A 56,461-nucleotide genomic window follows, 5' to 3' on the forward strand; every position below is an offset into this window, starting at 1 on the left:
CCTGGGCGGGCGGTGGGTGGGCGGGCCAGCGGCGCAGTTGCCGCCGCCGCTCGCATTCCGCGGGTGCCGCCCGATGCCGGCTTTGGCCGGATTCCGACGGGTTCGCGCGAAGCCCTTTCGGGGCACGCGCTCACCACAGGGCCGCCGTCAACGGCGGACCCGACGCCTACTTCAAGCCCATGCAGTTGGCGTAGAAGGTCACCGTGGCCGGCCAGTCGGAAAAGATGCCGATGATGCCGACGTCCTGGGCCAGTGCGTCCAGCACCCGCATGATGTCGCCCTCGCGCTGGATCGCGCGGTCGAAGCTCTGGTAGTAGAAGCCGTTGTTGCCATCGGCCAGCACGCCCGAGCGCTCGAGGCTCCAGGTGATGATGTCCAGGCCGGCGCGCCTGGCGTCGATCGCATACTGCGACGGCAGCAGGTTGCCGTTGGCGTCAGCCGTCAACAGCGCGAAGATCGGCGGCGCGACGATGCGGATGCCCTGGGCGCGGTAGGCGGCCAGTTCGGCCGCCCCGGGCAGGTCTGCCACGGTGTTGGCATCGTCCAGGTAGACGGCCTGGCGACCGAAGGCCGGTTCGTTCTGGATCCAGTACAGCACGTCGTTCTTGTCGAAGGACTGGGGCCAGACGTGGCGCGCGGGGACGCCGGCCTGCTTGTACTCGTCGATCATCTTCTGCGCATAGGCCTGCTGCGTGAAGCCATCGAACGGCATCGGCACGCTGGCGCTCTTCAGTTCTGGCGTCATCTTCACGCCGAGCTTCTTGAACAGGTCGATCGACTCCCGGTGGGTCATCAGCGTGCCGCTGCTCGGGCCGGCATACAGGTCGGTGCGGAAATTGGCGGTGCCGCCCATGTATTCGGCGACGGTGCGGGCGCGCGGGTCGGACGCGTCCATCTTGCCGCGCAGGGTCTTGAACTCGGCCAGCGTGAGCTCGCTGGTGCGGCACTCCGCGGTCGCCGGTGTCAACAGCGCGCCGTTGGCGCTGAAGGTGGCGGGCGTGAACGGCTTGATGCATTTCTGGGCCAGCGGGGTGGCCAGGATGTTGGTGGTGGTGTGCAGGTCGTTCTGGGCGTGACGGCAGACCAGTTCCTTGTCCTTGGTGAAGGTGACGTCGCATTCGACGATGCCAGCGCCGGTGCGCGCGGCCGCCTCGTACGACTGCCGCGTGTGCTCGGGGAACTGCAGCGAAGCGCCGCGGTGGCCGATGGAGAAGGCGGTGCGCTGGAAACTCTCGTTGCCGGTGCACGCCAGCAGGCGCTGCTTGAGCGGGCTGTCGGCCATGTCGTTGACCAGGAAGAACGGGCGCGGCCCGAGTTGGACGCTGGCCTGGCGACTGCGGTCGTCGTCGCGGTCGGCCTGGGCCAGGCTGGGGCAGAAGGCTGCGGCGCTGGCCAACACGAGTGTCAGTAGGTTCCGGTGCATGGGTTCTCCGAGTGGTGCGGGGTGGGTTGGGATGCAAACACGTCGCCGCTGCGGCGGCCGGTCGCCCCCCTTGGACGCTAGGGCCGGGGCGTGACCGCCCTGTGACTGCATCGGTGCCAAGGGGGCTGCAGCGGGTCGAGCAGAAAGAGAGCCGCCCCCGACCGGCAATCCGGTGGGGGGCGGCAACGGGTCGCTCGGGGCCGATGCGTCCGTCGGCCCGTCCATCAGCCCGCGGTCATCCGTTCAACGGTCGCGGTCGTCGTCGCTCATGCCACGGCACTTGCGCGGCGCCAGGAACATGATGGTGCGGTCGACGCCGCTGTCCGGGTGCTGCACGTTCACATAGGCCACGTCGGGGCGGGTGCGGTCGAAGTACAGGCCGGTGCTCTCGGCGCCCACGGTGGACAGGCTGGCCCACTTGGCCACGCCTTCGGCGATGCCGTCGTTGTCCTTGTCCACGGTGAACCAGATGTCTTCCACGCCACCGGGCTGGTCTTCGACGATGTAGAGGTTGCCGTCCGCATCGATGGCCAGGTTGTCGGGGTTCGCGAAGGTCGCGCCGACCGGCTTGCCGGTGGCCAGGTCGATCGTGTCGCGGCTGGCGAAGAGGGTGACCTTGTTGCGCGCCAGATCGATCGCGAACACCTTGTGGTTGGTGGTCGTGGCCACGTAGAGCAACTGCCGACCGCTCTTACCCAGGGTCTTGATCTCCATGTCCTCCGGACGATCGAAGGCCGTGCCGCGGAAGGCCGCCAGCTTCGGCGTGGCGCGACCGTCCAGGCCGCGCACACCGTTGGCATCGGTGACCACCACGGTGCCGGGCAGCGGCGCCCCGTTGAAGTTGGTCAGGGGCACCCAGACCGCGTCGCCGGTGGCTTCCTTGACCGTGCCGTCGCCCACGCGCAGCACGAAGGTCTGGCCCGCGGCGAAGTACTGGTCGCCATTGCTGGCATGGGGGTTCGCCGGCACGTACTTGAAGATGTGGCTGCCGTTGCGCTCGTCGATGAAGTACAGGTTGCGGTCCTTGTCGAAGGCCAGGCCCTCGTGCGACACGCGCGGGATGATGTCGCGGTGGACCATCCGGATTTCGGCCGGCGCGGCCAGCGGGTTGGTCACCTCGAACAGGCGGCCGTAGATGCTGGGCGTCTGGCCCGGGTCGCTCCAGCTTTCCTCGGCGGTGAGGAAGCTGCCCCACGGTGTCCAGCGCGAGGCATCGAAGGCGACGTGGCTGTTGAGCGCCGGTGTCGGGGCCGGGCTGGCCCAGATCGTGGTGGTCTGCATGGTGCGCAGGTCGGTGCGCTGGATGCCGGCCTGGCCGGTCTCGAACACCGTGAACAGGTAGCGGCCGGCGTCGGGGCCGGTCTCGTTGGCGGTGTGCATGTCGTAGTTGCCGCTGTCGAAGCGCTTGGCCTGCGACGGGTCGCGGGCCACGATGGTCATCTGGCTCAGGCGCGGCGACGCCAGGCGGTAGGGCGCCGATTCGGGCAAGGTGCCGGCGCCAACGTCGCCGACCATCGGCGTGAAATCGGCGAAACAGGAGCGGGCAGACTTGTCGTTGTCGGCCTGCGCCGACGCGGCGACGGCAAGGCCGCCGGCCAGCAGGATCGAGCGAAACATCATGGGGATTTCCTCGGCAAGGTTGCAGTGTGATCGGCTCCTGGCACGACGCCGGCACAGCGGCGATACGAGCCAGGATCGCGCCGGAGGCTGCGAGCAGCGTCCGGGCACGGCCGACTGTCCCGCGGGCCTGTGACCTGGCGATGACGAGCCTCCGCGGCGCTGGACGGACGACCGACTGACACCCTCGGCGAACCCACCCAGTTGCAGACCAACGAACACCGCGAGGGTTCCGGCGAGCTTGCCGCAGTCGCTGGGCCAGACACCCCGGCACCCGCCCACGGCATGGCCCGGCGGGGCGAGCTTGGACAGTCGCCGAGGATGCACGTCAGGCCCGACGGCGCGTGGGCCACGATCGATCCGGGCCGAGGCGATGGCACGGCGGTCGCCGATGCCGACCATGAAGAGTTTGCCGATGCGGGCCACTGTGTGGGCCACCGAACAGAGCAAGCGGCACGGTCATGCGACCGTTGCCCGGCCGAGGCCCACCGCTCGAGCGCGCCCCTCGTTCGCGAAAGTCTGCTGCTTGCTGCGCTGCGAATGTGGGGGTCCGGAGTGCGTCACGCAGGAACCTCCCCGGGGTGCTGGCCAGTTCGTGGCCCGTGCGCCGGCCATCGATCATCTCTCACTGCAGGGTTCTGCCATGCCCAAACCAGACAGCGTGCCGGTGAACCGACTCATTGACACCGAGGGACAAAAGGCCGGTCCCTTGGGATGGGCCCTGGCCGACGCCCTGCAGCGGGTGCTGGTCTCGGAGCTGGACGAAACCGGTCCCGTCAGCCCTGCCGTCCTGAGGCCGTTCGGACTTCTGCCCCGGCACATGCTGCTCGTCGGCGAGGACGAGCCACGACAGAAGTCGGCGCTGGACCTTCTCTCCCGATGGGAGATTCCCGCCGAGGTTGCCACGAGCGGCGCCGACGCGGTGCAGTGCGCCTCGGACGGCCAGTTCGACCTGATCCTCATCGACGCGAACAGGTCCTTGCTGGATGGGGTGTTCGTCACGTCCCGCTTGCGTCACCTCGAGCGCAGGCGACACGAGCGAGCGCCCGTCACACTCGTTGCCCGCGTGTCCGGGGGCTGGTCCGCCGGCGAGAGCGTCCTTCGGATGGTCGGCGTCAACGACGTCCTGAAGGTACCGGGCGAAGGGGCCGCCGTCGGCGAGTGCCTGCGGCGATGGTGCTGTGGGCACTACCGTTCGAGATCAGCGGAGGGCGTCTGAGCTGGTCGACCCGGCGGTGCGCACCGGGCGCCACCGACTCGAGCCAGCGACTGCGGGCCTCGGCAGGTGCCTGCGCGCGTGGCGCCCTGCGCTGGGCTTGCAGCGGCGGCGGATGTGCACGACATTTCGCAGGCTTGGCCGCACCACGGCGTCCAGCCGCTCGAAAGCCGGGCCTGCCGCACGCCCAGGCAGTGCGGCGCTCCCCTTCAACACCGCGTTTGCCCAACCCCCCATGAACCGCCGCCACATCATGAGCTTTCTTTCGCTGTTTGGCCTTGGCGCCAAGGCCACCGCCGCAAGCGCCGTCCCGACCACCAGCGCGGGCGCCGCCACACCGGCCGAACCCGCCCCTGCCACGGTGCGCCTGAGCGACGCCGAATGGAAACAGCGGCTGTCCCCCGCCGCGTTCCGCGTGCTGCGCCAGGAAGGCACCGAAGCGGCGGGCAGCAGCGCCTTGAACGACGAGAAGCGCGAAGGGGTCTTCCACTGCGCGGGCTGCGACCTGCCGCTGTTCTCGTCGAACGCCAAGTACGAGAGCGGCACGGGCTGGCCCAGCTTCCACACGCCCTTGCCGGGCGCGCTGGGCACGAAGACCGACTACAAGCTCATCCTGCCGCGCACCGAGTACCACTGCATCCGCTGTGAGGGCCACCAGGGCCATGTCTTCAACGACGGCCCCAGGCCCAGCGGCAAGCGCTACTGCAACAACGGCGTGGCGCTGAAGTTCGTGCCGGCAGCCGCATGACGCGCCGCTTCGCCAGCCTGGGGGCTGTGGTCGGCCTGCTGGGGCTGGCGCTGGCCACTGCCGCGCCGGCCCTGGCACAGACCACCGCCAAAGCCACGTTCGCGGGGGGGTGCTTCTGGTGCGTCGAAGCCGACTTCGACAAGGTCCCTGGCGTGCTGTCGACGACTTCGGGCTACATCGGCGGCACCGTGGCCAACCCCAGCTACGAGCAGGTGTCATCGAAGACCACCGGGCACACCGAAGCGGTCGAGATCGTCTTCGACCCGACGAAGGTGAGCTACGCCGCGCTCGTCGACCACTTCTGGCGAACCATCGATCCGACGACCAAGGACCGCCAGTTCTGCGACTCCGGGTTTCCTTACCGCACGGCGATCTTCACCCACGATGCGCAGCAGGCGGCTGTCGTGAAGCAGTCGCTCGAGGCGCTGGAGAAGACCAAGCCGTTCAAGGAACCGATCGTCACGGTCGTCTTGCCCGCGACCACCTTCTACCCGGCCGAGGCCTACCACCAGGACTACTACAAGAAGAACCCGGTGCGCTACGCCTACTACCGATCCAGCTGCGGCCGCGACCTGCGGCTCGAGCAACTCTGGGGCAAGCGTTGAGGGTCGGACTCGCGTCCGTTCTGCGGACGCGAGTCGCTCCACACGGGTCGAGCGCTGATCCGGCAGGTTCGGCCGCGATGCGCGCGATGAACGACCATTGCCAGTCCAGGCGGTCGACCGGAGCAGATGGCCCGACCACCCGAGTGACCCGGCACAGCGGCGGGTCGGAGACCGTGACATGAAGCCCAGCATGGCTCCCGGCACCCCACTCGGCAGGCCTGCGTCACGCAGAAAGGACCGTCCGGCCGCAATGCGCACGGGCCGCGGCGGCGCGCGCGGTGGCGATCTGTCCCCAGGCAGCCGAAGTCTCGACGGCGTGTACACCGACGACATCGGGTCGCTCAGCTACAAGCTTTTCCTGTCGTCAGCCCTGCGCGAGCACCCGCCGCTGTTCGTGATGCTCCACGGCGCCTCGCAGACCGCGTCGGACTTTGCAGCCGGCACCCGGATGGCGGAAGTGGTCGAGGACTGCGGTGGCATCGCCTTGTTCCCCGAGCAATCACGGAGTGCGCATCCGCTCGGCAGCTGGAACTGGTACGACGCTCGCCACCAGCTCGCGGAAGGCGGCGAACCATCGCTCATCGTCGGTCTGACGCGAAAGATCGCTGCCGACCATGGTGTGGATCGGCGTCGCATCTACGTCGCGGGAATGTCCGCTGGCGGGGCCATGGCAGTCATCCTCGGTCAGGCTTTCCCCGCCGTGTATGCCGCGGTGGGCGTGCATTCCGGCATTCCCACGGGCTCCGCCCACGACCTCATGTCCGCCCTGCGAACGATGAACAGCGGGCCGTCGGCCGCGCGTCCTGGACAGCCGGAGCTGTCGCATCTGATCCCCACCATCGTGTTCCATGGCGACAACGACAGAACCGTCCATCCGCTCAACGCGGTGGCCGTGCTGGCCCAGGCGCAGCGACGCAACGGCGTCACTGCGCCGACGGTGGACATCCTCTCCACCGGCCCGACGCCGATGTCCGGCGGGCGGGAGGTGACCTTGACGACGCATCGGCGCCACCAAAGACCGTCCCATGCCGAACTGTGGATCGTCCATCACAGCGGGCACGCCTGGACAGGCGGCAGTGCCAAGGGCAGCTACACGGACGAGTCGGGGCCCGACGCTTCGCGTGAGATGCTGCGGTTCTTCCTCACCCAAAGCCTGACCCGTGGGCGGCGCGATGACCGCGCCTGATCCTCCATCCGGGTTGACCATCGTCGATCGAGCGTCCCCTTCCATCCGGAACGTGTCCGACACAGCCCTGTGGGTGGCGGTGTACCGCGCCATCGAATCCGACCGGGACGACGCGTTGTTCCGCGATCCGTTCGCCCGTCGCCTGGCCGGCGAGCGCGGTCAGGCGATCGTCGATGCGCTGCCTTTCGGTCAAGCGATGGGGTGGTCGATCGTCGTGCGAACGGCGGTCATGGACGCCATCATCCTGCGCTGCATCGACCGTGGCGCACGCACGGTCCTGAACCTCGGTGCGGGGCTCGACGCGAGGGCGTTTCGACTGAAGCTGCCGCCCACGCTGCGTTGGCTGGACGTCGATCTTCCCGCCGTCACCGCCTATCGCCGCGAAGGGCTTGGCGCGGCCGTCGCGGTGTGTCGGCACGCGCATGTCGAATCCGATCTTCGACATGCGGATGAACGCCACCGGGTCATCCGCGACGCTGCCCGCCATGGCCCGCTGCTCGTGATCACCGAGGGGCTTCTGGTCTATCTGGCACCGGAGCAGGTGAGCGAGCTGGCCGCGCAACTGCGCAACCAGGCGAACTCGCGCTGGTGGCTGGCCGACCTGATCACCCCGCCGCTGCAGCAGACCATGGGCATGGTCTGGAGTGCTCAGCTCGATGCGGCGGATGCCGCCTTCCGTTTTGCGCCCGGTGACTCAAGGAAGTACTTTGACGACCTGAACTGGCGGGAAACCGAGTTCCATTCCACGTGGACAGAGTCCATTCGCCTGGACCGGGTCGCGCCGAACGGATGGATGTGGGACCGACTGCTCCAATGGTCTTCGCCCGCAGCCAAGATCGCAATGACGCGGATGTCCGGTGTGGTGCTTCTCGAGCCGACGTCCCGAGTCCATGTCGCCTGATCGGAACAGGTCGCAGCGCCGATGCACCGCGTGACGACAGGACCGCCACAGCCCAAGGTTCGGATGGGATCACGGTGGGGATGCTGGCGTCTCCTGCCGGTGCCGGTCTGAGCCATTCATCGCGCTTCGGCGCCCGCCTCGGGCGCTGGCCATCGCCAACACGCTAGGTACGCATCACCGCCTCGGGCCGAGACGTGCGCAGCAGTGCCGCCAGCGCGTCGGCGGTCAGCGGCCGGCTGAACAGGAAGCCTTGCCCTTCGCCGCAATGCTGCGCATTGAGAAGTGCAAGTTGCTCCGCTGTCTCGACGCCCTCCGCGATCACGCGGTAGCTCAGGCTGGCGCCCAGCCCGATGATGGCGTGCACGATGGCCGAGTCGCCGGTGCCGGTGCCGAGGTCCTGAACGAAGGTCTTGTCGATCTTCAGCACGTCGATCGGAAAGCGCCGCAGGTAGCTCAGGCTCGAGTAGCCGGTGCCGAAGTCGTCGACGGCGATGCTCACGCCCATGGCGCTGAGCGAGTGCAGCGTGGCGACGCTGGCGGCGGTGTCGGACATGAGGACACCCTCGGTCAGCTCGAGTTCGAGGTGCCTGGCCGGCAAGCCAGCCTCGCTCAGCGTCGTGGCAATGCCTTGCAGAAAGTCATTCCTTCGGAACTCCAGCGCACACACGTTGACGGCGACGTGGCCGAAAGGCACGCCGTCGTCGAGCCAGACCCGCGCCTGGCGGCATGCCTGCTCGAGCACCCAACGGCCCATCGGCACGATCAGGCCGCAATCTTCGGCCACGCTCAGGAACTGCTCCGGGCCGAGCAGGCCCCGCGTCGGGTGCAACCACCGGATCAGCGCCTCGACCCCGTTGACCTGACCACTGGCCAGGTCGAACTTCGGCTGGTAGTGCAGGACCAGTTCGTGCATCTCCAGCGCCCGGCGAAGCTCACTTTCGACGGATTGCCGCTCGACCGCCCGGTTGTTGAGTTCGTGCTCGAAGAAGCAGTGTGTGTTGCGGCCCATCTGCTTGGCCTGGTACATCGCCAGATCCGCGTACTGCAGCAGCTTCTCGGAGGTCGTGCCATCTTCGGGGTAGAGGCTGATGCCGACGCTGACGCTCACCGTCAGGGGTTGTCCCCGGACGATGTGCGGGACGGCCAGCGCCTTGACGATCTTGTCGGCACTGCGGCCGGCGCTTTGGGCGGAGGTGATCTCGGACAGCAGCACGACAAACTCGTCGCCGCCCTGGCGACTCACGGTGTCCGACAGTCGCACACTGGCCTTCAGCCGCAGGGCGACGGACTGCAGCAGTTCGTCGCCGACGGTGTGGCCCATGGAGTCGTTGATGTGCTTGAAGGCGTCCAGGTCGAGGAACAGCACCGCCAGTTGCCCGTGGCGTCGGGCCGCCATGTCGATCGCATGATCCAGGCGATCGTTCAACAGGGTGCGGTTGGGCAGGCCCGTCAACGTGTCGTGGCCCGCCGAGTGGACGAGGGCGGCCGCTTGGGCGCGGGCCGCGGTGACGTCGCGGAACACCACCACCGCGCCATCCACATGACCCCTGCGGTTGTGGATGGGTGCGGTCGAGTCCTCGATGGCGATTTCGGAGCCGTCCTGCCGGACCAGGACGGTGCCGGGCGGCAGGCAAAGCTTGCGGTCCTGCCGCATCGACGCGGCCACCGGGTCGGCCCTCGTGGCCCGCGTTGTCGCGTCGATGAGGCTGAAGACTTCGGTGACCGGACGGCCGCGCGCCTGGGCGCACGAATAGCCGGTCAGGCGTTCCGACACCGGGTTCAGGAAGACCACATGGCCGTTGATGTCGGTCGACAGCACGGCGTCACCGATGGAGTTGAGCGTCACGCGCGTGCGCTCCAACTCGCTGAACAATGCGTCCAATGCCGTGTCGCACGCGGTGCGGTCGCGGACCATCGCGCAGGCCAGCGTCGTGCCGCCCAGTTGCAGGTGCACCACGTGGACATCGATGGGAAACTCGGTGCCGTCGCGGCGCCGGCCGAACAGGCCTTCGGAGGCGCCCCAGCGCCGATCGTCACCTGGCTCGAACGGCCCGGCGACGGCTTCGAGATGGCGGCGTCGAAAGCGCCTGGGCAACAGGCAGGCCGTGCGTCGGCCGCCGAGTGCGCCGCACCCGTAGCCGAACAGGGCCTCCAGCGGTGGGCTCGCCTGCAGGATCCGGCCCGCCGCATCGACCACCAGCATCCCGGGGGACCGTGCGTCGCACGCCCCGCGGCAGCTAATGTCGGAACGGCGGCTATCCGGGTCGAAGCCGGTGGAGTTTGGGAAGGGGTCCATCGGGCTCCTTGCGAGATGGACGCGGCGTGCAGACCGCATGGATGCGGCCTTGCGACACCCAGGTCAGGACTGGACCGCCAGGCGCCCGGGCCGGTGGATCCGCTCCGAGTCTGGGCCCACGATCTGGCCGATGTCTGTTCGATTCTGCACCTGACCGACCCTGCCGCGCGGCCATACGGCCGGCCGTGGCCGAAAGGATCACCAGGGCGGCCAGAACGCCGATGCACCTGTCTCGGCGAAGCCCGATGAGAGCCATCGCATCGAGACCCACGGCCGGTGCCTCAGCGCTCCACGGGCGCCCCGGCCGGCCGAGTCCGTGCCGACCACGGTCCAGCCGGCCCACAGTGGCCAACCAGCGACTGGAACGAGCGTTGCGCTCAATCGTCCGGCTGGATGGCGCGTGGCTTGTACTTGGCGATCCATTCCGCCGTGAAGTCGAATCGATCCGCCGCGAACACGGCCGTGAAGCAGAGCCCGGAGGCTGCGCGCCGCAAGAGCGTCACGTACTGCCAATGGCGACCACGGCGCAGCATCAGCACCTGCGGGGCCTCCGTGCCGCTGCGCTGGTAGAGCGCATAGCGCGCCTGCGCCGCCTCGTGGAAGTGCCTGCGGTCGGCCGCCTGCAACCAGGCCTGCTCAGCGCTCGACGACACCCGCAGTGGTGGGCTGCCGGCGACGCAACTCGGCAGTTCCAACTCGACCGCCGGCTGGGCAATGGCGATCGAAGCCCATGCGAGGCCGGCCGTGGCGGCGGTACACCCAAGGCGTAAGTCCATCGCGTTCTCCTGGAGACGGTGCCGATGACCCGGGGTCCGAGTGTGAACCGTCTGCAGCGCGCCGGGTAGCCCCTCGTTTCAGCTCTTGCTCGAAGCCCGGCGGCTTCAATGGCGCGGTGCCGGGGACGGGTGCGGACATCCTCACCGAGGACGGCCGCAGTGCAGCCCCTGGCACCGTTGGCGAGTGGGTAGGGCGCCGGCCGACGATCCGGCTGACGCGCGGCCTGTGGCACGATGAGGCGCGCGACCTGGGCACCCGCTGGAGCACCTGGCCCGGCATCCGGCATCCGGCATCACGGCCAGCTTGCCAGCAGCGATGCCGACGGCCAGTGGTTCGTCCATGGTCGTTCCGACGATTGGCATGACGGAGAGCGCCGGGGTGATCAGCATCGAGCCGCCGGCCGCACCGCGCACCCCGGTTCGTGCGGCCGTGCGCGCCAAGGACATGATCCTCCGCGGTGCCCACCACGTCGACCCCGGGATGATCGAATCGGTGCTGCTGCGGCATCCCGGCGTGTCGATGGCGGCCCCGATCGGCGAGCCGGATGCCTGCGCCGGCGAACGGCCGGTGGCCTTGGTGACGCTGAAGCCCGGCTCAGAGGGGCCATCCGCTGTTCTGGGACGGCCAGAGAGGGTCTGGGGCGTCGAAATGGCCTGCCCGGAGGGACTCGAACCCCCGACCTGCTGCTTAGAAGGCAGCTGCTCTATCCAGTTGAGCTACGGGCAGTAGGCGTCGATTCTAGGAGCGGTGCCCCCGGGAGCCCAGCGCGCGTGAGCGGGGTGCGCCTCAGCGCGCCTGGTACTGGGTCTTGCCGAAGAGCATCTCGCGGGCCTTGTCGTCGGTGACGGGCTTGCGCAGATCGGCCAGCACCTGCACGCCACGCTGCACCGCCGGGCGGGCGGCGACCTCGTCGAACCAGCCCTTGAGGTGCGGGTGGTCGTTCCAGTCGATGCCCTGGTTCTTCCACGAGCGCAGCCAGGGAAAGACCGCGATGTCGGCAATCGAGTACTCGGCCCCACCCAGGTAGCGCGACTTCGCCAGCCGGCGGTCCATCGCGCTGTACAGCCGCCGGGCCTCGTTGGTGTAGCGCTCGACGGCATAGGGCACCTTCTCGGGGGCATAGATCCTGAAGTGGTGGGCCTGGCCGAGCATCGGCCCCACGCTGCCCATCTGGAACATCAGCCACTGCAGCACCTCGTACCTGGCGCTCACCGACTCGGGCAGGAAGCGGCCGGTCTTGCCCGCCAGGTACAGCAGGATGGCGCCCGACTCGAACAGGCTGATCGGCCGGCCCTCGGGCCCGTCGGGATCGACGATGGCGGGGATCTTGTTGTTCGGGCTGATGGCCAGGAAGTCGGGGGAGAACTGGTCGCCGGCACCGATGTCGATGGGGTGCGCCCGGTAGGAAAGGCCACACTCCTCGAGCATGACGTGCACCTTGTGGCCGTTGGGCGTGGCCCAGGAATACACTTCGATCATTGCATCATCCCCTTGGTCGCCGTCGCTCGGCCCCACTCTAAACCATGCTCGAATCGCTTCGGCGCCTGTTGAGGAAGGGACCCAAGGCGGTCGACCTGGCGCCAATGAAGGCTTGGGCCTACGAGCGCGGGTACGAGTTCCGCACCATCCGCGACAGCGACGGCTGCATGGTCGAGCCGCACACGGCCCATCCGGCCTGGCGCATGGAATGGGGCGAATCGCAGCGCACCTACATCCCGGGGCGCGAGTTGCGCATCATCGGCGAGTTGGGCACCCCGAAGGAACTGGTGGTGCTGGTGCTCAGCCGCGACCTGATGGAAACCATGGAGAAGCAGGTCTTCGAGCAGTATGTCGAGGACGTGCAGACCCGGCTCGACACCGAGACGCCGCCCGAGATGCGCTGGCTGGTGCTGTATTCCAAGCTCACCCCCACCGAACTGGGCCGCCTGCGCGACGACTACGCGGCCGTTGGCAGCATCAAGCCGTGGTTGCAGCAGTGGCTGTCCGGCCCACTCAACGACGCGCTGGCCGCCACCCTGGCGGCGGCCAAGCGCGCGCCACCGATGGCGCTGACCCTGTCACGCGGACGCCTGACCCTGCGCACGTCCATGCCCGAGGTGTCCACCGACGCGATGGCGATGTGGCTGTCGGTGTTCGAGCACGCCCAGCGCGAGGCCAAGCACCTGGGGCAGGTGTGGCAGTCGTCGGCCGAGGCCAGCCACAGCACGCAACCCGCGGCCTGGCCCAAGTCGACGCTGCCCGACGACGAGCACGGTTGAGCCCTTGGCCTGGGGCCCTCGGGGCCCAGGCGGCCCCGCCGGGCGCCGGTGCGGCGCTCAGGCGGCCGGGTACTTGCCGACCTCGAGCTTGGCGATGGCGTTGCGGTGCACCTCGTCCGGGCCATCGGCGAAGCGCAGGGTGCGCACCTGCGCATAGTAGAAGGCCAGCGGAAAGTCCTCGCTGACGCCGGCGCCGCCATGCACCTGCATGGCCCAGTCGATCACCTTGAGCGCCATGTTGGGCGCCACCACCTTGATCATCGCGATCTCGGCCTTGGCCGCCTTGTTGCCGGCGGTGTCCATCATCCACGCTGCCTTCAGCGTGAGCAGGCGGGCCTGGTCTATCAGGCAGCGCGCCTCGGCGATGCGCTCCTGGGTGACGGTCTGCTGGGCGATGGTCTTGCCGAAGGCCACCCGCTGCACGGCGCGGCGGCACATCAGTTCGAGCGCGCGCTCGGCCACGCCGATCACCCGCATGCAGTGGTGGATGCGGCCCGGCCCGAGCCGGCCCTGGGCGATCTCGAAGCCTCGGCCTTCGCCGAGCAGGATGTTCGACGCCGGCACGCGCACGTGGTCGAAATCGACCTCCATGTGGCCGTGCGGCGCGTCGTCGTAGCCGAACACCGGCAGGTGGCGTACCAGGCGCACGCCCGGCGTGTCCATCGGCACCAGGATCATCGACTGCTGCGCATGGCGCGGCGCCTGCGGGTCGGTCTTGCCCATGAAGATGAGCACCTTGCAGCGGGGGTCGCCGGCGCCGGAGGTCCACCACTTGCGACCGTTGACGACGTACTCGTCGCCCTGGCGCTCGATGCGCGCCTCGATGTTGGTGGCGTCCGACGAGGCCACCGCAGGCTCGGTCATCGCGAAGCCGCTGCGGATCTCGCCGCGCAGCAGCGGCTCGAGCCAGCGCGCCTTCTGCTCGGGGCTGCCGTAGCGCACCAGCACCTCCATGTTGCCGGTGTCGGGGGCCGAGCAGTTGAAGACCTCGCTCGACCACAGCACGCGGCCCATCAGTTCGGCCAGCGGGGCGTACTCGAGGTTGCTCAGGCCCGCACCCTGGTCGCTGTCGGGCAGGAACAGGTTCCACAGCCCGGCGGCGCGGGCCTTGGCCTTCAGCGATTCGATCAGGTCGAGCGGTGTCCAGCGCGCACCGGCCGCGGTGTGGGCGGCCAGTTCCTGGGCGAAGCGCTGCTCGTTGGGGAAGATGTGCTCGTCCATGAAGGCGCTGACGCGCGCCTGCATCTCGCGGGTGCGGGGGGAGTAGCCGAAGTCCATGGCGGTGCCTTTCAGGAAGGGGGAGGGCGCCGGTGCCTGGCCCATGGGCCGAGCGCCCGGGATCGGGCCGGTGCTAGCGGTGTTTGCGAGCGAACTGCCAGGCCATCTCGGCCAGGGCCCGGGTGGCGGCGCCGGTGGCGCGCGCCTGCTCGCTGGCAGCGGTGCCGTCGACCACGCGCTTGGCGATGCCCTGGGTGATGGCGCCCAGGCGGAACAGGTTGTAGGCGAGGTAGAAGTCCCAGTCGGCGAGCAGAGCCTCGGGGTCGTCGCGCCCGGTGCGCCGGCAGTACAGCGCGATGTAGTCGCGTTCGCTCGGGATGCCCAGCAGCGGCAGGTCGAGCCCGCCGATGCCGCGGAAGGTGCCCGGCGGGATGTGCCATGACATCGCGTGGTAGCTGAAATCGGCCAGCGGGTGGCCGATGGTGGACAGTTCCCAGTCGAGCACCGCGATGATGCGCGGCTCGGTGGGGTGAAAGATCAGGTTGTCGAGCCGGTAGTCGCCGTGAACGATGGTCACCTGGCTTTCGTCCAGCGCGCTGGGCGGCAGGTGGGCGGGCAGCCACTCGATCATGCGGTCCATCTCGGCGATGGGCTCGGTGACCGAGGCCAGGTACTGCTTCGACCAGCGTGAGATCTGCCGCGAGAAGTAGTTGCCCGGCCGGCCGAAATCCTCGAGGCCGACGGCGCGCACGTCCACGCTGTGCAGGGCCGCGATGACGCGGTTCATCTCGTCGTAGATGGCGCCACGGCCGTCGGGCTCGAGGCCCGGCAGCGACTGCTCCCACAGCACCCGGCCGGCCACGAACTCCATGATGTAGAACGCGCGGCCAATGATCGACTCGTCGTCGCACAGCAGGTGCATGGTGGCCACCGGCACGGGCGTCAGCGCCAGGGCGCTCATGACGCGGAACTCGCGCTCGATGGCATGCGCCGACGGCAGCAGCCTGGCCACCGGACCGGGCTTGGTGCGCATGACGTAGCACTTGCCCGGCGTGGTGAGCTTGTAGGTGGGGTTGGACTGGCCGCCCTTGAACTGCTCGATGCCGAGCGGGCCGCGGAAATCGGGCAGGCGCGGCGCCAGCCAGGCCTCGAGGGCGGCCACGTCGAACGCGTGCTGCGTCGACATCGCCTGCGTGCCGGTGAACTGGTCCATGGCGGGTTCAGGTCCTGGGGAAACGGCCCGGGTGGGCGGGAACACGCCGACGGCTCGGCCGTGTGTCGTCTGGCGCCGGGTTCGGCGCTCGGTTCAACGTTCCGCGATGGCCAGCAGGCGCTCGCGTGACAGCACCACCAGGCGCGTGGGCTCGACGCGCACCGCCCCTTCGCGCTCGAAGCCCTTCAGTTCCTGGTTGACGCGCTGGCGCGAGGCGCCCAGCAGCTGCGCCAGGTCTTCCTGGGCCAGCTGCAGCCCGATGCGGATCTCTTCGCCCTGCATCACGCCGTAGCTCTTGGCCAGCAGCAGGATCTGCTTGGCCAGCCGGGCGGCCAGCGGCCGGGTGTTGAGATCCTCGAACTGGTTGAACATCAGCCGCAGGCGGCGGCAGTTCAGGCGCAGCAGGGCCTCGTAGAGCTCGGTGTGCTGGGCCAGCAGTTCCTTGAAGTCGGACTTGCGCACGCAGATCAGGGTGGTCTCGCCGTGCGCATCGGCGTCGTGCGTGCGCGGCAGGCCGTCGAACAGGGCGATGTCGCCGAACCAGGTGCCGGGCTCGCAGTAGGTCAGCGTGACCTGCTTGCCCGACAGCGATACCAGCGACACCCGCACCGCGCCACGGGCCACGCCGCACCACTCTTCGGCCGGCATGCCCCGCGAGGCGAGGGGTGCGCCATCGGCCAGCCGGCGCACATGCGAGCGGGCCAGGATGGCTTGGCGAAGCGACAGGGACAGCTTGGAGAACCACGCCCCGGACTCGATGTTCTGACGTTCTTCGATTGTAAGAAGGGGGGTGTTCATGCCTTGTCCCGGCAGCGACAAAGGGTGCGCCTGCGCCGGCTCATTTTCCACCACCGTGCACCGCCGGTGTGCGGCCTCTTGCGAAGCCATCGCAGCGCTGCGGGTCCGCGTTGCCCAGGGCTGCCGGGGTGCCGCGCAAAGTTGCCGGAAAAGCGTGGCGATCCTGACCCTGATCCCCCCTGCGCGCGAGGGGCTGCGTGCTAGAGTGAATCGGCCCCTTGTCAACCCCTTTCACCTGTCGATACGCCTGCCCAGAATGCGCACCTTTTTCGTGGCCACGGCGCTTTCGCTGGCATCGGTCGTGGTGGCCCCAGCCGCCCTGGCCGCAGGCTTCGGGCAGGGGCCCGGCAGCGTGCCGATGGGTTCGCCCCTGGTGGTGGCCTTGCCGGTGCTGCTGGACGAGGGCGATGTGCTCGAACCCGAATGCGTGTCCGCCGAGGTGAGCATCGGTGACCGGCGGGTGCCGCCCTTCAACGTGCGCTGGGTGCTCGAACCCGGCGCCGGGCCGCGCGATCGCGTGGTGCGTGTGGGCACGCTCGTCAATGTCGATGAGCCCCTGGTGACGGTGCAGCTCAATGTCGGCTGTGCCAACCGCATCTCGCGCCGCTTCACGGTGTTCGCCGATCCTCCGGCGGTGGCGGCCGCGCCGCCTGCGCTGGCCGATGTCCAGCAGGTCGCCGGGCTGGCCACCGAGTCCACCCGCCCGACCGCGCAGGCAGCGGCCGGACCCGGCCAGCGGTTGCCAATGCCTTCGCCGCGCGTCAAGGCGCTGGCGGCGACCGGTGTCGACGGCACCTCGTCGGCCGAGGCCACCAGCCCGGCCGAGGCCAAGCCTGCCAGGCCGGCCAAGGCCGCCAAGGCGCCGCGCACGGCCACCGCCCCGCGGGCTGCGGTGGCCAAGGCCGACGCCGGGCCCTCGGCCCGCACGGCGGCCCGTGCCGTCGCGCCGCGCTCGCGCCTGACCCTGGAAGCGGCCGAGCCGCCACTGCCCGACGAGACCTCGGCGGCCATTGCCGAGGCGGCCAGCGCGGTGACGGCTGCGATGCAGACCGTGACATCGGTGCAGGCCGCGGCCTCCGCTGCCAATGCACGTGCCCGGTCGCTGGAGGCCCAGGTCGAGAAGCTGCTGGCCGATGGAAAGCAGATGCAGGCCGAGAACCAGCAACTGCGTCGCCGTCTCGCGTCGACGGATTCCGGGTCCGGTTGGGTGCCCTGGTTGCTTGGCGTGATCGCGCTGCTGGCTGCTGCGTCGGTGTGGTTGGGCCTTCGCCTGCGCCGGTTGCGGCGGCTCGCGCATGCGCAGTGGTGGAAGGCGGCTCAGGCCGCCGAAGCCCAGCCTGAAGTCGAGGCCAACCCCGCGGCTGTGGCGCGGCCTGCCGCTGCGCTGCCGCAGAAAGCGGCGACGCCGGCCCCGGCCCCGCCGGCCTGGTCCGCAGCACCACCGGCCAGAGCGCCCGAACCGGTGAGTGCGTCGATCCCGACGACCATGATCGTGGAGCCGGGCTGGACCACCCAGACACCGCCGCGGGCGGTCACCGTCGAGGAACTGATCGACCTCGAGCAGCAGGCCGAATTCTTCGTCGTGCTGGGGCAGGACGATGCCGCCATCGATCTGTTGGTCGGCCACATCCGCAGCACCGGCGGGATCAGCCCCTTGCCCTACCTGAAGCTGCTCGAGATCTACCGCCGTCGCGGCGAGACCGACAGCTACGAGCGCACCCGCGCGCGCTTCAACCAGCGCTTCAATGCCTACGCGCCCGATTGGGACGCCGACCTTCAGCACGGCCGGCTGCTCGAGGACTATCCCGAGGTGATCGCCTCGATGCAGCGCGCGTGGTCGAACCCGACCGTGGCCATGGCCACGCTGGAGGACCTGCTGTTCCGCAAGGACGGCGGGCAGATGTTCGACCTGCCGGCTTACCGCGAGGTGCTGCTGCTGTATTCGCTGGCCCGTGATCTGCTGGACCATGGCGGCGCGGCACCGGCGTCGATCGACCTGCTGCTGCCCATCGAGGCGGCCGTGCAGCGTGCGGCGCGCCTGCCGCGGCGCCCCGACGAGACGCTGCCGGTGCAGCCCCAGGTGTCGTTCGACCGCACCGCGACGCCGCCGGCACTCGACCTCGACCTCAGCCTGTTCGCAGAGTTCGACACCGAGGTCACCCAGCCGGGCGCATTCACCGAACTGGAGCGCGGCATGGACAGCCGCCTGGCCGACCTGCCCACCGTCGACCAGGCGCCGGCACGCCGCGCGCGGTCCTGAGGCGCAGGCCTGCGGGCGGTCAGAGGCGCGCCAGCCGTTCCAGCGCCAGGGCCAGCGTCTCGTCCTTCTTGGCGAAGCAGAACCGGGCCAGGCCCTGGTTGCGGCGGTCGTCGTAGAAGGCCGACAGCGGGATCGCGGCCACGCCCACCTCGGCGGTGAGCCAGCGGCAGAAGTCTTCCTCGGGCAGCGCGCTGATAGCGCTGTAGTCGACGCACTGGAAGTAGCTGCCCTCGCTGGGCAACAGCCGGAAGCGGGTGCCGGCCAGGCCGGCCCTGAACAGGTCGCGCTTGCGCTGGTAGAACGCCGGCAGTTCGAGGTAGGGCGCGGGGTCGGCCATGTAGCGTGCCAGGCCATGCTGCATCGGCGTGTTGACCGTGAAGACGTTGAACTGGTGCACCTTGCGGAACTCGGCCATCAGCGGCTCGGGCGCCACCACGGTGCCGACCTTCCATCCGGTGACGTGGTAGGTCTTGCCGAAGCTCGACACCACGAAGGCACGCGCCGACAACTCGGCGTGCGCGGCGGCACTGGCGTGTCGCTCGCCGTCGAACACCATGTGCTCGTACACCTCGTCCGAGATCAGCAGGATGTCGGTGGGGCGCAGCAACTCGGCCAGCCTGTCCAGGTCGGCCGCACGCCAGATCGTGGCGCTGGGGTTGTGCGGCGAGTTGACGATGATCGCGCGCGTGCGCGGCCCGATGGCGGCTTCGATGGCGGCGAAGTCCGGGCGGAAGGTGCCGGCCTGCAGGGCCACGCGCACCACCGTGCCGCCGGCCAGTTCGATGTTGGGCACGTAGCTGTCGTAGCAGGGTTCGAGCACGATCACCTCGTCGCCCGGCGAGACGATGGCAAGCACGGCCGTGAGGATGCCCTGGGTGGCGCCGGCGGTGATGGTGATCTCGGTGGCAGGGTCGTAGCGCCGCCCGTACAGCGTGGCGATCTTGTCGCTCACGGCCTGCCGCAGCACCGGCACCCCGGCCATCGGCGGGTACTGGTTCAGGCCTTCGCGCATGGCCTGCGTGACATGGTCGATGAGGCGTGGATCGCCCTCGAAATCGGGGAAGCCCTGGCCCAGGTTGACGGCAGCGTGCTCGGTGGCGAGCGCGGACATCACCGTGAAGATGGTCGTGCCGACGTTGGGCAGCCGGCTGGGCGGGACGGGCGTGCGGGCGGGGGAAGTGGTCATCGCTCAAAGGTCGAAGGCATCGGGCTCGCCGGACATGGCGCGCTCGATGAGGGGTCGGGACAGGCGGTCGGACAGCATCTCGGCAAACGCATAGACGAACTGCCGCAGGTAGGCGCCGCGCTTGAAGGCCACGCGGGCGGTGTTGAAGCCGAACAGGTGGCCGACCGGGCGCGACACCAGGTCGCCGTCGAGCGGGTCGTCGCGCACGGCCATCTCGGCCACGATGCCCACGCCCATGCCCACCCGCACATAGGTCTTGATGACATCGGCGTCGATGGCTTCCAGTGCGAAGGTGGGGCTGAGCCGCGCACGCGCGAAGGCCTCGTCGACCCGCGAGCGTCCGCTGAAGGTGGGGTGGTAGGTGACCAGCGGCTCGGCGGCCAGTTGCTCGAGCGTCGGCCGCTCGACCGCCGCGAGAGGGTGCCCGGCCGGAACGACGATGGCGTGCTGCCACTGGTAGCAGGGCATGGACACCAGACCCTCGGCATCGGTGAGCACCTCGGTGGCCACGCCGATCTCGGCCACGTCGTCCAGCAGCATGCGCGCCACATCGCGCGGTGTGCCCTGGTGCAGCACCACCTGCACCCGCGGGAAGCGCCGGCGCAGCGCCGCCACGGCCTGCGGCATGAAATAGCGCGCCTGCGAATGCGTGGTGGCGATGGACAGCGTGCCGGCGTCCTGCTTCGAATACTCTTCCCCGATGCGCTTGAGGTTGGCCACCTCGCGCATGATGATCTCCACCGACTTCAGCACCTGCAGACCGGGCTCGGTGATGCGGCGGATGCGCTTGCCGTGGCGCACGAAGATGTCGACGCCGAGCTCTTCCTCGAACTCGAGGATGGCCTTGCTGATGCCCGGCTGCGAGGTGTGCAGCGCCTTGGCCGTCTCGGTGAGGTTGAGATCGCGCCGCGCGGCCTCCTGCAGGAAGCGGAACTGGTGCAGGTTCATGGCGGCGCGCCGGCCGATAGGGCCACCTGCGCCATGGCCTCGACCACCGCCGCGGCCTCGCCGATGGTGGGTTGCAGCCGCCAGGCCACGTCCGGGTGGCGTTCGGTCAGTTCGGCCAGCAGGCGCGGGATGTCCTTGCGCACGTGGCCGCCGGCCCCGAGAAACAACGGCACCACGTTCACCTGGCGACAGCCGCGCGCGGCCAGCGCCTCGCCCGCCTCGACCAACCCGGGGGTCATGAACTCGAGAAAGGCCAGCACCACCGGGCAGTCCGGTTGCTGCTCGGCGCAGCGGCGCGCCACGGCCTCGAAGGGCAGGGCCCACGCGGGGTCGCGCGCGCCATGGGCAAAGAGCAGCAGTCCACGGGGGGAATCGTTCACCGGTACCTCACGAGCCACGCAAAGGCGGCCATCGACAGCAGCAGGTACAGCGCGCTGGGAGCCGCTGCCACCACCCACGGCGTCCATTGCTGCAACAGGCCCAGGTGGCCCGAGACGTTGTTGAGCAGCACGAAGCTGATGCCCAGCATGATGCCGCCGAACACCTTGAAGCTGACGCCGCCAGCGCGGGCGTGCAGATAGGCGAAGGGCAGGGCGAGCGCCACCATCACCACGCAGGCCAATGGGTACAGCGCCTTCTTCCAGAACTGGATCTCGTGGCGCTGCGCGGCCTGGTCCTGGTGGGTCAGGTGGGTGCTGTAGCGCCACAGCTCGAGCGTCGACATGGTCTGCACCGGCAGCAGTGCGGCGGCCACCACGCCGGCGTCGAGCGAACTGGGCCAGTCGAGCGTGGCCAGGGTCTGGGCCTGCAGGCTGGCAGACTGCCCGGCCGTGTCGGGCGTGGGCCAGTCGGTGCGCTGCACCTGGCGCAGGTGCCACTGGCCATCGGCTCCGACCAGGCCTGCGCCGGCTTCCATGCGGGTGCGCAGCCGACCATCGCGGTCGAACTCGTAGATGCGGATGCCCCGCAGCTCACCGCCCGGCGCCGTGGCGGCCACGTTGACCGAGATGCTGCGTTCGTCCGGCGTGCCCTGCAGGCGCCGCTCCTTCAGCCACGCGCCGCTGTGGCCAAGCGACAGCCCGCGCGCGCCGGCCTTCAGCAGCACGGCCTCGCGCTCGGTCCAGGGCACCACATGGTCGCCCACGATGAACGTCAGCACCGCGAAGGCCAGCCCCGGCAGCGCCAGCAGCCACAGCGCGCGGGCCGGCCCCAGCCCACCGGTGCGCAGGATGGTGAACTCGGACGACTGCGCCAGGCGGGCCATCGAGTAGATGGTGCCGATGAGCACCGCGATCGGGAACAGCTCGTAGAAGTGCCCGGGCAGCTCGAGCAGCGACTTGGCCACGGCGTGCCACAGCGTGTAGCCGTCCCGGCCGACCTGCTCGATCTCGTCGACGAAGTCGATGAAGAAGAACAGCGACAGGAACGCGACGGCCACGAAGGCCACCGACCAGACGATGTCGCGGTACAGCAGGCGGCGGACGGTTTTCATGCAGTCGCCCTCTTCGGCCACCAGCGCACCACCGTGGCATGGTCGCGCCACCACAGCAGCCCCATGGCCAGCAGGAAGGCGCTGCCGTGCAGGGTCAACATGGCCGGCCCCAGCCCGAAGCGGCCGCCGCCCACCCACGCCTGCGAGAGGTTGATGAGGTTGAAGTACACGATGAATCCGAGCAGCGCGAAGAGCAGGTTCCAGTTGCTGGCGCGGCGCGGGTTGGTGGCGGCCAGCCCCACGCCCAGCAGCATCAGGTTGGCGGCGGCCAGCAGCAGTCCGAAGCGCCAGGCCAGTTCGCCCTGGTTGCGGACATCGGGGTTGCGCATCAGGTCGATGGTGCGCATGGCGCGCGGCAGCACGGCCTCGGCGCTGCGCGCGGTGCGTTCATCGACGACCACACGGTAGTCGTCGAAGCTGGCCAGGCTGCGGCGCCCGGTGGCCAGTTCGGTCTCGTTGCGCTGGCCGTGCTCGAGCACCAGCACGCGGTCGGCGTCGATGGTCTCGAGGCGGCCGCTGCGCGCCGAGGTCACCGACTCGGCGGTCGGTTGCCGTGACAGGATGAACACGTTGTGCCCGTCCACACCCTCGCGGCTGGCGCGGTCGACGAAGAACACACGGCTGCCGTCGCGCGAGGTCTGGAACACGCCTGGGGCCACGCGCGACAGGTCGGAGCGTTGCTCGTAACGCTGGCGCAGCTCGGCGCTGCTGCGGTTGCCCCAGGGCCAGACGAAGAGCGCCAGCAGGCCCACCACCAGCAGCACCGGCCAGGCCATGCGCAGCACCGGCCGAACGAAGCGCGACAGGCCGACCCCGCAGGTGAACCAGATGGCCATCTCGCTGTCGCGGTACATGCGGCCCAGCGTCACCACCACGGCGATGAACAGCGACAGCGACAGCATCGTCGGCAGGTGGCCGAGTGCGAAGTAGCCGAGCAGCAGCACCACGTCCTCGGGCGCGATCCTGCCGCCCGCCGCCTGGCCGAGCGTGCGGATCAGCATCATCGTGATGACGATGGTGAGGATGACCACCAGGGTGGCCCCGAAGCTCCTGGCCAGCTCTCGACGCACAGTCGAATCGAATAACATCATTCCATCTCTTGAATCGGGCGAATTATGGACTTCCGCACCCAAGTGGCCGCCGCCGGCGCCACCAGCCAGTTGGCCGTCGATGCCTTGTTGCTGCTGATCGCGGCCGACACGGTACCGGCCGGGCTCGACGACGCCATCGCGGCGGCGGTGTCCGACGCGGTGCGCGACGGTGATCTCGTGCTGAAGGCCGGCAAGACGCTCTACCTGCATCGCCTGCCCGGGCTGAAGTCATCGCGCCTGGCCGTGGCGGTGGCCGGCAAGGACACCCCCAAGGCCGTCAAGGCCGCCGCGGCCGCCGGGCTGGCGCTGCTGAAGGCCCAGGGCATCAAGCATGTTGGCGTGCAGATCGCCGGCGTCGAGGCGCTGCAGGCCGGCCATGCCGAGGCCGTGGCCGCGGCCGTGGGCGACGCGGCCTACCTGTACCGCACCACCAAGCCCAGCGCGCCGGCGGCGCCGGCGCTGTCGCGCATCACCGTGCTGGCCCGCGACAAGGCCGAGGCCGAGCGCCTGGCCGGCGGCCTGTCGTGCGGAGCGGCCATCGCCAAGGGCGTGACGCTGGCCCGCGAACTGGCCAACCGGCCCGGCAACCACTGCACGCCCAGCGACCTGGCGGCCGAGGCGCGGCGCCTGGGCAAGCAGTACAAGCTGAAGGTCGACGTGCTCGACCGCAAGGCGATCGAGGCGCTGGGCATGGGCTCGTTCCTGGCCGTGGCGCAGGGGTCGGACCAGCCCCCGCGCTTCATCGTCGTGCATTACAACGGCGCGGCCAAGAAGCAGGCGCCGGTGGTGCTGGTCGGCAAGGGCATCACCTTCGACACCGGCGGCATCTCGCTCAAGCCCGGCGAGGGCATGGACGAGATGAAGTTCGACATGGGCGGCGCAGCCAGCGTGCTGGGCACGCTGTGCGCCGTGGCCGAACTGGGCGCCAAGGTCAACCTGATCGGCGTCATCGCGGCCAGCGAGAACATGCCCGGCGGCAAGGCGGTGAAGCCGGGCGACGTGGTCACCAGCATGTCGGGCCAGACCATCGAGATCCTCAACACCGACGCCGAAGGGCGCCTGGTGCTGTGCGATGCGCTCACCTACACAGAGCGCTTCAAGCCGGCGGTGGTGGTGGACATCGCCACGCTCACCGGCGCCTGCGTCATCGCGCTCGGGGCGGTGCGCTCCGGGCTGTTCAGCCCCGACGACGGCCTGGCCGGCGAACTGTTGGCCGCCGGCGATGCCGCGCTCGACCCGTGCTGGCGCATGCCGGTCGACGAGGAGTACGACGAGGCGCTGAAAAGCAACTTCGCCGACATGGGCAACATCGGCGGCCGCCCGGGCGGCTCGATCACCGCGGCCATGTTCCTGAAGCGCTTCACCGGCAAGCTGCGCTGGGCGCACCTCGACATTGCCGGCACCGCCTGGAAGTCGGGCGCGGCCAAGGGCGCCACCGGCCGGCCGGTGGGCCTGCTCACGCACTACGTGCTGTCGCAGGGGCAATGACCGACGTCGCCTTCCACACCGGCATCCCGGACAAGCCGCTCTACACCTGTCGCCTGTTGCGCAAGGCGTGGCGCAGCGGTGCGAGGCTGGTGGTGGTGGGCACACCCGAGGCGTTGTCGCGGCTCGATCAGGCGCTGTGGGTCTTCGAGCAGGAAGAGTTCGTGCCGCACTTGCGGATGCGGCACGGCGAGCTGCCGACGGCCGAGATGCGGCGCACGCCGATCTGGCTGGCGGATTCGGCCGAGGTGCCGGCCGATGCGGGGGTGCTGGTCAACCTGGGGCCCGACTTCGTCGAGGCCTTCGAGCGCTTCGAGCGCGTCATCGAGGTGGTGGCCGCGGACGAGCAAGAGGCCCTGGCGGCACGCCAGCGCTGGCGTCGTTATTCGGCCTGCGGGTCGACGCCCTCGAACATGCCTTACCGCCAGGAAGCCGGTGGCCGGGCGGGCTGAGCGCCTGGGCGCCGGGCAATGCCGGCCGCATCGTGTCGGCGGCGCAGGAAGTCGGCGCGTTGTGTCCCCGGTGCCCAGGAGGGCCTCTTGCCCACGCGGCGAGAGAATTCCCCATGTGGGGCGCCGCGCAACTAGGGTATTGTTGCGGCCGTTGAGAAACACCACAGCGCTAGCATTGGGCATCGCGCGCGCTCAACTCACTCATCCGGAGGTTACTGCATGCAATTCAAGCTCAATCTGATCGTCGGCGCCGCCGTCGCGCTCGTCGCTGGCACCAGCATGGCGCAGGACATGGTCGTCAAGATCGGCCACGTCGGCCCGGTCTCTGGCGCCCAGGCCCACTATGGCAAGGACAACGAGAATGGCGCCCGGATGGCCATCGAGGATCTGAACGCCAAGGGCGTGACGATCGGCGGCAAGAAGGTCAAGCTCGAAATGGTGGCCGAAGACGACGCCGCCGACCCGAAGCAGGGCACCGCGGCCGCCCAGAAGCTGTGCGACGCCAAGGTCAATGGCGTGGTCGGCCACCTGAACTCGGGCACCACGATCCCGGCGTCCACGGTGTACAACCAATGTGGCATCCCCCACATCACGCCGTCGGCGACCAACCCCAAGCTGACGCAGCAGGGCTACAAGACGACCTTCCGCATGCTGGCCAACGACAACGCCCTGGGCGCCGGCCTGGCGCTGCACGCGGCCAACAACCTGAAGCTGAAGAAGGTTGCGATCATCGATGACCGCACCGCCTACGGCCAGGGCGTGGCCGAGGTCTTCAAGAAGACCGCTCAGCAGCGTGGCATCCAGATCGTCGACGAGCAGTACACCACCGACAAGGCCACCGACTTCATGGCCATCCTGACGGCCATCAAGTCCAAGGCGCCGGACGGTGTGTTCTACGGTGGCATGGACCCGCAGGCCGGCCCGATGCTGCGCCAGATGGAACAGCTCGGCCTGAGCAATGTCAAGTTCTTCGGCGGCGACGGCATCTGCACTGCCAAGCTGGCCGAACTGTCCGGTGGCGCCAAGACCCTGGCCAACGTGACCTGCGCCGAAGGCGGCGCCTCGCTCGACAAGATGCCTGGCGGCAAGGTCTGGAAGGACCGCTACGACAAGAAGTACCCGAACCAGTTCCAGGTGTACTCGCCCTACACCTACGACGCGGTGCACGTGCTCGTCGACGCCATGGTGCGCGCCGGCTCGGCCGACCCGAAGGTCTACACGGCCAAGCTGTTCGAAAGCAACTTCCAGGGCGTCACCGCCAAGGTCGGCTTCGAGCCCGATGGCGAGCTGAAGAACCCGGCCATGACCCTGTACTCGTACAAGGACGGCAAGAAGGTCCCGCTGAACTGATCGGCCTGAACGCCCGTCTCAGCCAAAGGGCGCCGCAAGGCGCCCTTTTTCTTGGCTGCGTGTCCGCCGGGAGGGTCAGCGCCGACCTTCGAGGTGCCACACCTCGCGGGCGTACTCGCCGATGCTGCGATCGGCCGAGAAGGCCCCCATGCCGGCGACGTTGAGGATGGCCTTGCGGGCCCAGGCCTGAGGATCGCGCCACAGGTCGTCGACCCGCGACTGCGCGGCCGCATAGGCCTCGAAGTCGGCCAGCAGCAGGTAATGGTCGCCGCCCCACAGCAGCGAATCGACCAGGCCGCGATGGCGGGCCGGCTCGTCGGGCGAGAAGGCCCCGGAGGCGATGGCCTCGAGCACGCCGCGCACGCGCGGGTTGGCCTCGACCAGGCGCAGCGGCTGGTAGCCCGCCGCGCGGGTGGCTGCCACCTCGGGGGTGCGCAGCCCGAAGATGAAGATGTTGTCGTCGCCGACGTGTTGGCGGATCTCGATGTTGGCGCCGTCGTCGGTGCCGATGGTCAACGCGCCGTTGAGCGCCAGCTTCATGTTGCCAGTGCCCGAGGCCTCGGTGCCGGCCGTGGAGATCTGCTCGGACAGGTCGGCCGCGGGCATGATGGCCTCGGCCAGCGACACGCTGTAGTTGGGCAGGAACACCACCTTCAGCCGGTCGCGCACGCGCACGTCGTGGTTGACCACTTGGCCCACGTCATGGATCAGGCGGATCACCTGCTTGGCGGTGTGGTAGCTGGACGCCGCCTTGCCGGCGAAGATCACCGTCCGAGGCACCCAGTCGGCATCGGGCTCGGCCAGGATGGCGCGGTAGCGGGCCACGGTGTGCAGCACGTTGAGCAACTGGCGCTTGTACTCGTGGATGCGCTTGACCTGCACGTCGAACAGCGACGCGGGGTCGACCGCGACATGGCACAGCGTGTCGATGGTGCGCGCCAGGTGCCGCTTGTTGGCCCGCTTGACCTCCAGGAAACGTTGTCGGAAGTCGGCGTCCTCGGCCCACGGTGCCAGCGCGTCCAACTTGGCCAGGTCGCGCCGCCAGCCGGTGCCGATGGCGTCGTCCAGCAGCGTCGACAGTCCGGGGTTGGCCTGCATCAGCCAGCGGCGCGGCGTGACGCCGTTGGTGACGTTGATGAACCGGTCGGGCCACAGCCGGGCGAAGTCGGCAAACACCGTGCGCACCAGCAGGTCGGAGTGCAGCGCCGAGACGCCATTGACCTTGTGGCTGCCGACGATGCACAGGTGCGCCATGCGCACACGCCGCTCGCCGCTCTCGTCGATCAGCGACAGGCGGCGCTGCACGTCGCCGTCGCCGGGCCAGGTTGCTTCCACCAGCACCAGGAAGTCGTGGTTGATGCGGAAGATGATCTCGAGATGCCGTGGCAGCACGTGCTGCATCAGCGCCACCGGCCAGGTTTCCAGCGCCTCGGGCATCAGCGTGTGGTTGGTGTAGCTGAAGACTCGCCGCGTGGTGGCCCAGGCGTCGGCCCAGGCCACGCCGTGCTCGTCGACGAGCAGGCGCATGAGCTCGGCCACGCCGATGGCCGGGTGCGTGTCGTTCAGGTGGATGGCCACCTGGTCGGCCAGGTTGTCGAAGCGTCCGTGCTCCAGCCAGTGGCGGGCCAGGATGTCCTGCAGCGACGCGCTGGTGAAGAAGTACTCCTGACGCAGCCGCAGTTCTCGTCCGGCCGGAGTGCTGTCGTTGGGGTACAGCACCCACGAGATGTTCTCGAACTGGTTCTTGAACTCGGCGGCGCGGGCGTAGTCGCCGCTGTTGAAGGCCGTGAGGTCGATCTGCGCGGGCGCGGCCGCCTTCCACAGGCGCAGCGTGGACACGCGCTCGGTGCCATGCCCCGGCACCACGTGGTCGAAGGCCTTGGCGTCGACCTCCGCGGCGTGGCGCCACAGCGGCGGCGCGCCCGGCGACTCGGAGTGCTCGACCCAGCCGCCGAACCGCACCGGGTGGTGCACGCCGATGCGCGGGAACTCCCAAGGCGTGCCGTCGGCCAGCCAGGGGTCGGGCCGCTCGACCTGTCGACCGGCCTGGATGCCCTGCGCGAACATGCCGAACTCGTAGCGGATGCCGTAGCCATAACTCGGCAGGCCCAGCGTGGCCATGCCGTCCAGGAAGCAGGCGGCCAGGCGGCCGAGACCGCCGTTGCCGAGGCCTGCATCGGGCTCGGTCGATTCGATGTCCTCCAGCGTGCGCGCGTGCTCGGCGGCGCTGGTGGCGGCCTCGCCCTGCAAGCCCAGGGCCTGCAGGCCGTTGCCCAGGCTGCGGCCGATCAGGAACTCCATCGACAGGTAGTAGACGCGCCGAACGCGGTCGCGCCGGTCGGCCGCCTCGCCAGCCACCCAGCGCCGCGACAGCTCGGCCCGCACGGCCTGCGCGAAGGCGGCCATCAGCTCGGGGGGACCGGCCTCGCCGGGAGCCACGCCGACGGTGTGCAGCAGGTGGTGCTCGATGGCCTTGGCCAGAGCGGCGGGCAGGGTGGGGCTGGGTTGATGGGTCACAGGCGTGGTGGCGTCAAAGGAAAGCGAATTATCGGCACGAGCCCGAACATGTGAAGGCGCGTCGTGGCACCATGGTGGACATGCGGCCATCGTGCCGGCGCACGAAGCAACAACCATGCAACCCAAGGAACTCGCCTCCAGCCTCGACCTTCCGCGTCGCACCGTGGCGCTCGTGCTTGCGGGCGGCCGCGGCAGCCGCCTCAAGCAGATGACCGATCGACGGGCCAAGCCGGCCGTGTACTTCGGCGGCAAGTTCAGGATCGTCGATTTCGCCCTGTCCAACTGCCTGAACTCGGGCATCCGGCGCATCGGCGTCATCACCCAGTACAAGAGCCACAGCCTGTTGCGCCACATGCAGCGCGGCTGGGCCTTCCTCAACTCGGAGATGAACGAATTCGTCGACCTGATGCCGGCCCAGCAGCGGGTGGACGAGGAGTCGTGGTATCGCGGCACCGCCGATGCGGTGTACCAGAACCAGGACATCCTGGCCTCGTACCGTGCCGACTACATCGTCGTGCTGGCCGGCGACCACATCTACAAGATGAACTACGCCATCATGCTCGCCGATCACGTCGAGCAGGGGCGCGACTGCACGGTGGCCTGCATCGAAGTGCCGCGCAGCGAGGCCCATGCCTTCGGCGTGATGGCCATCGACGAACAACGCCGCATCGTCGACTTCGTCGAGAAGCCGGCCGACCCCCCGTCGGTGCCCGGCAAGCCCGATCGATCGCTGGCGAGCATGGGCATCTACATCTTCAATGCCCGCTACCTGTACCGCGAACTCGAGCGCGACATGGCCAACCCGACCTCCAGCCACGACTTCGGCAAGGACATCATCCCGGCCGCGGTGCGTGCAGGCCAGGCGGTGGCGCACCCGTTCGAGATGAGTTGCGTCGGTGCCAAAGTCGGCGCGCACCCCTATTGGCGCGACGTGGGCACGATCGATGCCTACTGGGATGCCAACATCGACCTCACCGCCACCGACCCGGAACTGAACCTCTACGACACGCGCTGGCCGATCTGGACCTACCAACCCCAGTTGCCGCCGGCCAAGTTCGTGCACAACCAGGACGACCGCCGTGGCATGGCCATCGAGTCGCTGGTGTCCGGCGGCTGCATCGTCTCGGGCCAGGTGTTCCGCTCGGTACTGTTCTCCAGCGTGCGGGTGCATTCGCACGCCATCGTGGCCTGGTCGCTGCTGCTGCCGGGGGTGCAGGTGGGGCGCGGCGCGCGCCTGAACCGAACCATCGTCGACCGAGGTTGCATCATTCCCGAAGGCATGGTCATTGGCGAGGACGCCGCGGCCGACGCAAGGCGTTTCCAGCGCAGCGAGCAGGGCGTCACGCTGGTGACCAGCCAGATGCTCGATGCACTGATTTCGGGCTTGTGAGGTGGCCGCGCCGTTGCGCGTGCTGCAGGTTGCGGCAGAGGTCTTCCCGCTCGTCAAGACCGGTGGACTGGCCGACGTGGTGGCCGCGCTGCCGGTGGCCACGGCCGCGGCAGGCGCCGACGTGCGGCTGCTGCTGCCCGGCATGCCCGCGATCCTGGATTCAGTGCAGGGCGCCCGCACCGTCGTCGACATCGGCCCGTGCTACGGCGCGCTGCGGGTGCGCCTGCTGCTGGCGCGCATGCCCGGCACCGGCCTGCCGGCCTATGTCATCGACGCGCCGCACCTCTACCGCCGCGGCGGCGGGCCGTACCAGGCCTCCAACGGGCAGGACTGGCCCGACAACCTGCAACGCTTCGCGCTGCTGGGCTGGCTTGCCGCCCGCCTGGCCTCGGGCGATGCCGACCACGACTGGCTGCCCGACATTGTGCATGCGCACGACTGGCATGCTGCAATGACCTGCACCTACATGGCCGACCACCCGCCCACGCGGGCGGCGTCGGTGTTCACCGTGCACAACCTGGCCTACCAGGGGCTGTTTCCGCATGACGACTGGTCCCTGCTGGGCCTGTCGTCGCGCTACATGTCGCCCGCCGGCCTCGAGTTCCACGGCCAGTTGTCCTTCATGAAGGCGGGGCTGAAATATGCCCGCTGCATCACCACCGTGAGCCCCACCTACGCCCGCGAGATCTCGACGCACGAGTTCGGCTGCGGCCTGGACGGCGTCATCCGCGGACGCGCCGGTGCGGTGCTGGGCATCGTCAACGGCATCGACACGCAGGTGTGGAACCCGGCCACCGATGCGGCACTCGAGCACCGTTACGACGCCGAACGTCTGGACGGCAAGCGGCGATGCCGCGAGGCCCTGCAGCGCGATTGGTCGTTGGCGCCGGATCCCGACGCGCTGCTCGTGGGCGTGGTCAGCCGCTTGACGGGCCAGAAGGGCATCGACCTGGTGCTGCAGGCGCTGCCCGACCTGCTGGCCGCCGGCATGCAACTCGTCGTGCAGGGCACCGGCGAAGCGGCGCTGGAATCCGCACTGCGCGCGGCCGCATCGGCCCATCCCGGGCGAATGGCCCTGCACCTGGGCTACGACGAGCCCCGCGCCCACCGGCTGATCGCAGGGGCCGACGTGATCTGCGTGCCGTCGCGCTTCGAGCCCTGCGGCCTGACCCAGCTCTACGGCATGCGCTACGGCACGGTACCGGTGGTGCGGCAGGTGGGCGGCTTGGCCGACACGGTGCGCGACGGCGTCACCGGCATCACCTTCGGGCCGGCGCGAGCCTACGACCTGACGCAGGCGCTGCAGCGCGCCGGTGCGTTGCGCCGCGAGCAGCCCGAGGCCTGGGCCGCCATGCAGGCGGTCGGCATGGCGCAAGACCTCTCGTGGCACCTGCCCGCGATCGAGTACCTGCGGCTCTACCGATCTCTGACGGCAGCGGCGATGGGCTGATCGGGGCCTCGGCCGGCCTCGGTTCGGGCGGCATACTCGTCGTCCATCCAAACCCCGGGGCCCACGGCGCGTGGCCCCGACACCATGAGGCCCGCTCCGATGAACGCCGACGAGCTGAGACAACTGCAAGCGCCGATCAAGGCGCGCTACAAGGACGATCCCGCATCCGCGCGCCACACCTTCCATGCCAGCGGCGAGCTGTTGCCCGACCGGCCGTCGTGCCGCATCGAAACGCGGTTTGCCCGCTTCGATGCCGGCTTGCACCCGGCGGCGGGTGGTGATGGCACGGATGCCTGCTCGGGCGACCTGCTGCTCGAATCGCTGGTGGCCTGCGCAGGAGTCACCTTCAACGTGGTGGCCACGGCGATGGCCATCCCGTTCCGATCGGCACGGGTCATCGTGGAAGGCGAGGGCGACTTCCGTGGCACGCTCGGCGTGGCCAAGGACGCGCCCGTGGGCATCACCGACATCCGCATGCGATTCGAAGTGGACTCGCCGGCCAGCGACGACCAGTTGGCCACCTTGCTGCGTCTGACCGAACGCTACTGCGTGATCTTCCAGACGCTGCGCACTCCGCCGCAGATGGCGGCGAGCCTGACGCGTGTCGCGGCCTGAGCCTGAGGCATCCGCCGCCGGCGGCCTCGTTGGGCCCACGCTGCCGGCCGGCGCATCACGCCGCGCCCGCCGCCAGGCCATCGATGCGCAGAGGGCGCCGTACTTCGTGCCAGGCGTCGACACCTCGGCGCCGAGGAAGCCGCCCAACTGGTGACCGAGATCCTGCCGCGGTCCGACCACTGAGAGGCTGAGAGTTGTTCGATCATGCCCGCTCACCACCCCCAAACGCACCCGCTCGTCGTTGCAAATGCTCGCCATAGCCCGAGCTATGGCTGCGCTTTGCGCCTAGATCGGGCACGTTTCGGGGCGTCGCTCGGGCACGCTCGAATTCCTCTCAGCCTCTGAGCCCAGCAGCGCGAGCGTCGGAGCCAGCTGAGGCCACTTCCTTCCCTTTCGCGATCTGCCGCCTGTCGCACCGGTTCATCCAATGGCGTCTGTTCCTGCAAGCGCGCTCGACAGGGCATGCACCACCTTGCCGGAGCGGCCATGACACCCAGGAATCCAGCAGTCCTTCCCGTCGGCACCTTGACCGCCGACCTGTTGTTCCGCGATCTGGTGTCGCAGCACGGCGAACGCCTGCACCGGTTCGTGCTGCGCCGCATCGGTGACGCCACCGAGGCAGAAGATCTGGCACAGCAAGCCTTCGTCGAGGCCGCCAGGGCGCACGCCAGCTTTCGGGGCGAATCGCAACTGTCGACCTGGCTGTACGGGATCGCGATGAACCTGGTGCGCAATCACCTGTCGCGCGCACCTCGACGCCACTTCGGATTCGACGACGACTCGGTGCTGGAGGGGACAGCCGATGTCGGCCCCAGCCCACAGCAGCAGTTCGAGATGACCCAACTGGTGGCCCTGCTGGATCAGGAACTGGGCGAACTGATGCCCGAGATGCGAGAGGTGCTGATGATGGTGGCGCTGGACGACCTGTCGTACCAGGACGCGGCCGTGCTGCTGTCGGTGCCGGTGGGCACCGTGCGCAGCCGTGTGTCGCGCGCGCGCTCGCACCTGCGCCGACGCTTTGCCGCGCGGGGCGCCTCACTGCCGTTCTGACGCCCGCCAAGTCAGCCGTGGCAGCATCGCCTGCACCGCGACAGCGCTGTACTCGACCAGGCGCCTCGACGCTCATGGCATGACTCGGCGGCGCCGCGGGGCGCTGAGCCGTGGCATGGCCGGCTTCTTGCTGGCCATCGACTTCAACCGCTGTGGAGGTTCACATGCGATCCGAAGTCCGCATCGTCGTGGCGACACTCGTCGCAGGCATCGTCTCATGGGTCGTGTCGGTCGCCGTTGCCGACCTGACCTGCTCGATGCCCGACCTGAAGGCGCCACTTTTTCAGGCGTTCGTGCACCAGAAGTGACAGCCCTCGTCCCTTTTTGGTCCTCTGCATTTCAGTGCTAGGCCACGTCAGTGCGTGCGAGCTGCCCCAGCCAACAGGCTGGCGTTCCGACGCGGGAAGCCGCACACCCGACTGTCGTGCGCACGGGGGGGCGAGGGCGTGGGCGTTGGGCCGCCTACCTCATGCACCGATGGTCGGCCGTCTTGCCCGGCGCCGGTCTTGATCCCGTCACGTCCACCTGCTAGCGTGGAAGCCTTCCGGAGGCATGACCCGTGCCCCGGCAGATCGACTCCAGAAGGGGATCCAGACATGTCCAGCACCCGCCGAACGTTCGCCGCCCTGCCGCTGATCGCAGGCAGCCTCCTGGCCAGCCGCCAGGCACGGGCAGCGGTCGACAACAGCGCCATTGGTCAGGCGGGGTTCAGAGACCACAAGGCCACCTACGGGCTGGTCTACAAGCTGCCGAAGGAAGTGAACGACGTGCTCGACGCGCGCATCTACCCGATGCTGCGCGAGCGACTGGTCCGGCTCGGCCTCGTCGACGAGGCGCGCGCGTTCAATCTGCCGCACGTGACGGTGGTGCACATCCACAACGCCGACCCCGCAACGCCGCGCAAGATGCTCCAGGCGCTGACCAGGGTGCCGTCGCCCTTGACGCTGACCTTGAAGGACTTCTACAACACCGAGGCCTCCAAGGGGGCAGGGGCGCCCTGGTGGTTCGATCTCGGCGTTGTCAAGAGCGGTGCGGGCTACACCGAGATGATGGCTTTCAATACCGTGGCCACCGCGGCCTTGACCCCTCTGCGCGATGGCCCGCTGCCCCGTTGCACTGGCCCTGTTTACGCCAACATGAGCGAGACTGCCAAGGAACTGACCCGCAACGTGGGAGTAAGCGGCGTCAACGTGGTGAAGGACGGCAAGGACACCGCGTCGCACAACCCGCACAACACGCTGATGTACAGCATGACGCCCTACGACGCACGATTGCAGGAGGCGATGAAGGCCGTGGCCGACGACGCCAACAAGATCCTGCCCGGCGGCATCGACACGCAGTTCAAGGACGTGTCGATCGTCGAGATCGGCTTCATGGGCAACGTGTTGCGCGAGTTCTACCGGATCAGCCTGGGCGATGGGGCAGCCTTCGACACCACCAGCGGCAAGGCGGTCAAGCTCGGCACGTAACAGGGTCGGCAGACGACAGCGGCTTCGTCAGCGAGCGTCAGCGCACCTCCGGCCTGCGGCGCCAGTGTGTCCCTTGCGCGGAATGGGAGGCCCCCGATGCCCATGCCCGACCACGACCTGCGATCTCTCACCCGGCAGTTTTCAACACCTGGCCGCCTCGAGGCGATCGGCCTGCGACCCTCACGGGGCGCGGCCATGAAGGCCGTGCCCACCGCGCAAGCCCTGGCCGGTCAGGGGCTGGTCGGGGACCGCAGCGTGCGTGGCGCGGCGTCCGCACTGGCGGCCGGTGGCAAGCGCCAGGTCACGTTGCTGCAGGCCGAACATCTGCCGGTGATCGCCGCCCTGGCCGGCCTCGGATCGCCGTTGGATCCGCTGAGCCTGCGCCGCAACCTGGTGGTGTCGGGCCTGAACCTGCTGGCGGCGCGGTCGCTGTTCAAGGACCAGCCGCTGCTGCTGTGCATCGGCGATCCAAGCACCGAGGGCGGGCCCGTCCTGCTGGAGATCACCGGCCCGTGCGAGCCCTGCTCGAAGATGGAGGCATTGCTCGGCCCCGGCGGCTACAACGCGATGCGCGGGCATGGTGGCGTGACGGCCCGGGTGGTGCGCGGAGGCTGGCTTCAGGTGGGTGCGGTCGTGGATTGTCGACCGGGCCCGATGGCGTCGCCGGCGGCTTGAGCACGTCCCCGGTCGTCGTCCGCGCCGCAGCACAGCGCAGGGACAGGCGGCACGGGCCAAGGCAGCGTGACCGGAAGCGATGCGCCAGATACACTGTACAAATGTCCAGTCATCGCCCCGATCCCGGCGAAGCCATCCGAGTGGGCCGCGACCACGGCGGTGGCGCAGCACCGGTGCGCGCCAGCGTGGCCATCGGCTTCGGCTCACCGGCCGATGATTCCGGCGTCACGCGGCTCGACCTGAACGACCTGCTCATCAAGCATCCCCAGGCCACGTTCCTGATGCGGGTGGCCGGCGACGCGATGCACGATGCCGGCATCGACTCGGGCGACCTGGCGCTGGTCGATCGCGCCATCGCGCCGGTGCATGGCCACGTGGTGATCGCCGTGGTCGACGACGGTTTCGTTTGCCGCCGTCTGACCCGGCAGGGTGCCGACACCCGCCTGCAGGCGACGCAGCCCGGCGTGCCGGACATCGTGCCGCATGAAGGCCAGGGCCTGCAGGTCTGGGGTGTGGTCACCCAGGTCATCAAGGCCATGCCCGCCTGAGGCGCCCGAATGTTCGCGCTGGTCGACGTGAACAACATGTACGTCAGCTGCGAGCGGGTGTTCCGCCCCGCACTGGTGGGCCGTCCGGTGGTCGTGCTGTCGAACAACGACGGCAACTGCATCGCGCGCAGCAACGAGGCCAAGGACCTGGGCATCACGATGGCCCAGCCCTGGTTCCAGGTGCGGCACCTCGAGCGCGAGGCCGGCCTGATTGCGCTGTCGGCCAACTTCGAGTTGTACGGCGACATGTCCAGCCGCATGATGAGCCTCGTTGGCCGTTACGCGCCACGGCAGGAGGTGTACAGCATCGACGAATCCTTCCTCGACTTCGATGGCGTGCGCGGCCGCCTGGCCGACATCGGCCGCGACATGCGCGCTACCGTGCTGCGATGGACCGGGCTGCCCACCAGCGTCGGCTTCGGTCCTACCAAGACCCTGGCCAAGCTGGCCAACCACATCGCCAAGATGGCCGACCGCAAGCCCGGCACCTATGCGCCGGACCTGGCGCAGGTGTGCCACCTCGGCGAGATGACCGCGGCACAGCGCGACACCCTTTTCGCCGCCACTGAAGTGGGCAGTGTCTGGGGCATCGGTCGGCGCATGACGGCGCGCCTGAACGACGGCGGAATCCGTACGGTGTCGGATCTCTTGCGCGCCGACCTGGCCATGCTGCGCCGTCAGTTCAGCGTCGTGCTCGAGAAGACCGTGCTGGAACTGAAAGGCACGCCGTGCCTGGGCATCGACGACGAGCCACCGGCCCAGCAACAGATCATGTGCTCGCGCTCGTTCGGCGCCCCCGCCACCGACCTGGAGAGCCTCACCGACCTGGTCAGCCAGTTCACTGCCCGGGTGGCCGAGAAGCTGAGGCACCAGCACGCCACCGCCGGCGCCGTGCACGTGTTCATCGGCACCAGCCCGTTCCGGCAGAACGACCGCCAGCACAGCCCCGGCGTCACGCAGCCCATGCGTCGTCCTACCGACGACACGCGCGCCCTGATCGGCGCCGCGGTGAGCGCCTTGCGGGGCATGTACCGGCCGGGGTTCAACTACGTCAAGGCCGGCGTGATGCTGGTGGACCTGCAACCCAAAGGGCAGCAGCAGGGCGAACTGGACCTGTTCTCGTCGGCGAACGAGGCGGAACCCATTGCACGCAGCCGCGACCCGTCGCCACTGATGGCCACGGTCGATGCGCTCAATCGGAAGTTCGGCCGCGGCGCCATCGGCATCGGCAGCCTGGCCCACCAGGTCGGCGGCGGCGCCCATGCCGGCAAGCGCGAGCGCCGCTCACCGCGCTACACCACACGGCTCGGCGAGATCCCGGTGGCCACTGCGTAGTTCACCGGTCATTAGCGACGCGCCGAACGAATCGGCGTCACCACTCGTTGCGCATCGATGCGGCTGCACGACATTCGCAAAGTCGTTCCACCCTGAGTTCGAGCGTCGTAACTGCGCCGGGAATTCGCCAAGCGTCCACGCAAGGTACATTCGCATTTCAGGGAACGATCGCATTCAGAGGCAACAAGCCCGATGCATTGGCGCACGATTCGCATTGGATCGGCATGCGCCCGGAGTTGAAGATGGCAAAGAAAACGCTGGCGGAAATTCACCAACAGATCGACAAGTTGCAGCAAGAGGCCGCGGCCCTGAAGGCCAAGGAAAAGGGTGGTGTCGTGGCGCGCATCCTGGAGGCCATCGCCCATTACGACCTGACGCCGCAAGACCTGTTCGGCAAGGCCGTGTCGTCCAAGGTAGCCCGCAAGTCGGCGAAGCCTGCATCCAAGGGTAAGGGCACCAAGTCCACCGCCGCCATCAAGTACCGCGACGAGGCTGGCAATGCCTGGGTCGGAAAGGGCAAGCGCCCGGCGTGGTTCAATGCCGCGCTCGCGTCTGGCAAGACCGCAGAGGATCTGCTGGTGAAGTAACAGGGCACCGAACCGACCATGGGTCGGAACGGTCCTGCTGACTGTGGCCACCCCAGGCCGACGACGCCAGTCGTCTGCCCCGAGGAGGAGGTGAGTCGTTTCGGGAGCAGCCCTTCGTTGACTCGAGCGCCCAGACGATCGCATGTGCAACCTGTACCACATGTCCCCGCGCGAGCATGTCGAGCGATACTTTCGGGCGCAGTTGCCGCTGGAGTACCGTGAGGTCGCGGTCGGTCCGTTCAACACCGGACTCTTCCTCAAGCACGGCGCGGATGGCCCCACAGCCGTGATGGGGCAGTGGGGCATGATCGGCCCGGGCAGCAAGACCCGGCGACCCACGTCGCGCGCGATCCTGACCAACAACGCCCGTGCCGAATCCATCGGCGAGCGAGCGACCTACAAGGCAGCCTGGCGCAACGGGCAGCGCTGCCTGATCCCGGCGGCCTGGTACCAGGAGCCGAACTGGGAGACCGGCAAGAACATCTGGTGGCGCATGCGCCGCACCGACGGCGATCCCTGGGCGCTGGCCGGCATCTGGTCGGAGTGGACCGATCCGTCCACCGGCGAGATCGTGCCGAGCTACTCGATGATCACCATCAACTGCGACGGCCACCCGCTGCTGGGGCGCCTGCACAAGCCCGATCCGAAGTTGCCCCCCGACCAGCAGGACAAGCGCTCGGTGGTGCCGCTGGCCCCGACGAACTGGAACGCCTGGCTCACCGGTGACGAGGTGCAAGCCCGGTCGCTGCTGCGGGTGCCGGAGGAGGCACTGTTCGACCCGACCGACGCCTTGCGCACCGATCTCGCGCTGGAGATTCGAGCGCCTGGGTGAGCGCAACGGCCGAACCTCGGCGGCCTGGGCAGTACGGTCGGTCTGGCGTTGACGGCCGACGGCCGACTCCCCCCAATCGGGGGCACTCTTTCAGTGGATTGCCGAACGTGGTTTGCCGGCGCACGATCGACTTCCATGAGCAACCCTTCGGTGGAGCATCTGGCCCTGGTCGTGAGACTGCAGGGGCTCGCCTTGCGCGAGTTGATGCGAGCCCTGTCCATCTCTCAGGCGCGGCAATGCTCGGCAGGCCTTCAGGCCAGTGCTTTGGATCTCTTGGCGACCGTCGATCCGTTGGATGCCGCGGCTGAGGAACGCTTCAACGTTGAATTGTCTGCATTGAAGGCCGCGCTTCAGAGGGGGCGTTGACTCGCTTCCCTTTGCTCACCGGCGCGGCTGCGAAGGCGCCCACCTCCACCACAGGCGATGACAGCGGCAGAGGCTTACCGGTTCGCTGGTTCGGCCGTCAGATCGACTGGCGTGAACGCCTGCATGCCACGGGCTCACCGGGAGCATCTGCCGGGCCTCGATGACCTGCGCGCTGCGCAAATGGCGGAGGGAGCGGGATTCGAACCCGCGGGGGGCTGTTAACCCCCACACGCTTTCCAGGCGTGCGACTTAAACCGCTCATCCATCCCTCCGTGCCTACAGGTACGGCAAGCGCAGGATTCTAGCCGACAGGATCGAGCGCCATCTCGCGCAGCCACTCCAGCGGCACGATGTCCAGTGCCCGGGCATGGGTGCTCTCCAGCACCACCGGGGGTGCAAAGCCCGCCGAGTAGGCCTCTTTCCAGCGATGGGCGCACACGCACCACCGATCGCCCGGCTGAAGACCCCGGAACCGGAACTCCGGCCGTGGCGTGATCAGGTCGTTGCCGCGCTCGAACTGGTGGTTCAGGAAGGCCAGCGTCATCCGGGCACAGACCACGTGGCTGCCCAGGTCGTTGTGGTCGGTGCGGCAGCAGCCGTCGCGGGTCCAGCCGGTGAGGGGATCGTACGAGCAGGGCACCAGTGCCGCGCCGAGGACGTTGAGCGCGTGGTCGATGCTCATCGCGCGCTGGCCGCCTTGTTCGGGCCCTGCATCACGGCCATGGCCGTGGCGATCAGCCCGGAAACTTCGGTCATGTTGCCGGGGACGATCATCGTGTTGTTGGTGCGGGCCAGGTGGCCGTAGGCGTCGATGGCCTTTTCGGCCACTTTCAACTGCACCGCGTCGGCACCGCCGGGCTGCTCGATGGCGGCGGCGATCTTGCGGATGGCATCGGCCGTGGCATCGGCCACTGCAGTGATGGCGGCGGCCTCGCCCAGCGCCTTGTTGATCTCGGCCTGCTTCTCACCCTCGGACCGCGCGATCGAGGCCTCGCGCTCGCCCGTGGCGATGTTGATCTGCTCCTGCCGCCTTCCTTCGGAGGCGGCAATCAGTGCGCGCTTCTCGCGTTCGGCAGTGATCTGTGCCTGCATGCTGCGCAGGATCTCGGCCGGGGGTGTCAGGTCCTTGATCTCGTAGCGCAGGACCTTGACGCCCCAGTTCAGCGCGGCTTCGTCCAGAGCGCTGACGACCGAGGCGTTGATCGAATCGCGTTCCTCGAAAGTCTTGTCCAGTTCCATCTTGCCGATCACCGAGCGCAGCGTGGTCTGCGCCAGCTGGGTCACCGCGACGACGTAGTTGCTCGAGCCGTAGCTGGCGCGCATCGGGTCGGTGATCTGGAAGTACAGGATGCCGTCGACCTGCAGCTGGGTGTTGTCGCGAGTGATGCACACCTGGCTGGGCACGTCGAGCGGGATCTCCTTCAGCGAGTGCTTGTAGGCCACCCGGTCGACGAAGGGCACCAGGATGTTCAGCCCCGGCCCGAGCGACGCGTGGTACTTGCCCAGGCGCTCGACGACCCAGGCGTGCTGCTGCGGCACGACCTTGATCGACCGGACGACGAAAATGCCGGCGACCACCAGCAGGATGAGTGCAACGAGTTCCATGGATGTTCTCCTGATCGGTTCAGTGCGGGGCGCGGTCCAGCAGCAGGCGGTTGCCATCGACGGCTCGCACGACGTGTTCGCCGGGCACTGGGTCGCCGGTCCCGGCGAAGCGGGCGTCCCAGCCGGCACCGCGGTAGCTCACCCGAGCGCTGCCGTCCGGCTCCCAGTGCGCCACGTGCACCGGGCTGCCCACGTCGAGGTGGATGTCGCGGTTGGCCGACGCCTCGGCGGCGGGTGGCTGCCTGCCGCGCCGCACGTGCCAGGCGGCGACGGACCCCCCGCCCACCAGGGCGCCCACCACCAACTGGCCGGTGACGGCCATGCCGGCATGGGCGGCCAGGGCCGACGCCGCCGCCCCGAGCGCCAGCATCAGCAAGTAGAACGTTCCCGTGGCCAGTTCGGCTGCGACCATCGCGCCGCACACGAGCCACCACCAGGTCGATGCACTCCAGTCCACTGCGAACTCCTCACCCCGTTTCGGGACGGCTCCGGCCAGTGTACTGACGCCGCCGTGCCGCAGCACCGTCATGGTCCGGCGCGGGTTCGCACCTACACTTCCCTTTCCGCTGTTCCGCCGCCCCGTTCCGAGGACCCGATCGATGCTCCGCTTCCATTTCCCCATTGTCATCATCGACGAGGACTACCGCTCGGAAAACACCTCCGGCCTCGGCATCCGCGCGCTGGCGCAAGCCATCGAGAAAGAGGGCTTCGAGGTGCTGGGGGCCACCAGCTACGGTGACCTGAGCCAGTTTGCCCAGCAGCAGAGCCGGGCCAGCGCCTTCATCCTGTCGATCGACGACGAGGAGTTCACACCGGGCCCGGAACTCGATCCGGCGGTGCTGAACCTGCGCAAGTTCATCGAGGAGATCCGGTTCAAGAACGCCGACATCCCGATCTACCTGTACGGCGAGACGCGCACCTCGCAGCACATCCCGAACAACATCCTGCGCGAACTGCACGGCTTCATCCACATGTTCGAGGACACGCCGGAGTTCGTGGCCCGTCACATCATCCGAGAGGCCCGAAGCTACCTGGACGGCCTGGCGCCGCCGTTCTTCAAGGCCCTGATGGACTACGCCCAGGATGGGTCTTATTCCTGGCACTGCCCGGGGCATTCCGGCGGCGTGGCCTTCCTGAAGAGCCCGGTCGGTCAGATGTTCCACCAGTTCTTCGGCGAGAACATGCTGCGGGCGGACGTCTGCAATGCCGTCGAGGAACTGGGGCAATTGCTCGATCACACCGGCCCGGTGGCCCAGAGCGAACGCAATGCGGCGCGCATCTTCAATGCCGACCACTGCTTCTTCGTCACCAATGGCACCAGCACCAGCAACAAGATGGTGTGGCACCACACGGTGGCGCCGGGCGACGTGGTGGTGGTCGACCGCAACTGCCACAAGAGCATCCTGCACTCGATCATCATGACCGGCGCAGTGCCGGTGTTCCTGACGCCGACGCGCAACCACTACGGCATCATCGGCCCGATCCCTCAGAGCGAGTTCACCCGCGAGGCCATCGAACGCAAGATTGCCCGGAACCCGCTGCTGAAGGGCGTGGACCCGAAGACGGTGCGCCCGCGCATCATGACGCTGACGCAGAGCACTTACGACGGTGTGCTCTACAACACCGAAACCATCAAGGGCATGCTCGACGGCTACATCGGCACGCTGCACTTCGACGAGGCCTGGCTGCCCCACGCCGCGTTCCACAAGTTCTATGGCACCTTCCACTCGATGGGAAAGAGCCGCCCGCGGCCGAACGAGGCCATGGTTTATGCGACGCAGTCCACGCACAAGCTGCTGGCGGGTTTGTCACAGGCCTCTCAGGTGCTGGTGCAGGACTCGCAGACGGTGAAGCTCGACAGGCACCTCTTCAACGAGGCCTACCTGATGCACACCAGCACGTCGCCGCAGTACGCCATCATCGCCAGCTGCGACGTTGCGGCGGCCATGATGGAGCCACCGGGAGGCACGGCGCTGGTGGAGGAAAGCCTGGCCGAGGCGCTGGATTTCCGCCGTGCCATGCGCAAGGTGGACAAGGAGTTCGGCAAGGACTGGTGGTTCAAGGTCTGGGGCCCCGACAAGCTGGTGGCAGATGGCATCGGCCGCGCCGATGCCTGGATCCTCAAGGCCAAGGACAAGTGGCATGGCTTTGGTGACCTGGCGGCGGGCTTCAACCTGCTGGACCCGATCAAGAGCACGATCATCACGCCCGGGCTGGACATGTCGGGCAAGTTCGCCCCCACCGGCATCCCGGCCAGCATCGTCACTAAGTTCCTGGCCGAACATGGCGTGGTGGTCGAGAAGACGGGCCTGTACTCGTTCTTCATCATGTTCACGATCGGCATCACGAAGGGCCGGTGGAACACCCTGCTCACCGCGCTGCAGCAGTTCAAGGACGACTACGACAAGAACGCGCCGCTGTGGCGCATCCTGCCGGAGTTCTGCGCGGCGCAGCCCAAGTACGAGCGAATGGGGCTGCGCGACCTGTGCCAGGCCATCCACGAAACCTATGCCAAGGGCGACATCGCGCGGCTGACCACCGAGATGTACCTGTCGGACCTGCAACCGGCCATGAAGCCCAGCGAGGCCTTCGCGCGCATCGCGCATCGCGACACCGAGCGGGTGGACATCGATCGCCTCGAGGGGCGCATCACCACGTCGCTGCTGACGCCTTATCCACCCGGCATTCCACTGCTCATCCCAGGCGAACGCTTCAATCGCAAGATCGTCGAGTACCTGCGCTTCACGCGCGAATTCAATGCCAAGTTCCCGGGGTTCCACACCGACGTGCACGGCCTGGTCGAGGACGACCTGACCGGAGAAGGGCACTACTACGTCGACTGCGTGCGGGACTGAGCCGTGCCGCTGCGGGCGGGCTGTTCGGCACGGCCACTTGGTCGCGGCGGATGCCGCGCGAGGGCGGTGCCGGCAATTCGAGCGGTGGGATCAGGCGTCGGGTGCGGCACCGGCCATCTGGCTGAAGCCGCCATCGACGTACATGATCTCAGCGCTGATGCCGCTGGCCAGGTCGGACAGCAAGAAGGCGGCGGCATTGCCGACTTCGTCGATGGTGATTGCGCGGTGCATCGGCGCGACCGCGGTGAAGCCGCTGAGCAACTTGCCGAAGTCCTTGACGCCGGATGCGGCCAAGGTCTTGATCGGACCGGCCGAGATGCCGTTGACGCGGATCGCCCGGCCGCCCAGGCCTTGTGCCAGAAAGCGCACGCTGGCCTCCAGCGAGGCCTTGGCCAGACCCATCGTGTTGTAGTGCGGCACGTAACGCACAGCCCCGAGGTAGGACAGCGTCAACAGTGATGCGCCGGACCGAAGGCGGGGCAGCGCAGCCTTGGCCATGGCCGGAAAGCTGTAGGCCGAAATGTCGTGGGCGATGCGGAAGTTCTCGCGCGACAGGCCATCGAGAAAGTCACCGGCGATCGCCTCGCGCGGCGCGAACGCGATGGCATGCACGAAGCCATCGAACTGATCCCAGTGCTCGCCGAGCTGGTCGAACAATCGAGCGATCTGGGCGTCATCGCCGACGTCGCAGTCGAACACGAGTGTCGATCCGAACTCGGCTGCAAACTCGGTGATGCGCTCCTTGAAGCGTTCGCCCTGGTAGCTGAAGGCCAGTTCCGCACCTTCCCTGTGGCAGGCCCGCGCAATGCCGTAGGCGATCGAGCGGTTGTTGAGAATTCCTGTGATCAGCAGGCGCTTGCCAGCGAGAAAGCCCATGGGTCGGATCCTGTGCGATACGGTGCGGGTGAGGGGCGAGATTCTCGCATGCTCGACTCAGCCCAGGGTTGACCCTTGCCGGTACATCTCTTGCAAGCTATAATCATTCTTTCGCTGTAGAGCCGAATGTGGGCGGATTCATCCAGCCCATTTTTTTTGGGCAAACGGCTTTTGCCGCAAGCACACAGCACCCACAGGTTAGAAGGAACACCGCAGTCACGATGAGCTGGCAGTCCGCGATCGATCGAACCGTTCAAGGCCTGGGTTACGACTTGGTCGATGCCGAACGCACGGCAGGTGGGTTGCTGCGTGTGACGATCGATCGGCTCCCGGGGCGATCGTATCCGACCGGCCCGGGCGAGTCCGTGCTGGTCGAAGACTGCGAGATCGTCACGCGACAGCTGCAGTATCTGCTGGAGGTCGAGGCCGTCGACTATGCGCGCCTCGAGGTGTCATCTCCCGGACTCGATCGGCCGTTGCGCAAGCCCGCCGACTGGGAGCGCTTCATCGGCAGCGACGTCGAAATCGCACTTCGGCAGCCCTTCAATGGACGGCGGAAGTGGACGGGCCGTCTGCTGGCCCGTGACGGCGGTGCCTACAGCCTGGCCTTGCCGCAGGATCCTCCGCAGCGCAAGACACGGTCCGCCAAGTCTGCTGCGGGCACCGCAGCTGGCGAGACGGTCGAACAGACACTGGATTTCACCCTGGACGAGGTGCGCGACGCGCGCCTGGTGCCGGTGATCGATTTCAAGGGGCGCCGCGGCTTGCCGACCGAGGCCCCAACGCAAGACGGAGGTCAGAACCGATGAACCGCGAAATGTTGATGCTGGTCGACGCCATCTCCCGCGAGAAGAACGTCGACCGTGAGGTGGTGTTCGGCGCGGTCGAGGCCGCCCTGGCGCAGGCCACCAAGAAATTGAATGGCGGTGAGGTGGACATCCGCGTGGCCGTCGACCGTGACACGGGCGTCTACGAGACGTTCCGCCGCTGGCTGGTCGTGCCCGATGAGGCCGGCCTGCAGAACCCCGACGCCGAAGAAATGCTCAGCGACGCCCTCGACCGCATCGCCGAGATCGAAGTGGGCGACTTCATCGAGGAGCCGATCGAGTCGCTCCCGATCGGCCGAATCGGCGCCATGGCGGCCAAGCAGGTCATCCTGCAGAAGATCCGCGATGCCGAGCGCGAGACCTTGCTCAACGACTTCCTGTCGCGTGGCGACAAGATCTTCGTCGGCACGGTCAAGCGCCTCGACAAGGGCGACATCATCGTCGAGAGCGGGCGCGTGGAAGGCCGGCTCAAGCGCAGCGAGATGATCCCGAAGGAGAACCTCCGCTCCGGCGACCGGGTGAGGGCTTTCATCGCCGGCATCGACCCCACGGCACGCGGCGCCCAGATCCTGCTGTCGCGGTCTGCGCCCGGCTTCATGATCGAGTTGTTCGCCCAGGAAGTGCCCGAGATGGAGCAGGGCCTGCTCGAGATCAAGAGCTGCGCGCGCGACGCGGGGTCGCGGGCCAAGATTGCCGTGGTCTCGCACGACAAGCGGGTCGATCCGATCGGCACCTGCGTGGGCGTGCGCGGTTCGCGAGTCAACGCCGTCACCAACGAACTGGCTGGCGAGCGTGTGGACATCGTGCTGTGGTCCGAAGACCCCGCGCAGTTCGTCATCGGCGCGTTGGCGCCGGCCAATGTGCAGTCGATCGTCGTCGACGAAGAGAAGCACGCCATGGACGTGGTGGTCGACGAGGAAAACCTCGCCATCGCCATCGGCCGTGGTGGCCAGAACGTGAGGCTCGCCTCCGAAATGACCGGCTGGCGCATCAACATCATGACGGCCGAGGAATCGAACGCGAAGCAGGCGGTCGAGAGCGATTCCATCCGGCGCCTGTTCGTCGATAAGCTCGATGTCGACGAGGAGGTTGCCAACATCCTGATCGAGGAAGGCTTCACCAGCCTCGAGGAAGTGGCCTATGTGCCATTGCAGGAGATGCTGGAAATCGAATCCTTCGACGAGGACACCATCTCCGAGTTGCGCAACCGTGCCAAGGATGCGCTGCTGACGATGGAAATCGCGCACGAAGAGAATGTCGAAGAGGTGTCGCAGGACCTGCGCGACCTGGAAGGCCTGAATCCCGATCTGATCGGCAAGCTGGCCGACGGTGGCGTGCACACACGCGACGACCTTGCCGACCTGGCGGTGGACGAACTGGTCGACATGACACAGATCGACGAGACCACCGCCAAAGCCCTGATCATGAAGGCGCGGGAGCATTGGTTCACGGCCTGATCGGCCCTGACCACGCCCCGCCCACGCACCGCAGTTCACGCAAGGAAATTCACCCATGGCCGTGACGACCGTCGCCCAGTTCGCAGCCGAGCTCAACCGTCCTGCCGGGACGCTGCTCGAGCAGCTGCAGTCTGCCGGTGTCGCGAAGAAGTCGCCCGACGACGCACTGACCGATTCCGACAAGGAACGCTTGCTCGACTACCTGCGCAGCGCGCATGGCACCGGTGGTGCCGAGCGCAAGAAAATCACGCTGACACGAAAGTCCACCAGCGAGATCAAGCAGGCCGATGCGTCCGGCAAGGCCCGAACCATCCAGGTCGAGGTGCGCAAGAAGCGCGTGTTCGTGAAGCGTGACGACCTGCCGCCCGGCACCGATCCGGACGTGGCCGCCGCGGCCGAAGAGGCCGCGCTCGTCCAGCGCGAGGAAGAAGCCCGCGCCCACGCCGAACTGCTGCGCCGCCAGGAAGAAGAGCTGGCCGAGCGGCAGCGGCAGCGCGAAGAAAATGAACGCCTGGCCCGCGAGGCCGCAGCCGCGGCCGAAGCCGCCGCCAAGGCGGCCGCCGAAGCGGCGGCACGCGAAGCCGCCGAGGCCGCGGCCAAGGCAGCCGCGTCGGCTGCCATCGAGAAGGCCGCTGCATCCGAATCCACCAAGGCCGCGCCGGCAGCACCGGCCGAGGCCGCACCGGCCACGGCGGCCGCGCCGACGCCTGCCGCCGCGCCGGCACCGGCACCTGCACCAGCGCCAGCCCCGGTGGAGTCGAAACCCGGCATCCGCATCGTCAAGGCCGGCGAGGCCGAAGCGGCCGAGAAGGCGCAACTGGCGGCCGTGGCCAAGCGCCGTCAGGCCGCCGAGAGCGAAGCGGCGGCCATCCGGGCGATGATGAACACCAAGAACACGGTGCGCACCGCCCCCAAGAAGCCGGAAGAGGTCAAGCCGGCTGCGGCGGCCACACCGGCCATCTCTGGCACGATCCACAAGCCGAAGACCGCCCCGGGCGCCACTGCGGCACCGGGCAGCGCCAAGCCGGGCGACAAGAAGTCGGTCAAGTCCGAGAAGTTGTCTTCGAGCTGGGCCGACGACGCGGCGAAGAAGCGCGCCGCAGCGGGCAAGGGTCGGACCGATTCCGGTGGTGCCGGTCGTCCTGGCTGGCGTGCGCCTCGTGGGGGCCGCAAGGGCGAACGTGATTCAGGGCAAAGCAACTTCCAGGCACCGACCGAGCAGGTCATCCAGGAAGTGCATGTGCCCGAGACCATCAGCGTGGCCGACCTGGCCCACAAGATGTCGGTCAAGGCCGCCGAGGTCATCAAGCAACTGATGAAGCTGGGGCAGATGGTCACCATCAACCAGCAACTCGACCAGGAGACCGCGATGATCGTGGTCGAGGAAATGGGCCACAAGGCCTTCGCCGCCAAGCTGGACGATCCGGACGCGTTCCTCGAAGAAGAACACGTCGCCACCGAAGGCGAGAAGCTGCCGCGTGCGCCGGTGGTCACCATCATGGGCCACGTCGACCACGGCAAGACCTCGCTGCTCGACTACATCCGCCGCACCCGTGTGGCGGCGGGCGAGGCGGGCGGCATCACGCAGCACATCGGCGCCTACCACGTCGAAACGCCGCGCGGCATGATCACCTTCCTCGACACCCCGGGCCACGCAGCTTTCACCGCGATGCGTGCCCGTGGCGCCACCGCCACCGACATCGTCATCCTGGTGGTCGCCGCCGACGACGGCGTGATGCCCCAGACCAAGGAAGCCATCGCCCACGCGAAGGCCGCCGGGGTGCCGATCGTGGTGGCCATGAACAAGATCGACAAACCCGGTGCCAATCTGGAACGCCTGAAGGGCGAACTGGTGGCTGAAAGCGTCGTTCCCGAAGATTTCGGCGGCGACACACCGTTCGTTCCGGTGTCGGCCAAGACGGGCGAGGGCATCGACGGCCTGCTCGAGCAGGTGCTGCTGCAGGCCGAGGTGCTGGAACTGGCTGCGCCGGTCACATCGCTGGCCAAGGGCCTGGTCATCGAAGCCAAGCTCGACAAGGGCCGCGGTCCGGTGGCCACGGTGCTGGTGCAAAGCGGCACGCTGCGCCGCGGCGACGTGGTGCTGGCGGGTTCGAGCTTCGGCCGGGTTCGCGCCATGCTCGACGAGGACGGCAAGGCCACGCAAGAAGCGGGTCCGTCGATCCCGGTCGAGATCCAGGGCCTCACCGAGGTGCCGCAGGCCGGCGACGAGTTCATGGTGCTGTCGGACGAGCGCCGCGCCCGCGAGATCGCCACCTTCCGCCAGGGCAAGTACCGCGAGGTCACGCTCAACAAGCGCCAGGCCGCCAAGCTCGAGAACATGTTCGAGAACATGGGCGAGGGCCAGGCCCAGACGCTGGCGCTCATCGTCAAGGCCGACGTGCAGGGTTCGCAGGAAGCGCTGTCGCAGTCGCTGGTCAAGCTCAGCACGCCCGAGGTCAAGGTGCAGATCGTGCACGCGGCCGTCGGCGGCATCAGCGAGAGCGACATCAACCTGGCGATCGCCTCCAAGGCCGTCATCATCGGCTTCAACGTGCGTGCCGATGCCAATGCGCGCAAGCTGGCCGAAGGCAACGACGTCGACATCCGCTACTACAACATCATCTACGACGCGGTCGACGAAGTGAAGGCGGCCATGACCGGCATGCTGGCGCCCGAGCAGCGCGAAGAGATCATCGGCGGGGCCGAGATCCGCACGGTGTTCGTGGCCAGCAAGATCGGCACGGTGGCTGGTTGCATGGTCACCGCCGGCCTGGTCACGCGCAACGCGCGCTTCCGCCTGCTGCGCGACAACGTGGTGATCTATACCGGCGAGATCGAGTCGCTCAAGCGCCTGAAGGACGACGTGCGCGAAGTCAAGGAAGGCTTCGAGTGCGGCATCAAGCTGAAGAACTACAACGACATCGCCGAGGGCGATCAGCTGGAGTTCTTCGAAGTCAAGGAAGTCGCACGAACGCTGTAAGGCGGATTTGCCCTCACCCTGCAAACCCCGCCCTCTGCAAAGTGGGCGGGGTTTGCGCTTGAGTGGCAACCGAAGGAGCCCATGCCATGCGCCACAAGAAAGCCATCCCGAACCGCAGCTTCCGCATCGCCGACCAGATCCAGCGTGATCTGGGCGAACTGATCCGCGAGTTGAAGGACCCCCGTGTCGGCATGGTCACGATCAACAGCGTCGATGTGACGGCCGACTATGCCCACGCCAAGGTGTACTTCTCGCTGCTGATGGGTGAGCCCAGCGAGTGCGAGGCGGGCCTGAACGAGGCCGCTGGCTTCCTGCGCAACGGCTTGTTCAAGCGCCTGCAGATACATACCGTGCCGACACTGCATTTCCACTTCGACCGCACCACCGAGCACGCGGCCGAGTTGAGCGCGTTGATCCGCCAGGCCAACGCAACGCGGGCCAAGGACTGAGACCGTGAACCGCCCAGTTCGTCCCCGCATCGTGCGGCGCACCGTGCACGGTGTGCTGCTGCTCGACAAGCCGCATGGCTGGACGAGCAACGATGCGCTGCAGAAGGCCAAGTGGCTGCTGCGGGCCGACAAGGCAGGGCACACCGGCACGCTCGATCCGCTGGCCACCGGCCTGCTGCCGCTGTGCTTCGGCGCGGCCACCAAGTTCAGCCAGGTGAGCCTGGACGCCGACAAGTCCTATCGCGCCACCCTGGGTTTGGGCCGACGCACCAGCACCGGCGATCTCGAAGGCGAGGTCGTCGACGAGCGGCCGGTGCAGGTCGATCGCGCGGCCGTCGATGCGGTGTGCGCTCGATTTGCCGGGCCGATCGACCAGTTGCCGCCGATGCACTCCGCGCTGAAGAAGGACGGCAAGGCCCTCTACGAGTACGCGCGCGCCGGCGTCACCGTCGAGCGCCCGACGCGTCGGGTGACGATCCACGCCATCGACGTGGTCGACTGGCAGGGCGACATGCTGGTGATCGACGTGCGCTGCAGCAAGGGCACCTACATCCGCACGCTCGCCGAGGACATCGGCGAGGCGCTGGGTTGCGGTGCGCACCTGGCCGCGCTGCGGCGCACGGCCAGCGGCCCGCTCGACGTGGCCCGGGCCGTGACGCTGGCCGAGCTCGAGGCGATGGACGAGCCGCGCCGCGAGGCCCTGCTGCTGCCGCCCGACTGCCTGCTGTCGGAGTGGCCTGCGCTGGCACTGGATGCCGGGGAGGCGGGCCGCTTCCTCTCCGGCCTGCGCCGTCGCGTCGCCGAGGCCGACCGCGCCGCCGTGCGCGTCTACGGCCCCGAGCCGGGCGCCTTCCTCGGCACAGCCCACATCGCCGGCGGCGAACTGATCGCAGACCGGCTGCTGAGCCCGCCCGAAGTGCAGGCCCTGCTGATTCCCACGACCGCCATGCCCACCCCCGAGCCCGCGCCAGCCCTGGCGGCCGCCTGATTTTTCACGAGACCCACCATGACCCGTCAGATCCGAAACATCGCCATCATCGCGCACGTCGACCATGGCAAGACCACCCTGGTCGACCAGTTGCTGCGCCAGAGCGGCACCTTCCGCGAGAACCAGCAGGTGGCCGAGCGCGTGATGGACAGCAACGACCTCGAGCGCGAGCGCGGCATCACCATCCTGGCCAAGAACTGCGCGGTGGAGTGGAAGGGCACGCACATCAACATCGTCGACACGCCGGGACACGCCGACTTCGGCGGCGAGGTCGAGCGCGTGCTGTCGATGGTCGACAGCGTGCTGCTGCTGGTGGACGCGGTCGAGGGCCCGATGCCGCAGACCCGCTTCGTCACGCGCAAGGCGCTGGCGCTGGGCCTGAAGCCCATCGTGGTGGTGAACAAGGTGGACCGGCCGGGCGCCCGGCCTGACTACGTCATCAACGCCACCTTCGACCTGTTCGACAAGCTGCATGCCACCGAGGCGCAACTCGACTTCCCGGTGATCTTTGCCTCGGGCCTGAACGGCTGGGCCACCTTGGAGCAAGGCGCCATCGGCACCGACCTGGCACCTCTCTTCGACGCCATGCTCGAGCACGTGCCCGCGCACGAGGGCGCCGTCGATGCGCCGCTGCAACTGCAGATCTGCTCGCTCGACTATTCCACCTACGTCGGCCGCATCGGCATCGGACGGGTCAACCAAGGCACGCTCAAGCCGATGCAGGACGTGGCCGTGTACAGCGGCCCCGAGAGCACGCCGTTCAAGGCGCGCGTCAACCAGGTGCTGAAGTTCGAGGGCCTCGAGCGCCGCCAGGCCACCGAAGCCGGCCCGGGCGACATCGTGCTGATCAACGGCATCGAGGGCATCGGCATCGGCGTGACGCTGACCGACCTCGAGAACCCGGTGCCGCTGCCGATGCTGATCATCGATGAGCCAACGCTGACGATGAACTTCTGCGTCAACAACTCCCCGCTGGCCGGCCGCGAAGGCAAGTTCGTCACCAGCCGCCAGCTGCGCGACCGGCTCGACCGCGAACTGCAGAGCAACGTGGCGCTGCGTGTGAAGGACACCGACGAAGACGGCATCTTCGAAGTCTCAGGCCGCGGCGAACTGCACCTCACCATCCTGCTCGAGAACATGCGCCGCGAGGGCTACGAACTGGCCGTGAGCAAGCCGCGCGTGGTGTTCCACGACGTGGACGGCGAACGCCACGAGCCGATCGAACTGGTGACCGCCGACGTCGAAGACCAGCACCAGGGCGCGGTGATGCAGGCGCTGGGAGAGCGCAAGGCCGAGCTGACCAACATGGAAACCGACGGCCGCGGCCGCGTGCGACTGGAATACCGCATCCCGGCCCGCGGGCTGATCGGCTTCTCGAACGAGTTCCTGAACCTGACGCGCGGCACCGGCCTGATCAGCAACATCTTCGATGGCTACGAGGCCTATCGGGGCGAGATCGAAGGCCGCAAGAACGGCGTGATGATCAGCATGGACGACGGCGAGATCGTCACCTATGCGCTGGGCAAGCTGGACGACCGCGGCCGCATGTTCGTCAAGCCCGGCGACCCGGTGTACGAGGGCATGATCGTCGGCATCCACAACCGCGACAACGACCTGGTGGTCAACGCCGTGCGCCAGAAGCAGCTGACCAACTTCCGCGTCAGCGGCAAGGAAGACGCCATCAAGATCACGCCGCCCATCGAGCTGTCGCTCGAGTACGCGGTGGAGTTCATCGCCGACGACGAACTGGTCGAGATCACGCCCAAGAGCATCCGCATCCGCAAGCGCTTCCTGAAGGAGCACGATCGCAAGCGCGCCTCGCGCGAAGGGTCCTGACACCGCGGCGTCCCATGCGTCTGTCGCACTCGCAGGCCGTGCTGCTGATGGTGGCGATCACGGCGATGTGGAGCATCGCCGGTGTCGTCACACGCCACCTCGAGGCGGCGCGCAGTTTCGAGGTCACCTTCTGGCGCAGCCTGTTCAACGCACTCGCGCTCTGCGTGGCGCTCGCCTTGATGCGCGGCCCCACCTTCTGGCGAGGGCTGGTGCGCGGTGGCTGGCCACTCTGGGCTTCCGGGTTGTGCTGGGCGGTGATGTACACCAACTTCATGGTGGCCATCACGCTGACCACCGTGGCCACGGTGCTGATCACGATGTCGATCGCGCCGCTGGTGACGGCCCTGTTTGCGCGGCTCTTCCTGCGCCACCTCCTGCCGGCGCGCACCTGGCTGGCCATCGGCGTGGCCGGCTGCGGCATCGCGTGGATGTTCGGGCAGCAGGCGCTGGCCGGCGGTGGCTCGCTCACCGGCACGCTGGTGGCGCTGGGCGTGCCGATCGCCGGTGCGGCCAACTGGACGCTGCTGCAGTACCTGCACCAGCGACACGCCCGCGACCCGTCGATCGACGCGCCCGACATGCTCCCCGCCGTGCTGCTGGGTGCCCTGGGCTCGGCCGCAGTGACGCTGCCGCTGGCCGTGCCGTTCTCGGCGTCAGGCCACGACCTGGGCCTGCTCGCGCTGCTGGGGGTGGTGCAGTTGGCGATTCCCTGCCTGCTGGTGATCCAGGTGGCCAAGGTGCTGCCGGCGCCGGAGGTGTCGCTGCTCGGCATGCTGGAGGTGATCTTCGGCGTGCTGCTGGCCTGGGTGGGCGCCGGCGAGGCGCCCGGTCCGACCGTGCTGATCGGCGGTGCCCTGGTGATCGGTGCCTTGCTGGCCAACGAAGGTGTCGCGCTGCGAGAACGGCAGCGCGCGCTGGCCGCGGGGTAGGGACAGCCCGCTGCGACTCTGCCGCGGCAACGCATAGCATGCAGGCATGAAGCAGCTTTCCGGACTCGACGCCACCTTCCTGTTCCTCGAGACCCCCGAGATGCCGATGCATGTCGGCGCGCTGAACATCTACGAACTGCCGGCGGGCCACAAGGGCAAGTTCATCACCCAGTTGCGAAAGCACATGGCCGAGCGCATGCCGCTGATGCCGGTGCTGCGTCGTCGGGTGTGGTGGATGCCGCTGAACCTGGCCAACCCGGCCTGGGTGGATGCCGAGCCAGACCTCCGCCACCACATCGTCGAGCACAAGCTGCCGCCGTCGGCCAAGGTGGGCGACGGCATGGCCGAACTGGAGGCGGCGGTCAGCGAACTGCACGCGCAGCGGCTGGACCGCGCCCGGCCGCTGTGGAAGTTCCATGTGCTCGAAGGGCTGGCGCCCACGGCGGATGGCCGCAAGCGCGTCGCGCTGTACTCACAGTTCCACCATGCGGCGGTCGACGGCCAGGCGGCCGTGGCGCTGGCCCGCGTGATCCTCGACCTCAGCCCCGAGGGTCGTGCCCTCGACATCAAGCCCAGCAAGCGGCCGCGCACGCTGAGCCTGAGCCTGTCGCAGATGCTGCGCGGGGCGCTGGCCAGCGAGGTGTCGCAGGTCGTGGGCATCGTCAAGCAGTTGCCGTCCACTGTCGGCACCTTGTCCGACGCCGCAGGGTCGGCCCTGCGCCGCAGCGGCCTGCTGGCCAAGGCCACCGGCAAGTCGAAGGCCGGGCCCAGTGTCAGCAACCTCACGCTGGCGCCGCGCACGGTGTTCAACCAGTCGATCGGCGCGGGCCGTGCCTTTGCCGGCGTCAGTTTGCCGCTGGGCGAGATCAAGGCGCTGGGCAAGCAGCACCAGGCCACCATCAACGACGTCGTGCTGCTGGTGTGCAGCACCGCGCTGCGCCGCTACCTGCAGCAGCACAAGGCGCTGCCGCGCAAGTCGCTGGTGGCGGCGGTGCCGATCTCGCTGCGCGAGAAGGGTGACACCACGTCCGACAACCAGGCCTCGATGACCCTGGTCAGCCTGGGCACGAACATCGCCGACCTGGGCAAGCGACTGGCCCATGTGAAGGCGGCCACGGCCGCGATGAAGTCGACGGTGGGCGACCTGCGCAGCATCCTGCCGACCGACTTTCCGTCGATCGGCGTGCCCTGGCTGATGGAGGCGGTGACGGCTCTGTACGGCAAGGCCAAGGTGGCCGACCGCATCCCGCAGGTGGCCAACGTGGTGATCAGCAACGTGCCGGGGCCGCCGGTCCCGCTGTTCCTGGCCGGCGCCCGGATGGCCTGCAACTACCCCACCTCGATCGTGGTGCACGGCATCGCCCTGAACATCACGGTCGAAAGCTACGACCAGCAGATGGACTTCGGCCTCGTCGCCGATGCGCACGCCATGCCCGACGTGCGGGCCCTGGCCAAGGCCATCGAGATCGCCTTCGACGACCTGCGCCTGCTGTCCGGTGAGGCTCCGCCGGACGAGACTGCGGCGTCCCTGGCGGCTGGGGTCATCGGTGCTGCGCAGCGAAAGGTCAAGGCCACCGTGGCCGGCGCGGTGCAGCGGGCGGCCCGCACCGCGGTGGACACGGCGGTCGGCCAGGCCGTCGGTGCCGTGGCGCGCGCCACCGGCCGTTCGAAGGTGACCGCTCCAATCCAGCGCAGGCGCACCCGATAACATGGTCGCCATGCCCGCCGTCGGCGGGTTCGGACGACCATGAAACTGCACGCCAACGGCCTCGGCATCGAGGTGGACGACCAGGGTCCGCGCGACGGCGAGCCGCTGCTGCTGATCATGGGCCTGGGCATGCAGCTGCTGGGCTGGCCCCAGGAACTGGTCGACGAACTGGTCGCACGCGGGTTTCGCGTCATCCGCATGGACAACCGCGACATCGGCCTGAGCGACGGCCTCGATCACCTCGGCGTGCCCAGCGTGGCCATGGCCGGCTTCCGCTACGCGCTGCGCCTGAAGGTGCGCTCGCCTTACCCGCTGCAGGCCATGGCCGACGATGCGCTGGGCGTGCTCGACGCCCTGGGCATTGCCCGCGCGCACGTGTGCGGTGCGTCGATGGGCGGCATGATCGCCCAGCACCTGGCGGCAAGGCATCCGCAGCGGGTGAAGAGCCTGACCCTGGTGATGTCGACCTCGGGCCACCGCGGGCTGCCGCAGCCCAGTGCGGCCGTGCGACGGGCGCTGATCAGCCGCCCGAAGGGACAGGACGTGGCCTCGATCGTCACCCACCTCGAGCGTTTGTTGAAGGTGATCGGCAGCCCC

General features: G+C 68.4%; 50 protein-coding genes, 2 tRNA genes and 1 pseudogene (1 of these 53 cut by a window edge). 33 read left to right on the plus strand and 20 right to left on the minus strand.

Annotated elements, in window-relative coordinates; genetic code table 11:
* Positions 1-166: 166 nt before the first annotated feature.
* Complete coding sequence (locus tag EOINJALH_RS13920) at positions 167-1,423, minus strand: glycerophosphodiester phosphodiesterase family protein (protein WP_088280985.1); 1,257 nt, start codon at positions 1,421-1,423, stop codon at positions 167-169.
* 243 nt (positions 1,424-1,666) lie between these two features.
* Complete coding sequence (locus EOINJALH_RS13925) at positions 1,667-3,043, minus strand: alkaline phosphatase PhoX (protein ID WP_158219767.1); 1,377 nt, start codon at positions 3,041-3,043, stop codon at positions 1,667-1,669.
* A gap of 640 nt (positions 3,044-3,683) precedes the next feature.
* Between EOINJALH_RS13925 and EOINJALH_RS13930 the strand changes: the two genes are divergently transcribed.
* The 5 genes from EOINJALH_RS13930 to EOINJALH_RS13950 all read left to right on the plus strand — a co-directional run bounded on the left by EOINJALH_RS13930 (position 3,684) and on the right by EOINJALH_RS13950 (position 7,696).
* Positions 3,684-4,259 carry a response regulator gene (locus EOINJALH_RS13930; protein WP_144290032.1) on the plus strand — a complete coding sequence of 192 codons (576 nt, stop codon included), beginning with the start codon at positions 3,684-3,686 and terminating at the stop codon, positions 4,257-4,259.
* Between the two features lie 232 nt (positions 4,260-4,491).
* Positions 4,492-5,004, plus strand: coding sequence for a peptide-methionine (R)-S-oxide reductase MsrB (gene msrB / locus EOINJALH_RS13935; protein ID WP_088280991.1), 513 nt, complete (start codon positions 4,492-4,494; stop codon positions 5,002-5,004).
* Positions 5,001-5,609, plus strand: a complete 609-nt coding sequence (gene msrA, locus EOINJALH_RS13940; RefSeq protein ID WP_088280993.1) for a peptide-methionine (S)-S-oxide reductase MsrA — start codon at positions 5,001-5,003, stop codon at positions 5,607-5,609. The genes msrB and msrA overlap by 4 nt, the downstream gene beginning before the upstream one ends.
* A gap of 178 nt (positions 5,610-5,787) precedes the next feature.
* The gene (locus EOINJALH_RS13945; RefSeq protein WP_088280995.1) at positions 5,788-6,795 is read left to right on the plus strand and encodes a PHB depolymerase family esterase; all 1,008 of its coding nucleotides are present in this window, start codon (positions 5,788-5,790) and stop codon (positions 6,793-6,795) included.
* Positions 6,796-6,808: 13 nt separating this feature from the next.
* Entirely contained in the window at positions 6,809-7,696 is an 888-nt protein-coding gene (locus tag EOINJALH_RS13950) for an SAM-dependent methyltransferase (protein ID WP_158219768.1), read from the plus strand.
* A gap of 163 nt (positions 7,697-7,859) precedes the next feature.
* Here the strand turns inward: EOINJALH_RS13950 and EOINJALH_RS13955 are convergent, their stop codons facing one another.
* Complete coding sequence (locus EOINJALH_RS13955) at positions 7,860-9,992, minus strand: bifunctional diguanylate cyclase/phosphodiesterase (RefSeq protein WP_158219769.1); 2,133 nt, start codon at positions 9,990-9,992, stop codon at positions 7,860-7,862.
* Between the two features lie 377 nt (positions 9,993-10,369).
* Complete coding sequence (locus tag EOINJALH_RS13960) at positions 10,370-10,768, minus strand: hypothetical protein (RefSeq protein ID WP_144290034.1); 399 nt, start codon at positions 10,766-10,768, stop codon at positions 10,370-10,372.
* A gap of 481 nt (positions 10,769-11,249) precedes the next feature.
* Between EOINJALH_RS13960 and EOINJALH_RS33325 the strand changes: the two are divergent.
* Positions 11,250-11,354: pseudogene (locus tag EOINJALH_RS33325) on the plus strand (AMP-binding enzyme); the annotation flags it as partial.
* Positions 11,355-11,418: 64 nt separating this feature from the next.
* Here EOINJALH_RS33325 and EOINJALH_RS13970 read toward each other — a convergent pair.
* Positions 11,419-11,495, minus strand: a tRNA-Arg gene (locus tag EOINJALH_RS13970).
* Positions 11,496-11,555: 60 nt separating this feature from the next.
* Positions 11,556-12,248, minus strand: a complete 693-nt coding sequence (locus EOINJALH_RS13975; RefSeq protein WP_088281003.1) for a glutathione S-transferase C-terminal domain-containing protein — start codon at positions 12,246-12,248, stop codon at positions 11,556-11,558.
* A 44-nt stretch (positions 12,249-12,292) separates the two neighbouring features.
* Between EOINJALH_RS13975 and EOINJALH_RS13980 the strand changes: the two genes are divergently transcribed.
* On the plus strand, positions 12,293-13,027 hold the full coding sequence (locus EOINJALH_RS13980) for a hypothetical protein (protein WP_144290035.1): 735 nt from the start codon (positions 12,293-12,295) through the stop codon (positions 13,025-13,027).
* 57 nt (positions 13,028-13,084) lie between these two features.
* On the opposite strand, the gene EOINJALH_RS13985 is transcribed toward EOINJALH_RS13980, so the two are convergent.
* The 3 genes from EOINJALH_RS13985 to EOINJALH_RS13995 all read right to left on the minus strand — a co-directional run bounded on the left by EOINJALH_RS13985 (position 13,085) and on the right by EOINJALH_RS13995 (position 16,256).
* Positions 13,085-14,305: an acyl-CoA dehydrogenase family protein gene (locus tag EOINJALH_RS13985; RefSeq protein WP_088281393.1), complete on the minus strand. Its 1,221-nt coding sequence runs from the start codon at positions 14,303-14,305 to the stop codon at positions 13,085-13,087.
* Between the two features lie 73 nt (positions 14,306-14,378).
* Positions 14,379-15,458: a phosphotransferase family protein gene (locus EOINJALH_RS13990; RefSeq protein ID WP_088281007.1), complete on the minus strand. Its 1,080-nt coding sequence runs from the start codon at positions 15,456-15,458 to the stop codon at positions 14,379-14,381.
* A 93-nt stretch (positions 15,459-15,551) separates the two neighbouring features.
* Positions 15,552-16,256 (minus strand): Crp/Fnr family transcriptional regulator, encoded by a 705-nt coding sequence (locus tag EOINJALH_RS13995; RefSeq protein WP_088281009.1) that lies wholly within the window; start codon positions 16,254-16,256, stop codon positions 15,552-15,554.
* A 256-nt stretch (positions 16,257-16,512) separates the two neighbouring features.
* On the opposite strand from EOINJALH_RS13995, the gene EOINJALH_RS14000 reads away from it, so the two are divergent.
* The gene (locus EOINJALH_RS14000; protein WP_088281011.1) at positions 16,513-18,516 is read left to right on the plus strand and encodes a hypothetical protein; all 2,004 of its coding nucleotides are present in this window, start codon (positions 16,513-16,515) and stop codon (positions 18,514-18,516) included.
* Between the two features lie 19 nt (positions 18,517-18,535).
* Here EOINJALH_RS14000 and EOINJALH_RS14005 read toward each other — a convergent pair whose 3' ends face one another.
* Genes EOINJALH_RS14005 through lptF form a run of 5 tightly spaced genes read right to left on the minus strand, consistent with a single transcriptional unit; the run spans position 18,536 to position 23,230 of the window.
* Complete coding sequence (locus EOINJALH_RS14005) at positions 18,536-19,702, minus strand: pyridoxal phosphate-dependent aminotransferase (protein WP_088281013.1); 1,167 nt, start codon at positions 19,700-19,702, stop codon at positions 18,536-18,538.
* 3 nt (positions 19,703-19,705) lie between these two features.
* Positions 19,706-20,650, minus strand: coding sequence for a CysB family HTH-type transcriptional regulator (locus EOINJALH_RS14010; protein ID WP_088281015.1), 945 nt, complete (start codon positions 20,648-20,650; stop codon positions 19,706-19,708).
* Entirely contained in the window at positions 20,647-21,030 is a 384-nt protein-coding gene (locus tag EOINJALH_RS14015; protein WP_234413837.1) for a sirohydrochlorin chelatase, read from the minus strand. The genes EOINJALH_RS14010 and EOINJALH_RS14015 overlap by 4 nt, the downstream gene beginning before the upstream one ends.
* Positions 21,027-22,142: an LPS export ABC transporter permease LptG gene (gene lptG / locus EOINJALH_RS14020; RefSeq protein WP_088281395.1), complete on the minus strand. Its 1,116-nt coding sequence runs from the start codon at positions 22,140-22,142 to the stop codon at positions 21,027-21,029. The genes EOINJALH_RS14015 and lptG overlap by 4 nt, the downstream gene beginning before the upstream one ends.
* Entirely contained in the window at positions 22,139-23,230 is a 1,092-nt protein-coding gene (lptF, locus tag EOINJALH_RS14025; RefSeq protein ID WP_088281397.1) for an LPS export ABC transporter permease LptF, read from the minus strand. Before lptF ends, lptG begins: the two co-directional genes overlap by 4 nt.
* Before the next feature lie 27 nt (positions 23,231-23,257).
* On the opposite strand from lptF, the gene EOINJALH_RS14030 reads away from it, so the two are divergent.
* The 3 genes from EOINJALH_RS14030 to EOINJALH_RS14040 all read left to right on the plus strand — a co-directional run bounded on the left by EOINJALH_RS14030 (position 23,258) and on the right by EOINJALH_RS14040 (position 26,520).
* Positions 23,258-24,721: a leucyl aminopeptidase gene (locus EOINJALH_RS14030; protein ID WP_088281019.1), complete on the plus strand. Its 1,464-nt coding sequence runs from the start codon at positions 23,258-23,260 to the stop codon at positions 24,719-24,721.
* Complete coding sequence (locus tag EOINJALH_RS14035; protein WP_088281021.1) at positions 24,718-25,170, plus strand: DNA polymerase III subunit chi; 453 nt, start codon at positions 24,718-24,720, stop codon at positions 25,168-25,170. Before EOINJALH_RS14030 ends, EOINJALH_RS14035 begins: the two co-directional genes overlap by 4 nt.
* A gap of 219 nt (positions 25,171-25,389) precedes the next feature.
* The gene (locus tag EOINJALH_RS14040) at positions 25,390-26,520 is read left to right on the plus strand and encodes a branched-chain amino acid ABC transporter substrate-binding protein (RefSeq protein ID WP_088281023.1); all 1,131 of its coding nucleotides are present in this window, start codon (positions 25,390-25,392) and stop codon (positions 26,518-26,520) included.
* A 75-nt stretch (positions 26,521-26,595) separates the two neighbouring features.
* Here the strand turns inward: EOINJALH_RS14040 and EOINJALH_RS14045 are convergent, their stop codons facing one another.
* Positions 26,596-29,037 carry a glycogen/starch/alpha-glucan phosphorylase gene (locus tag EOINJALH_RS14045; protein WP_234413838.1) on the minus strand — a complete coding sequence of 814 codons (2,442 nt, stop codon included), beginning with the start codon at positions 29,035-29,037 and terminating at the stop codon, positions 26,596-26,598.
* Positions 29,038-29,152: 115 nt separating this feature from the next.
* Here EOINJALH_RS14045 and glgC point away from each other — a divergent pair, with 115 nt between their 5' ends.
* The 12 genes from glgC to EOINJALH_RS14100 all read left to right on the plus strand — a co-directional run bounded on the left by glgC (position 29,153) and on the right by EOINJALH_RS14100 (position 39,354).
* Positions 29,153-30,427 (plus strand): glucose-1-phosphate adenylyltransferase, encoded by a 1,275-nt coding sequence (gene glgC, locus EOINJALH_RS14050; RefSeq protein WP_088281027.1) that lies wholly within the window; start codon positions 29,153-29,155, stop codon positions 30,425-30,427.
* Positions 30,428-30,440: 13 nt separating this feature from the next.
* Complete coding sequence (glgA, locus tag EOINJALH_RS14055) at positions 30,441-31,877, plus strand: glycogen synthase GlgA (RefSeq protein ID WP_088281399.1); 1,437 nt, start codon at positions 30,441-30,443, stop codon at positions 31,875-31,877.
* Between the two features lie 99 nt (positions 31,878-31,976).
* Positions 31,977-32,492: an OsmC family protein gene (locus tag EOINJALH_RS14060; RefSeq protein WP_088281029.1), complete on the plus strand. Its 516-nt coding sequence runs from the start codon at positions 31,977-31,979 to the stop codon at positions 32,490-32,492.
* A 525-nt stretch (positions 32,493-33,017) separates the two neighbouring features.
* Complete coding sequence (locus tag EOINJALH_RS14065) at positions 33,018-33,542, plus strand: RNA polymerase sigma factor (protein WP_234413840.1); 525 nt, start codon at positions 33,018-33,020, stop codon at positions 33,540-33,542.
* Between the two features lie 164 nt (positions 33,543-33,706).
* Positions 33,707-33,850: a hypothetical protein gene (locus EOINJALH_RS31835; protein WP_158219770.1), complete on the plus strand. Its 144-nt coding sequence runs from the start codon at positions 33,707-33,709 to the stop codon at positions 33,848-33,850.
* A 288-nt stretch (positions 33,851-34,138) separates the two neighbouring features.
* Positions 34,139-35,011, plus strand: a complete 873-nt coding sequence (locus EOINJALH_RS14070; RefSeq protein WP_088281031.1) for a hypothetical protein — start codon at positions 34,139-34,141, stop codon at positions 35,009-35,011.
* 195 nt (positions 35,012-35,206) lie between these two features.
* Positions 35,207-35,686 carry an MOSC domain-containing protein gene (locus tag EOINJALH_RS14075; RefSeq protein WP_310732307.1) on the plus strand — a complete coding sequence of 160 codons (480 nt, stop codon included), beginning with the start codon at positions 35,207-35,209 and terminating at the stop codon, positions 35,684-35,686.
* Between the two features lie 101 nt (positions 35,687-35,787).
* On the plus strand, positions 35,788-36,234 hold the full coding sequence (locus tag EOINJALH_RS14080; protein ID WP_088281033.1) for a LexA family transcriptional regulator: 447 nt from the start codon (positions 35,788-35,790) through the stop codon (positions 36,232-36,234).
* Between the two features lie 9 nt (positions 36,235-36,243).
* Positions 36,244-37,569 carry a Y-family DNA polymerase gene (locus EOINJALH_RS14085; RefSeq protein WP_088281035.1) on the plus strand — a complete coding sequence of 442 codons (1,326 nt, stop codon included), beginning with the start codon at positions 36,244-36,246 and terminating at the stop codon, positions 37,567-37,569.
* A gap of 47 nt (positions 37,570-37,616) precedes the next feature.
* Entirely contained in the window at positions 37,617-38,156 is a 540-nt protein-coding gene (locus tag EOINJALH_RS32775) for an H-NS family nucleoid-associated regulatory protein (RefSeq protein WP_234413841.1), read from the plus strand.
* 142 nt (positions 38,157-38,298) lie between these two features.
* A complete protein-coding gene (locus tag EOINJALH_RS14095) occupies positions 38,299-38,988 on the plus strand; it encodes an SOS response-associated peptidase (RefSeq protein ID WP_088281037.1) in 690 nt (229 codons plus the stop codon).
* Between the two features lie 135 nt (positions 38,989-39,123).
* A complete protein-coding gene (locus EOINJALH_RS14100) occupies positions 39,124-39,354 on the plus strand; it encodes a hypothetical protein (RefSeq protein WP_088281039.1) in 231 nt (76 codons plus the stop codon).
* 181 nt (positions 39,355-39,535) lie between these two features.
* Here EOINJALH_RS14100 and EOINJALH_RS14105 read toward each other — a convergent pair.
* The 4 genes from EOINJALH_RS14105 to EOINJALH_RS14120 all read right to left on the minus strand — a co-directional run bounded on the left by EOINJALH_RS14105 (position 39,536) and on the right by EOINJALH_RS14120 (position 41,416).
* Positions 39,536-39,626, minus strand: a tRNA-Ser gene (locus EOINJALH_RS14105).
* 29 nt (positions 39,627-39,655) lie between these two features.
* A complete protein-coding gene (locus EOINJALH_RS14110) occupies positions 39,656-40,036 on the minus strand; it encodes a DUF2237 family protein (RefSeq protein WP_199873374.1) in 381 nt (126 codons plus the stop codon).
* Complete coding sequence (locus EOINJALH_RS14115) at positions 40,033-40,959, minus strand: SPFH domain-containing protein (RefSeq protein ID WP_088281041.1); 927 nt, start codon at positions 40,957-40,959, stop codon at positions 40,033-40,035. The genes EOINJALH_RS14110 and EOINJALH_RS14115 overlap by 4 nt, the downstream gene beginning before the upstream one ends.
* A gap of 19 nt (positions 40,960-40,978) precedes the next feature.
* Positions 40,979-41,416 carry an NfeD family protein gene (locus EOINJALH_RS14120; protein WP_234413842.1) on the minus strand — a complete coding sequence of 146 codons (438 nt, stop codon included), beginning with the start codon at positions 41,414-41,416 and terminating at the stop codon, positions 40,979-40,981.
* Between the two features lie 142 nt (positions 41,417-41,558).
* Here EOINJALH_RS14120 and EOINJALH_RS14125 point away from each other — a divergent pair, with 142 nt between their 5' ends.
* Positions 41,559-43,814 carry an arginine/lysine/ornithine decarboxylase gene (locus EOINJALH_RS14125; protein ID WP_088281045.1) on the plus strand — a complete coding sequence of 752 codons (2,256 nt, stop codon included), beginning with the start codon at positions 41,559-41,561 and terminating at the stop codon, positions 43,812-43,814.
* A gap of 90 nt (positions 43,815-43,904) precedes the next feature.
* Here the strand turns inward: EOINJALH_RS14125 and fabI are convergent, their stop codons facing one another.
* Positions 43,905-44,690, minus strand: coding sequence for an enoyl-ACP reductase FabI (fabI, locus tag EOINJALH_RS14130; RefSeq protein WP_088281047.1), 786 nt, complete (start codon positions 44,688-44,690; stop codon positions 43,905-43,907).
* A gap of 221 nt (positions 44,691-44,911) precedes the next feature.
* Here fabI and rimP point away from each other — a divergent pair, with 221 nt between their 5' ends.
* The 9 genes from rimP to EOINJALH_RS14175 all read left to right on the plus strand — a co-directional run.
* Positions 44,912-45,499: a ribosome maturation factor RimP gene (gene rimP, locus EOINJALH_RS14135; protein ID WP_088281049.1), complete on the plus strand. Its 588-nt coding sequence runs from the start codon at positions 44,912-44,914 to the stop codon at positions 45,497-45,499.
* Positions 45,496-46,974 (plus strand): transcription termination factor NusA, encoded by a 1,479-nt coding sequence (nusA, locus tag EOINJALH_RS14140; protein ID WP_088281051.1) that lies wholly within the window; start codon positions 45,496-45,498, stop codon positions 46,972-46,974. Before rimP ends, nusA begins: the two co-directional genes overlap by 4 nt.
* A 55-nt stretch (positions 46,975-47,029) precedes the next feature.
* A complete protein-coding gene (infB, locus tag EOINJALH_RS14145) occupies positions 47,030-49,954 on the plus strand; it encodes a translation initiation factor IF-2 (protein ID WP_088281053.1) in 2,925 nt (974 codons plus the stop codon).
* Positions 49,955-50,040: 86 nt separating this feature from the next.
* Positions 50,041-50,403 (plus strand): 30S ribosome-binding factor RbfA, encoded by a 363-nt coding sequence (gene rbfA / locus EOINJALH_RS14150; RefSeq protein ID WP_088281055.1) that lies wholly within the window; start codon positions 50,041-50,043, stop codon positions 50,401-50,403.
* Between the two features lie 4 nt (positions 50,404-50,407).
* Positions 50,408-51,391: a tRNA pseudouridine(55) synthase TruB gene (truB, locus tag EOINJALH_RS14155; RefSeq protein WP_088281057.1), complete on the plus strand. Its 984-nt coding sequence runs from the start codon at positions 50,408-50,410 to the stop codon at positions 51,389-51,391.
* A gap of 18 nt (positions 51,392-51,409) precedes the next feature.
* Positions 51,410-53,227, plus strand: coding sequence for a translational GTPase TypA (gene typA, locus EOINJALH_RS14160; RefSeq protein WP_088281059.1), 1,818 nt, complete (start codon positions 51,410-51,412; stop codon positions 53,225-53,227).
* 14 nt (positions 53,228-53,241) lie between these two features.
* On the plus strand, positions 53,242-54,156 hold the full coding sequence (locus EOINJALH_RS14165; protein ID WP_088281061.1) for a DMT family transporter: 915 nt from the start codon (positions 53,242-53,244) through the stop codon (positions 54,154-54,156).
* A 46-nt stretch (positions 54,157-54,202) separates the two neighbouring features.
* Entirely contained in the window at positions 54,203-55,864 is a 1,662-nt protein-coding gene (locus EOINJALH_RS14170) for a wax ester/triacylglycerol synthase family O-acyltransferase (RefSeq protein ID WP_088281063.1), read from the plus strand.
* A gap of 39 nt (positions 55,865-55,903) precedes the next feature.
* A protein-coding gene (locus EOINJALH_RS14175) for an alpha/beta fold hydrolase (RefSeq protein WP_088281065.1) crosses the window boundary here: on the plus strand, positions 55,904-56,461 show its 5' portion. 339 nt of this gene lie beyond the right edge of the window; 558 of the gene's 897 nt are visible here — the first part of the coding sequence; it begins with the start codon at positions 55,904-55,906; its stop codon lies beyond the right edge, outside the window.

It is taken from the genome of Ideonella sp. A 288 (genome assembly GCF_002198735.1).
Lineage (GTDB): Bacteria > Pseudomonadota > Gammaproteobacteria > Burkholderiales > Burkholderiaceae_C > Pseudaquabacterium.

What these genes read in the sequence shown, in the direction of transcription:
- lptG (WP_088281395.1), bottom strand. Translation starts at nt 22,142, where the DNA reads ATGAAAACCGTCCGCCGCCTGCTGTACCGCGACATCGTCTGGTCGGTG.
- EOINJALH_RS14095 (WP_088281037.1), top strand. Translation starts at nt 38,299, where the DNA reads ATGTGCAACCTGTACCACATGTCCCCGCGCGAGCATGTCGAGCGATAC.
- glgC (WP_088281027.1), top strand. Translation starts at nt 29,153, where the DNA reads ATGCAACCCAAGGAACTCGCCTCCAGCCTCGACCTTCCGCGTCGCACC.
- EOINJALH_RS13945 (WP_088280995.1), top strand. Translation starts at nt 5,788, where the DNA reads ATGAAGCCCAGCATGGCTCCCGGCACCCCACTCGGCAGGCCTGCGTCA.
- EOINJALH_RS14010 (WP_088281015.1), bottom strand. Translation starts at nt 20,650, where the DNA reads ATGAACCTGCACCAGTTCCGCTTCCTGCAGGAGGCCGCGCGGCGCGAT.
- EOINJALH_RS13995 (WP_088281009.1), bottom strand. Translation starts at nt 16,256, where the DNA reads ATGAACACCCCCCTTCTTACAATCGAAGAACGTCAGAACATCGAGTCC.
- nusA (WP_088281051.1), top strand. Translation starts at nt 45,496, where the DNA reads ATGAACCGCGAAATGTTGATGCTGGTCGACGCCATCTCCCGCGAGAAG.
- EOINJALH_RS14005 (WP_088281013.1), bottom strand. Translation starts at nt 19,702, where the DNA reads ATGACCACTTCCCCCGCCCGCACGCCCGTCCCGCCCAGCCGGCTGCCC.
- EOINJALH_RS13930 (WP_144290032.1), top strand. Translation starts at nt 3,684, where the DNA reads ATGCCCAAACCAGACAGCGTGCCGGTGAACCGACTCATTGACACCGAG.
- EOINJALH_RS13985 (WP_088281393.1), bottom strand. Translation starts at nt 14,305, where the DNA reads ATGGACTTCGGCTACTCCCCCCGCACCCGCGAGATGCAGGCGCGCGTC.
- EOINJALH_RS14080 (WP_088281033.1), top strand. Translation starts at nt 35,788, where the DNA reads ATGTCCAGTCATCGCCCCGATCCCGGCGAAGCCATCCGAGTGGGCCGC.
- EOINJALH_RS13990 (WP_088281007.1), bottom strand. Translation starts at nt 15,458, where the DNA reads ATGGACCAGTTCACCGGCACGCAGGCGATGTCGACGCAGCACGCGTTC.
- EOINJALH_RS13920 (WP_088280985.1), bottom strand. Translation starts at nt 1,423, where the DNA reads ATGCACCGGAACCTACTGACACTCGTGTTGGCCAGCGCCGCAGCCTTC.
- fabI (WP_088281047.1), bottom strand. Translation starts at nt 44,690, where the DNA reads ATGGGCTTTCTCGCTGGCAAGCGCCTGCTGATCACAGGAATTCTCAAC.
- infB (WP_088281053.1), top strand. Translation starts at nt 47,030, where the DNA reads ATGGCCGTGACGACCGTCGCCCAGTTCGCAGCCGAGCTCAACCGTCCT.
- EOINJALH_RS14165 (WP_088281061.1), top strand. Translation starts at nt 53,242, where the DNA reads ATGCGTCTGTCGCACTCGCAGGCCGTGCTGCTGATGGTGGCGATCACG.
- rimP (WP_088281049.1), top strand. Translation starts at nt 44,912, where the DNA reads ATGAGCTGGCAGTCCGCGATCGATCGAACCGTTCAAGGCCTGGGTTAC.
- lptF (WP_088281397.1), bottom strand. Translation starts at nt 23,230, where the DNA reads ATGTTATTCGATTCGACTGTGCGTCGAGAGCTGGCCAGGAGCTTCGGG.
- EOINJALH_RS13980 (WP_144290035.1), top strand. Translation starts at nt 12,293, where the DNA reads ATGCTCGAATCGCTTCGGCGCCTGTTGAGGAAGGGACCCAAGGCGGTC.
- rbfA (WP_088281055.1), top strand. Translation starts at nt 50,041, where the DNA reads ATGCGCCACAAGAAAGCCATCCCGAACCGCAGCTTCCGCATCGCCGAC.
- EOINJALH_RS14075 (WP_310732307.1), top strand. Translation starts at nt 35,207, where the DNA reads ATGAAGGCCGTGCCCACCGCGCAAGCCCTGGCCGGTCAGGGGCTGGTC.
- EOINJALH_RS31835 (WP_158219770.1), top strand. Translation starts at nt 33,707, where the DNA reads ATGCGATCCGAAGTCCGCATCGTCGTGGCGACACTCGTCGCAGGCATC.
- EOINJALH_RS14085 (WP_088281035.1), top strand. Translation starts at nt 36,244, where the DNA reads ATGTTCGCGCTGGTCGACGTGAACAACATGTACGTCAGCTGCGAGCGG.
- EOINJALH_RS14035 (WP_088281021.1), top strand. Translation starts at nt 24,718, where the DNA reads ATGACCGACGTCGCCTTCCACACCGGCATCCCGGACAAGCCGCTCTAC.
- EOINJALH_RS14125 (WP_088281045.1), top strand. Translation starts at nt 41,559, where the DNA reads ATGCTCCGCTTCCATTTCCCCATTGTCATCATCGACGAGGACTACCGC.
- EOINJALH_RS14115 (WP_088281041.1), bottom strand. Translation starts at nt 40,959, where the DNA reads ATGGAACTCGTTGCACTCATCCTGCTGGTGGTCGCCGGCATTTTCGTC.
- EOINJALH_RS14000 (WP_088281011.1), top strand. Translation starts at nt 16,513, where the DNA reads ATGCGCACCTTTTTCGTGGCCACGGCGCTTTCGCTGGCATCGGTCGTG.
- EOINJALH_RS14170 (WP_088281063.1), top strand. Translation starts at nt 54,203, where the DNA reads ATGAAGCAGCTTTCCGGACTCGACGCCACCTTCCTGTTCCTCGAGACC.
- EOINJALH_RS14030 (WP_088281019.1), top strand. Translation starts at nt 23,258, where the DNA reads ATGGACTTCCGCACCCAAGTGGCCGCCGCCGGCGCCACCAGCCAGTTG.
- EOINJALH_RS14060 (WP_088281029.1), top strand. Translation starts at nt 31,977, where the DNA reads ATGAACGCCGACGAGCTGAGACAACTGCAAGCGCCGATCAAGGCGCGC.
- typA (WP_088281059.1), top strand. Translation starts at nt 51,410, where the DNA reads ATGACCCGTCAGATCCGAAACATCGCCATCATCGCGCACGTCGACCAT.
- msrA (WP_088280993.1), top strand. Translation starts at nt 5,001, where the DNA reads ATGACGCGCCGCTTCGCCAGCCTGGGGGCTGTGGTCGGCCTGCTGGGG.
- EOINJALH_RS13925 (WP_158219767.1), bottom strand. Translation starts at nt 3,043, where the DNA reads ATGATGTTTCGCTCGATCCTGCTGGCCGGCGGCCTTGCCGTCGCCGCG.
- EOINJALH_RS14110 (WP_199873374.1), bottom strand. Translation starts at nt 40,036, where the DNA reads ATGAGCATCGACCACGCGCTCAACGTCCTCGGCGCGGCACTGGTGCCC.
- msrB (WP_088280991.1), top strand. Translation starts at nt 4,492, where the DNA reads ATGAACCGCCGCCACATCATGAGCTTTCTTTCGCTGTTTGGCCTTGGC.
- EOINJALH_RS13975 (WP_088281003.1), bottom strand. Translation starts at nt 12,248, where the DNA reads ATGATCGAAGTGTATTCCTGGGCCACGCCCAACGGCCACAAGGTGCAC.
- EOINJALH_RS14040 (WP_088281023.1), top strand. Translation starts at nt 25,390, where the DNA reads ATGCAATTCAAGCTCAATCTGATCGTCGGCGCCGCCGTCGCGCTCGTC.
- EOINJALH_RS13960 (WP_144290034.1), bottom strand. Translation starts at nt 10,768, where the DNA reads ATGGACTTACGCCTTGGGTGTACCGCCGCCACGGCCGGCCTCGCATGG.
- EOINJALH_RS14070 (WP_088281031.1), top strand. Translation starts at nt 34,139, where the DNA reads ATGTCCAGCACCCGCCGAACGTTCGCCGCCCTGCCGCTGATCGCAGGC.
- EOINJALH_RS13955 (WP_158219769.1), bottom strand. Translation starts at nt 9,992, where the DNA reads ATGGACCCCTTCCCAAACTCCACCGGCTTCGACCCGGATAGCCGCCGT.
- EOINJALH_RS14100 (WP_088281039.1), top strand. Translation starts at nt 39,124, where the DNA reads ATGAGCAACCCTTCGGTGGAGCATCTGGCCCTGGTCGTGAGACTGCAG.